This is a genomic window from Kitasatospora sp. NPDC056800 (assembly GCF_042789775.1).
Lineage (GTDB): Bacteria > Actinomycetota > Actinomycetes > Streptomycetales > Streptomycetaceae > Kitasatospora.
Genome location: NZ_JBHUAL010000033.1, coordinates 1 through 53,843 on the forward strand (window position 1 = coordinate 1; position 53,843 = coordinate 53,843).

The 53,843-nt window shown below is 73.6% G+C and carries 50 protein-coding genes; 25 read left to right on the forward strand and 25 right to left on the reverse strand.

Translation table 11 applies throughout. The annotated features are described in order from the left end of the window. Positions 1 to 58: 58 nt before the first annotated feature. From ACFRQN_RS10535 to ACFRQN_RS10565, 7 genes are all read right to left on the reverse strand, one after another. Positions 59 to 844, reverse strand: coding sequence for an MHYT domain-containing protein (locus tag ACFRQN_RS10535; protein ID WP_049659004.1), 786 nt, complete (start codon positions 842 to 844; stop codon positions 59 to 61). Between the two features lie 457 nt (positions 845 to 1,301). Continuing rightward, positions 1,302 to 2,252 carry an SAM-dependent methyltransferase gene (locus tag ACFRQN_RS10540; RefSeq protein WP_074005439.1) on the reverse strand — a complete coding sequence of 317 codons (951 nt, stop codon included), beginning with the start codon at positions 2,250 to 2,252 and terminating at the stop codon, positions 1,302 to 1,304. Next, positions 2,249 to 2,872, reverse strand: a complete 624-nt coding sequence (locus tag ACFRQN_RS10545; RefSeq protein ID WP_049658999.1) for a cysteine hydrolase family protein — start codon at positions 2,870 to 2,872, stop codon at positions 2,249 to 2,251. Before ACFRQN_RS10545 ends, ACFRQN_RS10540 begins: the two co-directional genes overlap by 4 nt. Continuing rightward, positions 2,869 to 4,002: an isocitrate/isopropylmalate family dehydrogenase gene (locus ACFRQN_RS10550; protein WP_380739692.1), complete on the reverse strand. Its 1,134-nt coding sequence runs from the start codon at positions 4,000 to 4,002 to the stop codon at positions 2,869 to 2,871. The genes ACFRQN_RS10545 and ACFRQN_RS10550 overlap by 4 nt, the downstream gene beginning before the upstream one ends. Then, positions 3,999 to 4,535, reverse strand: a complete 537-nt coding sequence (locus tag ACFRQN_RS10555; RefSeq protein WP_074005404.1) for an EF-hand domain-containing protein — start codon at positions 4,533 to 4,535, stop codon at positions 3,999 to 4,001. Before ACFRQN_RS10555 ends, ACFRQN_RS10550 begins: the two co-directional genes overlap by 4 nt. A gap of 252 nt (positions 4,536 to 4,787) precedes the next feature. Next, positions 4,788 to 5,660, reverse strand: a complete 873-nt coding sequence (locus ACFRQN_RS10560) for a hypothetical protein (RefSeq protein ID WP_380739694.1) — start codon at positions 5,658 to 5,660, stop codon at positions 4,788 to 4,790. After that, positions 5,647 to 6,171, reverse strand: coding sequence for a SigE family RNA polymerase sigma factor (locus ACFRQN_RS10565; RefSeq protein WP_049660912.1), 525 nt, complete (start codon positions 6,169 to 6,171; stop codon positions 5,647 to 5,649). Before ACFRQN_RS10565 ends, ACFRQN_RS10560 begins: the two co-directional genes overlap by 14 nt. A 221-nt stretch (positions 6,172 to 6,392) precedes the next feature. Between ACFRQN_RS10565 and ACFRQN_RS10570 the strand changes: the two genes are divergently transcribed. Then, positions 6,393 to 7,205, forward strand: coding sequence for a maleylpyruvate isomerase family mycothiol-dependent enzyme (locus ACFRQN_RS10570; protein ID WP_380739696.1), 813 nt, complete (start codon positions 6,393 to 6,395; stop codon positions 7,203 to 7,205). 59 nt (positions 7,206 to 7,264) lie between these two features. Here ACFRQN_RS10570 and ACFRQN_RS10575 read toward each other — a convergent pair whose 3' ends face one another. Both ACFRQN_RS10575 and ACFRQN_RS10580 read right to left on the reverse strand, forming a co-directional pair. Continuing rightward, a complete protein-coding gene (locus ACFRQN_RS10575) occupies positions 7,265 to 7,549 on the reverse strand; it encodes a hypothetical protein (RefSeq protein ID WP_117484918.1) in 285 nt (94 codons plus the stop codon). Between the two features lie 110 nt (positions 7,550 to 7,659). Beyond that, the gene (locus ACFRQN_RS10580) at positions 7,660 to 8,118 is read right to left on the reverse strand and encodes a MarR family winged helix-turn-helix transcriptional regulator (protein WP_049654428.1); all 459 of its coding nucleotides are present in this window, start codon (positions 8,116 to 8,118) and stop codon (positions 7,660 to 7,662) included. A gap of 145 nt (positions 8,119 to 8,263) precedes the next feature. Here ACFRQN_RS10580 and ACFRQN_RS10585 point away from each other — a divergent pair, with 145 nt between their 5' ends. The 4 genes from ACFRQN_RS10585 to ACFRQN_RS10600 all read left to right on the forward strand — a co-directional run bounded on the left by ACFRQN_RS10585 (position 8,264) and on the right by ACFRQN_RS10600 (position 13,209). Next, complete coding sequence (locus tag ACFRQN_RS10585; RefSeq protein ID WP_380739699.1) at positions 8,264 to 9,520, forward strand: alpha/beta hydrolase; 1,257 nt, start codon at positions 8,264 to 8,266, stop codon at positions 9,518 to 9,520. A 127-nt stretch (positions 9,521 to 9,647) separates the two neighbouring features. Next, entirely contained in the window at positions 9,648 to 10,181 is a 534-nt protein-coding gene (locus ACFRQN_RS10590) for a PadR family transcriptional regulator (protein ID WP_074005410.1), read from the forward strand. Beyond that, positions 10,178 to 10,864: an ABC transporter ATP-binding protein gene (locus tag ACFRQN_RS10595; protein ID WP_074005411.1), complete on the forward strand. Its 687-nt coding sequence runs from the start codon at positions 10,178 to 10,180 to the stop codon at positions 10,862 to 10,864. The genes ACFRQN_RS10590 and ACFRQN_RS10595 overlap by 4 nt, the downstream gene beginning before the upstream one ends. After that, the gene (locus tag ACFRQN_RS10600; RefSeq protein WP_380739702.1) at positions 10,861 to 13,209 is read left to right on the forward strand and encodes an FtsX-like permease family protein; all 2,349 of its coding nucleotides are present in this window, start codon (positions 10,861 to 10,863) and stop codon (positions 13,207 to 13,209) included. The genes ACFRQN_RS10595 and ACFRQN_RS10600 overlap by 4 nt, the downstream gene beginning before the upstream one ends. Before the next feature lie 77 nt (positions 13,210 to 13,286). Here ACFRQN_RS10600 and ACFRQN_RS10605 read toward each other — a convergent pair whose 3' ends face one another. From ACFRQN_RS10605 to ACFRQN_RS10620, 4 genes are all read right to left on the reverse strand, one after another. Then, the gene (locus tag ACFRQN_RS10605) at positions 13,287 to 14,366 is read right to left on the reverse strand and encodes a hypothetical protein (protein ID WP_380739704.1); all 1,080 of its coding nucleotides are present in this window, start codon (positions 14,364 to 14,366) and stop codon (positions 13,287 to 13,289) included. Positions 14,367 to 14,837: 471 nt separating this feature from the next. Continuing rightward, positions 14,838 to 15,254: a hypothetical protein gene (locus ACFRQN_RS10610; protein ID WP_380739706.1), complete on the reverse strand. Its 417-nt coding sequence runs from the start codon at positions 15,252 to 15,254 to the stop codon at positions 14,838 to 14,840. Between the two features lie 282 nt (positions 15,255 to 15,536). Beyond that, entirely contained in the window at positions 15,537 to 16,226 is a 690-nt protein-coding gene (locus tag ACFRQN_RS10615; RefSeq protein WP_380739708.1) for a DUF6518 family protein, read from the reverse strand. Then, on the reverse strand, positions 16,223 to 16,795 hold the full coding sequence (locus ACFRQN_RS10620) for a VanZ family protein (RefSeq protein ID WP_380739710.1): 573 nt from the start codon (positions 16,793 to 16,795) through the stop codon (positions 16,223 to 16,225). Before ACFRQN_RS10620 ends, ACFRQN_RS10615 begins: the two co-directional genes overlap by 4 nt. Positions 16,796 to 17,832: 1,037 nt before the next feature. On the opposite strand from ACFRQN_RS10620, the gene ACFRQN_RS10625 reads away from it, so the two are divergent. After that, positions 17,833 to 18,408 (forward strand): hypothetical protein, encoded by a 576-nt coding sequence (locus ACFRQN_RS10625; protein WP_147408964.1) that lies wholly within the window; start codon positions 17,833 to 17,835, stop codon positions 18,406 to 18,408. A gap of 54 nt (positions 18,409 to 18,462) precedes the next feature. Here the strand turns inward: ACFRQN_RS10625 and ACFRQN_RS10630 are convergent, their stop codons facing one another. Continuing rightward, the gene (locus ACFRQN_RS10630; protein ID WP_380739712.1) at positions 18,463 to 19,443 is read right to left on the reverse strand and encodes an endonuclease/exonuclease/phosphatase family protein; all 981 of its coding nucleotides are present in this window, start codon (positions 19,441 to 19,443) and stop codon (positions 18,463 to 18,465) included. A 402-nt stretch (positions 19,444 to 19,845) separates the two neighbouring features. Here ACFRQN_RS10630 and ACFRQN_RS10635 point away from each other — a divergent pair, with 402 nt between their 5' ends. From ACFRQN_RS10635 to ACFRQN_RS10645, 3 genes are read left to right on the forward strand one after another with little or no spacing between them, the layout of a single operon-like run. Next, entirely contained in the window at positions 19,846 to 20,589 is a 744-nt protein-coding gene (locus tag ACFRQN_RS10635) for an ATP-binding cassette domain-containing protein (protein ID WP_380739715.1), read from the forward strand. Between the two features lie 2 nt (positions 20,590 to 20,591). Beyond that, the gene (locus ACFRQN_RS10640; protein WP_380739717.1) at positions 20,592 to 21,851 is read left to right on the forward strand and encodes a hypothetical protein; all 1,260 of its coding nucleotides are present in this window, start codon (positions 20,592 to 20,594) and stop codon (positions 21,849 to 21,851) included. After that, the gene (locus ACFRQN_RS10645; protein WP_074005420.1) at positions 21,848 to 22,450 is read left to right on the forward strand and encodes a hypothetical protein; all 603 of its coding nucleotides are present in this window, start codon (positions 21,848 to 21,850) and stop codon (positions 22,448 to 22,450) included. The genes ACFRQN_RS10640 and ACFRQN_RS10645 overlap by 4 nt, the downstream gene beginning before the upstream one ends. Before the next feature lie 124 nt (positions 22,451 to 22,574). On the opposite strand, the gene ACFRQN_RS10650 is transcribed toward ACFRQN_RS10645, so the two are convergent. The 3 genes from ACFRQN_RS10650 to ACFRQN_RS10660 form a co-directional block, all read right to left on the reverse strand. Then, positions 22,575 to 23,075 carry a hypothetical protein gene (locus ACFRQN_RS10650; RefSeq protein WP_380739719.1) on the reverse strand — a complete coding sequence of 167 codons (501 nt, stop codon included), beginning with the start codon at positions 23,073 to 23,075 and terminating at the stop codon, positions 22,575 to 22,577. Positions 23,076 to 23,352: 277 nt separating this feature from the next. After that, positions 23,353 to 24,870 carry a S8 family serine peptidase gene (locus ACFRQN_RS10655; protein WP_380739721.1) on the reverse strand — a complete coding sequence of 506 codons (1,518 nt, stop codon included), beginning with the start codon at positions 24,868 to 24,870 and terminating at the stop codon, positions 23,353 to 23,355. Between the two features lie 380 nt (positions 24,871 to 25,250). Beyond that, positions 25,251 to 25,952, reverse strand: coding sequence for a CHAP domain-containing protein (locus tag ACFRQN_RS10660; RefSeq protein WP_380739723.1), 702 nt, complete (start codon positions 25,950 to 25,952; stop codon positions 25,251 to 25,253). Positions 25,953 to 26,181: 229 nt separating this feature from the next. Here ACFRQN_RS10660 and ACFRQN_RS10665 point away from each other — a divergent pair, with 229 nt between their 5' ends. From ACFRQN_RS10665 to ACFRQN_RS10695, 7 genes are all read left to right on the forward strand, one after another. Continuing rightward, a complete protein-coding gene (locus tag ACFRQN_RS10665) occupies positions 26,182 to 27,099 on the forward strand; it encodes a helix-turn-helix domain-containing protein (RefSeq protein WP_380739725.1) in 918 nt (305 codons plus the stop codon). A 314-nt stretch (positions 27,100 to 27,413) separates the two neighbouring features. Further along, positions 27,414 to 28,013 (forward strand): hypothetical protein, encoded by a 600-nt coding sequence (locus ACFRQN_RS10670; protein ID WP_380739727.1) that lies wholly within the window; start codon positions 27,414 to 27,416, stop codon positions 28,011 to 28,013. 184 nt (positions 28,014 to 28,197) lie between these two features. After that, positions 28,198 to 28,674 carry a hypothetical protein gene (locus ACFRQN_RS10675; protein ID WP_380739729.1) on the forward strand — a complete coding sequence of 159 codons (477 nt, stop codon included), beginning with the start codon at positions 28,198 to 28,200 and terminating at the stop codon, positions 28,672 to 28,674. Beyond that, entirely contained in the window at positions 28,674 to 30,848 is a 2,175-nt protein-coding gene (locus tag ACFRQN_RS10680) for a hypothetical protein (protein ID WP_380739731.1), read from the forward strand. Before ACFRQN_RS10675 ends, ACFRQN_RS10680 begins: the two co-directional genes overlap by 1 nt. Then, the gene (locus tag ACFRQN_RS10685; protein WP_380739733.1) at positions 30,845 to 31,552 is read left to right on the forward strand and encodes a helix-turn-helix domain containing protein; all 708 of its coding nucleotides are present in this window, start codon (positions 30,845 to 30,847) and stop codon (positions 31,550 to 31,552) included. The genes ACFRQN_RS10680 and ACFRQN_RS10685 overlap by 4 nt, the downstream gene beginning before the upstream one ends. After that, positions 31,549 to 31,845: a hypothetical protein gene (locus ACFRQN_RS10690; protein WP_074006120.1), complete on the forward strand. Its 297-nt coding sequence runs from the start codon at positions 31,549 to 31,551 to the stop codon at positions 31,843 to 31,845. The genes ACFRQN_RS10685 and ACFRQN_RS10690 overlap by 4 nt, the downstream gene beginning before the upstream one ends. A 45-nt stretch (positions 31,846 to 31,890) precedes the next feature. Further along, on the forward strand, positions 31,891 to 34,212 hold the full coding sequence (locus ACFRQN_RS10695; protein WP_380739735.1) for a Helicase associated domain protein: 2,322 nt from the start codon (positions 31,891 to 31,893) through the stop codon (positions 34,210 to 34,212). Positions 34,213 to 34,327: 115 nt separating this feature from the next. Here ACFRQN_RS10695 and ACFRQN_RS10700 read toward each other — a convergent pair whose 3' ends face one another. The 4 genes from ACFRQN_RS10700 to ACFRQN_RS10715 all read right to left on the reverse strand — a co-directional run bounded on the left by ACFRQN_RS10700 (position 34,328) and on the right by ACFRQN_RS10715 (position 40,159). After that, positions 34,328 to 36,025, reverse strand: a complete 1,698-nt coding sequence (locus ACFRQN_RS10700; RefSeq protein ID WP_198959512.1) for an ABC transporter family substrate-binding protein — start codon at positions 36,023 to 36,025, stop codon at positions 34,328 to 34,330. Between the two features lie 51 nt (positions 36,026 to 36,076). Further along, positions 36,077 to 38,221, reverse strand: a complete 2,145-nt coding sequence (locus tag ACFRQN_RS10705; protein WP_380739738.1) for a dipeptide ABC transporter ATP-binding protein — start codon at positions 38,219 to 38,221, stop codon at positions 36,077 to 36,079. Beyond that, positions 38,218 to 39,078, reverse strand: a complete 861-nt coding sequence (locus ACFRQN_RS10710; protein ID WP_079272897.1) for an ABC transporter permease — start codon at positions 39,076 to 39,078, stop codon at positions 38,218 to 38,220. Before ACFRQN_RS10710 ends, ACFRQN_RS10705 begins: the two co-directional genes overlap by 4 nt. A gap of 97 nt (positions 39,079 to 39,175) precedes the next feature. Further along, positions 39,176 to 40,159, reverse strand: a complete 984-nt coding sequence (locus ACFRQN_RS10715) for an ABC transporter permease (protein ID WP_049649271.1) — start codon at positions 40,157 to 40,159, stop codon at positions 39,176 to 39,178. A 330-nt stretch (positions 40,160 to 40,489) separates the two neighbouring features. Here ACFRQN_RS10715 and ACFRQN_RS10720 point away from each other — a divergent pair, with 330 nt between their 5' ends. From ACFRQN_RS10720 to ACFRQN_RS10740, 5 genes are all read left to right on the forward strand, one after another. Next, a complete protein-coding gene (locus tag ACFRQN_RS10720) occupies positions 40,490 to 41,644 on the forward strand; it encodes a DUF6183 family protein (RefSeq protein ID WP_380739740.1) in 1,155 nt (384 codons plus the stop codon). 231 nt (positions 41,645 to 41,875) lie between these two features. Next, positions 41,876 to 42,193, forward strand: a complete 318-nt coding sequence (locus ACFRQN_RS10725) for a hypothetical protein (protein ID WP_380739742.1) — start codon at positions 41,876 to 41,878, stop codon at positions 42,191 to 42,193. A 2-nt stretch (positions 42,194 to 42,195) separates the two neighbouring features. Beyond that, the gene (locus ACFRQN_RS10730; protein ID WP_380739744.1) at positions 42,196 to 43,758 is read left to right on the forward strand and encodes a hypothetical protein; all 1,563 of its coding nucleotides are present in this window, start codon (positions 42,196 to 42,198) and stop codon (positions 43,756 to 43,758) included. An 8-nt stretch (positions 43,759 to 43,766) separates the two neighbouring features. Beyond that, the gene (locus ACFRQN_RS10735) at positions 43,767 to 44,156 is read left to right on the forward strand and encodes a hypothetical protein (RefSeq protein WP_380739746.1); all 390 of its coding nucleotides are present in this window, start codon (positions 43,767 to 43,769) and stop codon (positions 44,154 to 44,156) included. Continuing rightward, entirely contained in the window at positions 44,153 to 44,641 is a 489-nt protein-coding gene (locus ACFRQN_RS10740; protein WP_380739748.1) for a protease inhibitor I42 family protein, read from the forward strand. Before ACFRQN_RS10735 ends, ACFRQN_RS10740 begins: the two co-directional genes overlap by 4 nt. Before the next feature lie 163 nt (positions 44,642 to 44,804). Here ACFRQN_RS10740 and ACFRQN_RS10745 read toward each other — a convergent pair whose 3' ends face one another. From ACFRQN_RS10745 to bla, 3 genes are all read right to left on the reverse strand, one after another. Continuing rightward, the gene (locus ACFRQN_RS10745) at positions 44,805 to 45,557 is read right to left on the reverse strand and encodes a hypothetical protein (protein ID WP_380739750.1); all 753 of its coding nucleotides are present in this window, start codon (positions 45,555 to 45,557) and stop codon (positions 44,805 to 44,807) included. Positions 45,558 to 45,882: 325 nt separating this feature from the next. Next, entirely contained in the window at positions 45,883 to 46,971 is a 1,089-nt protein-coding gene (locus ACFRQN_RS10750) for an MBL fold metallo-hydrolase (protein ID WP_380739752.1), read from the reverse strand. A gap of 82 nt (positions 46,972 to 47,053) precedes the next feature. Beyond that, positions 47,054 to 48,019, reverse strand: coding sequence for a class A beta-lactamase (bla, locus tag ACFRQN_RS10755; protein WP_380739754.1), 966 nt, complete (start codon positions 48,017 to 48,019; stop codon positions 47,054 to 47,056). A 165-nt stretch (positions 48,020 to 48,184) separates the two neighbouring features. Between bla and ACFRQN_RS10760 the strand changes: the two genes are divergently transcribed. The 4 genes from ACFRQN_RS10760 (at position 48,185) to ACFRQN_RS10775 (ending at position 51,716) form a co-directional block, all read left to right on the forward strand. Continuing rightward, entirely contained in the window at positions 48,185 to 49,135 is a 951-nt protein-coding gene (locus ACFRQN_RS10760) for a LysR family transcriptional regulator (protein WP_375876100.1), read from the forward strand. A 134-nt stretch (positions 49,136 to 49,269) separates the two neighbouring features. After that, positions 49,270 to 50,133: a serine hydrolase gene (locus ACFRQN_RS10765; protein ID WP_380739762.1), complete on the forward strand. Its 864-nt coding sequence runs from the start codon at positions 49,270 to 49,272 to the stop codon at positions 50,131 to 50,133. Positions 50,134 to 50,526: 393 nt separating this feature from the next. After that, a complete protein-coding gene (locus ACFRQN_RS10770; RefSeq protein ID WP_049649255.1) occupies positions 50,527 to 51,036 on the forward strand; it encodes a hypothetical protein in 510 nt (169 codons plus the stop codon). A 230-nt stretch (positions 51,037 to 51,266) separates the two neighbouring features. After that, positions 51,267 to 51,716, forward strand: a complete 450-nt coding sequence (locus ACFRQN_RS10775) for a hypothetical protein (protein ID WP_380739757.1) — start codon at positions 51,267 to 51,269, stop codon at positions 51,714 to 51,716. A gap of 74 nt (positions 51,717 to 51,790) precedes the next feature. On the opposite strand, the gene ACFRQN_RS10780 is transcribed toward ACFRQN_RS10775, so the two are convergent. Further along, positions 51,791 to 53,843, reverse strand: a 2,053-nt coding sequence (locus ACFRQN_RS10780) for a tetratricopeptide repeat protein (protein ID WP_380739759.1), incomplete at its 5' end; no start/stop codon positions are given.

A 53,843-nucleotide genomic window follows, 5' to 3' on the forward strand; every position in this document is an offset into this window, starting at 1 on the left:
CCCGTTGTCCGGGCCGCCCCCGGGGCGTCGGTGCCGTGCGCGCGGCACGGCGGGCCGGTCAGGCGCCGCGGTCGAAGAGCTTGACGCGCAGCGGCTCCCGGGCCGGTACGTCGACCGGGTCCTGCGGGGAGAGGGTGAGGACGAACCCGCCGATCGCGATGACGGCCATGATGGCGACGGCGAGCGGGACGACGAACTGGGAGGCGGGCAGGCCGGCGGGCAGGAGCCGGTCGTCCAGCCGGACGGAGACGGAGGCCATCCCGGTGTAGTGCATGGCGGTGACCGCGACCCCGGCGATGAGGGAGGCGACCAGCGAGGCGGCGAAGCCGGTGATGTTGAGGGTCATCCACAGCGCCGCGGTGGCGGCGGCCACGGCGATGGCGATGGAGACGGCCACCAGGACGGGGTCGTAGGAGACCACGCCCTGGACCTGCATGGCGGCCATGCCGAGGTAGTGCATGGCCGCGACGCCGCAGCCGGTGACGGTGCCGCCGATCAGCAGGGAGGCGAGCGTCCTGCGGCGGTAGCCGACGTACAGGACGCCGGCGCCGACGACGACGATGGCCAGCAGGAGGCTGCCGAGGGTCTCGGGGACGCGGTAGACGACGGACGAGCCGGTGACGGCGAAGCCCATCATCGCCATGAAGTGCATGGTCCAGATGCCGCAGCCGAGTTCGACCGCGGACAGCAGCAGCCACCCCAGACGGCGGGCCGGCGGCAGGGTCAGGGCCCGTACGGTGCAGCGCAGTCCGAGCGCCGCGCCGGTGCAGGCGATGAGGTAGGACAGGACCGGGTTGATCCAGCCGTAGTGGAACCCGTCGATGTGGGCGGTGTGGGGATGCATGGTCACCTGGAGTGCGTTCGTGCGGGGGGACGGGCGGAACGCGCTTCTGCCCGGGCCGGTGCGGCGACTGCGGGGTCTGCCGGTCCGGCCGGGGATCAGGATCCGATTCCTGAAGGATCGTATAGCGACGAACAGTTTCCGCGAAATCGACAACCGGGTGAACCGATGAGGATCGGTCAGGTGAATCCGCCGGCGTCCGGCATTTTCCGGCACCTTCGCCGGTCACGTGGGGATCGGCGAAATCCCTTGCCGTGCATCGGAATTGACGTGGACCCGGGCCCCGGCCAAGGGCGGCGCGAGGCGGCGGAATCCATGATCGACATTACGTCGAGTAATGCGGTTTTCGCAGCGGGTGCATCCTTTTCCCTTTCGGAAAACCCCTTGGATAATCCCGCCCGTCCGGCGGGGGAGCCCCCCCCCGCCGAACGGCAGGGAATGCCGCGGAATGCCGCGGAATTCAGCGGCGTCCCGGGATGCCGCCCGGGACGCCGCCCGGCCGACCGCGGCGGGCGGCGAAGACCCAGCGGTTGGCCGCCAGGGCGTCGTCCGGCTCCGGCGCCGGACCGCGGCCGTGCAGGGCGGTGAAGTCGTACGGGCTGCGCACGGCCACCGTCCAGCCCAGGCGGGTGAGTTCCGCGGCGGAGTCGGGGCGGGGGCCGGCGTCGAAGAGGGCGCGCAGATCGATGCCGAGCCGCTCCCGGGCCGCGACGTACGCGGGGGCCGTGCGCACCGCCGGCGGTTCGGCGGCCACGTCCTTGAGCTCGTACGCCAGGGTGCTGCCGGGCGCGCTGAGCCGGTGCACGGCGGCCATCAGCCGTCGCTCGGCCTCGGCGGGGAGGTAGAGCAGCAGCCCCTCGGCGAGCCACGCGGTCGGCTCCGCCGGGTCGAAGCCGCCCTCCAGCAGCGGCCCGGCCCAGTCGCCGCGGAGGTCGGCGGCCAGCGGGCGGCGCTCGGTGGCGGGGGCCGCGCCCGCCGCGTCGAGGACCGCCCGTTTGAAGGCCAGCACCTGCTCGGTGTCGATCTCGTGGAGGACGCGGCCGGGCGGCCAGTCGAGCCGGTACGCCCGGGAGTCCAGGCCCGCGCCCAGGATGACGACCTGGCGCGTGCCGGCCCGCGCCGCGGCCAGCAGGTGGTCGTCCAGGACGCGGGTGCGCAGCCCGAAGTAGCGCCCGAGGCGCCCCCACAGCGGGTCGGCCTCCGCGTCGGGGACCTGGTCGGGGTGGAGGGGCCAGTGCGCCGAGGCGGGGGAGGCGCGCACGAAGTGCTCGGCGAGCGGGTCGCGGGCCAGGGCGTCGGGGCGGTGGGTCTCGATGGCGCGGGCGGCCGCCACCAGCAGGGCGGTGCGGCCCACTCCGGAGGCGACGCCGTGCGCCGCGGCCGCGGCCGTCCCGTCCTCCGGTCCGGTCAGGGCGTGCACGGGTCCTCCTCGTGCACGGGCGCCGTCCACGCCGCGGGGTCGTCGCCGGTGGTGGTGCGGGCGCCGTACAGGACGCGCATGAACCGCAGGACCTCGTCGTGGGGCAGGTGCAGGGAGGTGGTGCAGTCCGTCAGGACGGTGATGTGGAAGCCCTTCTGGAAGGCGGTGCGGGCGGTGGAGTCCACGCAGACGTCGGCGTAGAGGCCGGCGAAGACGAGGTGCCCGGTGCCGCCGGCGCGCAGGTGCTCCTCCAGGCCGTCGCCGAGGAAGGCGTCGAAGCAGGCCCGTTTGGTGAAGACCCGCTCGCCCGGGGCCGGGGCCACCCCGTGGAACCGGGCTCCCCAGGTGCCCTCCAGGCACTTCGGCCGCTTGCCCAGCCGCCGGTCCCGCGCGCGCCAGGCCGCGCCCTGGTGGGCGGTGTCGCCGAGGAAGCGGACGAACACCACCTCCACGCCCGCGCGCCGGGCCAGGTCCACCGCCCGGACGCTGTTGGCGACCACGGCGTCCAGGACGGCGCCGTCGCCGCCGAACCGGGCCCTGGCCACCGGCCCGGTGCAGAAGTCGTTCTGCAGGTCCACCACCACCAGGGCCGTTCCCGTCCGGGCGCTCACGGCCCGCCCACCGGGGTGGTGGATCCGGTGGGCGCGCCGGGCAGGTCGAGGACGTCGACCAGCGCGTCGACCACCGCGGTGGTGGAGTGCCGGCCGCCGAGGTCCGGGGTGTGCACGCCCTTGTCGTCCAGGACGGCCAGGGCGGTCTCGACCGCCCCGACGGCGCCGGACACCGCGGCGTGCCGCTCGGCGACGAGGGCCGCGGCGCGCAGGGTGGCCACCGGGTTGACCAGGTCGCGCCCGGCCAGGTCGTCGGCGGACCCGTGCACGGTCTGGTACTCCACCAGTCCGGCCGCGCCGGGGCCGAGGTACACGTTCTCCGTGCAGCGGCTCTCCTGCCGCTGGGCGCCGAAGCGGTCCAGCAGGACCACGTGCATGATGTCGGCCCACTCGTTCCCGGCGATCAGCAGGGTGCGGTCCGGCAGGCCGTGGGTGATGAGGTTGCGGTTCACGGTGTCGGGCTGGAACACCTCGATCCGTATGCCCAGCCGCTCGGCGATGTCGGCGACCCAGGCGTCGAACGCGCCGTCCAGGAGATGGAACTTGTAGGCCATGACGATGCGGTCGATCCGCCCGTCGGGCCATTCGCGCCGGGCCCGCTCCAGGGCGTGGCGGACGACGGCCTCGGTGGTCTCCCGGCTGAAGGCCATGGTGCGGACGACCTCTCCCGGGGTGTGCCGGTTCTCCCCGGTGTAGAAGCCCTGGGCCTGGTCGCGGACCAGGAGCAGTGACGTTTCTCCTTCCCGTAACAGGTCGACCTTGACGGCGCGCAGGCGGTGGCGCACCAGGTACAGGGACTGGGCGTTGATCGCGGTGCGGAAGACGGCCGTGGTGCCGGCGTCGGCGAGGTCTCGGCAGAACCGCTCGTAGTGCTCCGCGTCCTGCCCGGTCAGGTCCTGGATCCCGGCGGGGCCGGCCAGCGGGCGCAGCGAGACGTAGGAGTGGTAGAGGCGCGGGGAGCGGACGATCCGCACGCCCGTGGGGCGGGCGGCGGTGAGCACCCGCAGGACGCGTTCGAAGACGGCGGCGAGCTCGGGGCCGGTGCCCCGGCCCACCGCCAGCCCGATCGCGGGCTGCCCGGCGCCGGGCACCGGCGCCGGGCCGGTGCCCTGGTGGGCGGCCGGGGTCACCGGGCCGTCCCGGGGACCAGGCGGTCGCCGGGGATGCCGGCCTTCTCGGGGCGGTAGTAGTCGCGGATGCCCTCCGCCCAGACGGCGACCGGGACGCGGTCGCCGTCCACCGGGCCGAACGCGTCGAACAGGGCCGTGGTGTTCCGGTGGTCGAACCCGATCGCGGTCATCAGGGCGAGGAAGTCGGGGCGGGTGACCAGGCCGTCGCCGTCCGGGTCGCCGAGCTCGGAGAGCGCCCGGGCGAACTCGTCGATGGTGGCGTCGAAGCGCTCCGGGTCGAGCACGACGGCGGTGAACTCCTCGGGGCTGATCCGTCCGTCGCCGTCGGCGTCCAGCTCGGTCACCAGCGTGCGCCAGTAGCGCTGCAGGGCGTCGAGCAGCCGGTCCCTGGCCTCCTCGTCGGCCTGGGGGAGCGCCGCGACGACACGGCTGCCCATCAGGTCGAAGTCGGCCGGTTCGATGGCGCCGTTCCCGTCGGCGTCGAACAGTGAGAACACGAGCCCGACACGGTCGGTGGCTGCGGTGGTGGGCATGGCGGTACACCTCGGTCTTCCGGACGAAGGGCGCCGGGCCCGTGCCTCGGCGACCGCTCCACTATCCGGTCCCGGCCCGGCCGTCGGCGCGCGAAGTACGGCCGGACCACCCGATCGTGGGCAATGCGCCCGCGCGCGCATGACGGGCCGGTCGGTTGGACAGATAGTCAGGCTGGCTCGTGCGACGGCCCGCAGCCGCCGCCGGGGTGCCGTCCGGCCCCTCGCGCGTGGCGAGGGGCCGGACGACGGGGCCTATGGCGTTGCCGCCCGGCCCGTGGGGCCCGGCGAGCGGCCGCCCGGCGGGGCGGAGCGGACGGAGTCGAAGGCCTGCCGCGCCTGGCGCACCGTTGGGTCGGAGGCCTGCCGCAGGCAGGCCGTCACCTCGACCACCGCGGCGGGGCCGTCGCGGTCGATGGCGCGCAGGCCGGTCAGCTCGCGGTCGCCGCCGAGCGCCGCGCACTCCTTGTCGAGGGCCGTGTCGCCCAGCCCGGACGGGTCCGGGCCGAGCTTCTCGGCCAGCCCCTGGTCGTCCACCAGCCGGAACGCGAGGACGGCGCCGTCCACGGCCAGTCGCCCGGCGAGCGGGCAGCGGGCCGCGACCGTCGCGCACGACGGGGACGCCCCCAGCGGCTGGGTGCCGAGGTAGCCGAACCGCTCCCGGGGGTCGGCGCTCGACGCGGCCAGGGCGTGCCAGTTCACCGGCGGGTCGAGGACCATCTCGGGCAGCCGGGGGAAGAAGACCGTCGCCCCGCTCCCGGCGGACGGTTCCCCCGGCACCGTCGGGGCGGGCGAGACCGACGGGGCCGGCGCCGCCGCCGGGGGCGACAGGACCGGGGCGGACGCGGAGCCCGCGGGCCCCGTCGCGGCCCCCCGCACCGGTGCCGGCGCGAGCGCGGGCGCGGCGGCCAGCACGGCGGCGGTGAGTCCGGCGGTGAGGCCCGCGGCGAGCCCGGCCGCCCGCCGGCGGCGCCTGGACCGCTCGACCCGGGCGAGGACGCGCTCCATCCGGTCCTCCGGCGAACCGAGGGCCGGGACGGCCCGGTGGAGCAGGATCCGCAGCTCCTCCTCGTCGTCGGGCCCGCCCTCGCCCGGACCGTACGGGTCGAGCAGGTCAGCGCCGTTCACGGGGTCCCCCGTCCAGCAGGAGTTCCCGGGCCGGCAGCCGGCCGCGCAGGCCGGCCAGCGCCCGGTGCGTCTGGCTCTTGACGGTGCCCGTGCTGCAGCGCAGCACCTCGGCGGTCTCCTCGACGCTGAGGTCCTCGAAGAAGCGCAGCACCACCACGGCCCGCTGACGCGGCGGCAGCGACCGCACCGCCTCGGCGACCACCCGGCCGAGCACCACCCCGTCGTACGGGTCCGGGCCTGGCGGCGGCTCCGGCAGTTCGCCGTGCGGCAGCTCCCCGGTCCAGCGGCGCCGCCACCAGGAGACGTGGCAGTTCACCAGGACCTTCCGCAGGTACGCCTCGGGCCGGTCGGGGGCGATGCGCGTCCATCTGGGCCAGACCTTGGCGAGCGCCGTCTGCAGCAGGTCCTCGGCCTGGTGCGGGTCGCCGGTCAGCAGCCAGGCGGTGCGCAGGAGCTTGGGCCCGCAGGCGGCGACGAACTCCTCGAAGTCCGGCGGTGTCGCGTTCGTCATCCTGCCGTCGTCCCCGCCATGGTGTCCGTGCCGTCCCCGTCTGCCGTGGCGGCCGCTCGGGCCGCGTGTTCGTTCTTGCTCTCACGGCAGCTCGACGCGTCGGGGGGCGGTTCGGGTTGCCTGCGGGCGCGGACCCGCGAGCCGGTCCGGGAGTCGGCCCGGTGCCCCGGGCGGTGCGGGGACCTGGACAGCGGCGCGGCACTCGTCCACGCTTCACCTCCATGACTCTCCCCCCGCACTCTCCCGGTGCCGCGCGCACCGCGCTCTTCGAAGAGGTCACCGCGGTCGGCGACGAGGCCGTCGCCCTGCTCGCCGGCTGCCGCGGCGACACCCGGATCCCCGGCGCCGAGTGGACGGTCGCCGAGGCGGCCGCCCACCTGGCGATGGCCAACGAGCTGATGGCCGCGCTGGCCGCCGGCGAGGAACGGCCGTACGGGGACGGCACCCCGGGCTCGCTGGCCGCGGCGAACGCGGCCTCGCTGGCCGAGCGGCCCGAACGGGACCCGGACGTGCTCGCCGAGGAGATCGCCCGGCGGGCACGGGAGTTCACCGTGGCGGCCGCCCCGCGCGCGGGCACCGAGCCGGTGTCGACCCCGCTCGGCCGGATGGACCTGGAGACCCTCGGCGCCTACCTGCTGACCCACATGCTGGGCCACCTCTACGACATCGCCGTCGCCCTCGGCCGCCCGCACCCGATCGACCGGCGCCGGGTCGGGCTGGCGATGCCGTTCGTGCGCACGGTCATGCCGCGGGTGACGGACGCCCGCGCCGCGGCCGGCCACAGCGCCTGCTACCGGCTGCGCGGCCGGGGCCTGGACGGGTTCGCGGTGACCTTCACGGACGGCGCCGCCGCGGTGAGCCAGGACCCGCCCCGGCGCCCGGACTGCACGATCCTCGTCGAACCGGTGGCGTTCCTGCTCATCGCGCTGGGCCGGCGCAGCGCCCCCGGCGCCCTGCTGCGCGGCGAGGTGCTCGCCTGGGGCCGCCGCCCCTGGCTGGCCCCATCCTTCCCCGGGCTGTTCGCCGCCCCCTGACCCCTGACCCCTGACCCCGCCGGGCGGCCCGCCCGGGCCGGGGCCGGGGCCGGGCCGGGTTACGCCGGACCGGGGGCGCGGGCCGCCGCGCCCCCCTCGGCGTCGCGGCACGCCCCGCAGGTGTTCCAGCGCGGCCGGCCGGGCCCGGGGGAGCGGTGCGGGGCGAGGGTCATCTCGGAGGTGCGCAGGCCGCACAGGGTGAGCGGCCCGCAGACGCCCGAGGCCTCCGCGGGGGCGGCGTGCGCCATCCGTACCGGGTTCTCGGGGTCCGCCGGCACGCGGCCGGGGCCGAGGATCCGCACGTTGGTCGGCGTATCGGGTTCGAGCACGATGACGGTGTCCACCTCCACAACCTCGCCGCAACGCCGCCCCCCTGCACCCGCACAGCGGCATCCGGCCCAGCCCCGGCGCCCCCGGACGTCAGGGACGCCCCCGCTCCGGCTGGTTCACGGCGTCACAGCCGGTCGTAGACGGCGGACAGCCGCTGCAGCACCTCGGTGGCCCGGTCGAGGGCGTCGTCGTCGTAGTCGCCCAGGTCGCCGTGCAGGGCGTCGGCCAGCGCCCGCTGGCGCTGGTCGTGCAGGGCCCGGCCGGTGTCGGTGAGGGCGACCAGGACGGAGCGCTTGTCCTCGGGCTGGCGGGTGCGGGTGACGTAGCCGGCCGCGACCAGGCCGTTGACCAGCTGGGTGGTGGCGGCGCCGGTGGTCTCGGTGCCGGCGGCGAGCCCGCCGATGCTGAGGGGGCCCTGTTCGGCCAGGGTGCGCAGGGCCCGGGCGTGGGTGAGGGAGAGCGCGCCGGGGGTGCGGGTGGCGCGTCCGCGCAGCCGGGCGTCGGCGGCGCTGAGGCGGTAGGCGGCGCGGGCCAGGCGGTCGAGCGCCCGGGCGCGGTCGTCGGTGGGTGGCGGCTCGGCCATTGGTCGGTCCTCTTCGTCGGGTTGACAGCAGCCTAGCCTCGGGACTTAATAGCTAAGTACTTATTCATTAAGTGCTTAGCCAATCGGATCCCGCCGGGGGACCCGCAACCGGATCCCCCCGTCGGACCCCGCAAAGGAGACCGTCATGACCGTCCGTTCGACCGGCCAGAGCTGGGCCCTGGACATCGCCCTCGCCCAGGGCGGCTTCGACGCGCTGCACCCCGAGGCCGTCGGAACCATGGAGCAGCTGGGCCACGACCACACCGACTTCGCCAAGGTCTTCGCCCTGGTCAGGAGCGGCGCGATGCTGCCCAAGGCGTGGGCGACGGTGGCCGGCCAGGCCGAGGAGCGCGCCGCCCACCACGAGCGCGGCGGCTTCGCGCAGACCGCCGCCGACCTCTACCTGAGGGCGGCCGTGATGTGGGGCCGGGCGCAGTACTCGCTCTTCGACGCCGCCGACCCGCGCAAGGCGGCCATGCGCGAGCACGCCAACCACTGCGTGGAGCGCCTGGGCGCGCTGCGCGAGGGCCGGGTGCGGCGGGTGGAGCTGGACTTCGAGGGCTCGCGGATCTTCGCCCTGCTGCACCTGCCGGCCGGGCCGGTCCGCAACGCGCCGGCCGTCATCCTCGGCCCCGGGATGGACATGATCAAGGAGGACTACATCTGGGCGGCCGAGCGCTACTACACCTCGCGCGGGATGGTCGCGCTGTCCATCGAGGGGCCGGGCCAGGGCGAGAGCCGCGCCGGCGGGCTGACCGTCGACCTCGGCAACTACGAGCGGGCGATCGGCCGCTACCTCGACCACCTGGCCGCGCTCCCGGAGGTCGACGCCGACCGGATCGGCATGTTCGGCATCTCGATGAGCGGCTACTGGGGCTCCCGGGCCGCCGCGGCCGACGGCCGCCTGGCCGCGCTCGCCGCCTTCGAGGCCGTCACCGGGGACTTCGCCACGATCTTCGAGCGCGCCCAGCCGACCTTCAAGAACAACTACATGTACATGGCCGGGTACACCGACGAGGAGGCCTTCGACCGCGACCTCGCCCACCGCATGCCGCTCGGCGACCTGGTGGCCGACATCGCCTGCCCGGTGCTCCACGGCATCGGCGAGTTCGACGAGCTCACCGACCTCGCCCAGGCCCTGGAGAGCTTCGAGCGCATCCGGGCGCCGAAGGAGCTGCGGGTCTACGAGGACGAGTTCCACCCGCTCGGGGGAGTGGCGGCCGAGGTCTTCCGGTTCGGGGCGGAGTGGCTGGAGCGGGCCCTGGCCGGCGAGTTCACCGACCCCGGACGGGACGTGCGCCACTACGTCCACCGCGACGGCCGCACCACCGACGGCAGCGCCGACCCCACCTGGTGGCTCGGCACCGCCCCCGCCCCGCTCGCCGCGCTGCGCCGCGGCTGACCCTTCGCGGATGGACGGCCACGCCCCGGGGCACCTCCACGCCCCGGGGCGTTCCCCCGAGCCCTGCGGCGGCCCCGTACACCTCGCTATACACACCATGTATACATGGTGTGTATAGTCCTTGATCATGTCACTCGGACAGATGCTCCTCGGCTTCCTGGAAGCCCAGCCCCGCCACGGCTACGACATCAAACGCCTCTACGACGAGCACTTCGGCCGCGACCGCGCCCTGCACTACGGACAGGTGTACGCCACCCTCTCCCGCCTGCTGAAGAACGGCCTCGTCGTCGTCGAGGGCGTGGAAGCCGGCGGCGGCCCGGACCGCAAGCGCTACGCCATCACCGACGCCGGCGTCACCGACCTCGCCGACTGGCTCGCCCACCCCGAGGACCCGCAGCCCTACCTGCAGAGCACCCTCTACCAGAAGGTCGTGCTCGCCATCCTCACCGGCCGCTCCGCCGCCGACGTCCTCGACACCCAACGCGCCGAACACCTGCGGACCATGCGCGAACTGACCCGCCGCAAACTCGCCGGCGACCTCGCCGACGAACTGATCTGCGACCACGCCCTGTTCCACCTCGAAGCCGACCTGCGCTGGCTCGAACTCACCGCCGCCCGCCTCGACGACCTCACCGCCCGCCTGACGGAGACCCCGCGTTGACCACCGCCGAACCCCTCCTCCACGCCCAGGACCTGCACAAGTCCTTCGGCCCCACCCCGGCCCTCGCCGGCGCCTCGCTCACCGTCGCCGCCGGCGAACTCGTCGCCGTCATGGGCCCCTCCGGCTCCGGCAAGTCCACCCTCCTGCACTGCCTCGCCGGCATCACCCGCCCCGACCAGGGCGCCATCACCTACCAGGGCCGCTCCCTCACCACCAGCACCGACAGCGAGCTCAGCGCCCTGCGCCGCACCGACTTCGGCTTCCTCTTCCAGTTCGGCCAACTCGTCCCCGAACTCTCCTGCCTGGAGAACGTCGCCCTCCCGCTGCGCCTGAACGGCACCCGCCGCAAAGCCGCCGAAGCCCGCGCCGCCGAATGGCTGGAACGCCTGGAAGTCGCCGACACCGCCGCCAAACGCCCCGGCGAGATCTCCGGCGGCCAGGGCCAACGCGTCGGCGCCGCCCGCGCCCTGATCACCGGCCCCCGGGCCGTCTTCGCCGACGAACCCACCGGCGCCCTCGACTCCCTCAACGGCGAACGCGTCATGAAACTGCTCACCCGCGCCGCCCGCGAGAGCGGCGCCGCCGTCGTCCTCGTCACCCACGACGTACGGGTCGCCGCCTACGCCGACCGCGAGATCGTCGTCCGCGACGGCCGCACCCGCGACCTGGCCACCACCCGGTGAGCGCCACCGACCCCCGGGTCCGCCGACCGCACCTGGACCAACTCGCCCTCGGCGCCCGGCTCGCCGTCACCAGCGGACGGGACGGCTGGGGCCGCCTGCTGCTCACCGCCTGCGGCGTCGGCCTCGGCGTGGCCCTCCTGCTCTTCACCGCCTCCTTCCCCGGCCTCGTCCACCACCGCGACCAGCGCCTCTACACCCAGAACGACACCTTCCGGGACGAGGACCTGCCCACCCCCGGCGACCGCACCGTCCTCGTCGCCACCGCCGACACCGCCTTCCACGGCACCCCCGTCCGCGGCCGCGTCGTCCAACCCGAAGGCCCGAACGCCGCACTCCCGCCCGGCCTCGCCGCCTACCCGGCCCCCGGCACGATGGCCGTCTCCCCGGCCCTCGCCGACCTCCTCAAGGACCCCGCCAACCACCTGCTGCGCGAACGCCTGCCCTACCCCGTGACCGGCACCATCGGCCCCGCCGGACTGCTCGGACCCGGCCAGGCCGACTACGTCCTCGGCGGCGACCACCTCTCGGTCGACACCGGCGCCGTCCGGATCACCGCGTTCGGCCACTTCTCACCGCCCAAAGACATGGACCCCAAACTGGTCCTGCTCAACGCCGTCGGCCTGACCGTGATGCTCGCCCCGGTCGGCGTCTTCCTCGCCGCCGCCGCCCGCTTCGGCGGCGAACGCCGCGACCGCCGGCTCGCCGCACTGCGCCTGGGCGGCGCCGACCGCCGGATGACCGCCCGGATCGCCGCGGGGGAGTCCCTGGTGGGAACGGTGCTGGGCCTGGCCGCGGGAACGGCGCTCTTCCTCCTCGGCCGGCAGCTCATCGGACGCGTCCGCCTCGCCGGATTCAGCTTCTACCCCGAGGACGTCGCACCCCAGCCCGCCATCGCCGCCGCGATCGCCGTCGTCGTCCCGCTCATGGCCGTCGGCGTCACCCTGCTCGCCATGCGCCGGGCCGCCCTCGACCCGCTCGGCACCGTCCGCCGCTCCGACCCCGGCCAGCGCCGCATCGGATGGCGCCTCATGCTGCCACTGGCCGGCCTGTCCCTGACGGTCTTCGCCCTCACCCTCTCCGACCCGGCCCAGGACACCCGCGGCTCACTCCTCGTCGCGTTCGGCGTGCTGCTCACCCTCACCGGCGTCTGCACCCTCCTGCCCTGGCTCGTCGAAGCCGTCACCCGACGGGCCGGCGGCGGCCCCCTGTCCTGGCAACTCGCCACCCGCCGCCTGCAGACGGGCTCCGGACCGGCCGCCACCGCCGTCAGCGGCGTCGTCGTCGCCATCGCCGGCGCCATCGCCCTGCAGACGCTCTTCCTCGGCATCAGCACCCAGTACGAGCAGTACGCCCGGCCCCAGCCCACCACCGGCCCCTACCGGCAGTCGGTGACCTTCCCCGGCGGCGCCCCCACCGCCGAGGCCCTCGCCGACCGCCTCGCCCGCAGCCCCGGGATCCAGGCCACCGCCGCCTACACCGAGTTCGCCCTGGAGAGCGCCACGGCCAAGTCCTGGGAACTGCCCTCGGTCCGCATCGCCTCCTGCGCCGTCCTGCGCGGCTTCGCCGCCCTGCCGGACTGCAAGGACGGCGACGCCTTCGCCCTCCAGGGCCCGACCGCCCGCCCCGGCGCCGGCTCCGTCGAGCCCGGAACGACCGTCCACGCCGCCTACTACCGCGGCACCGGCGAACCGGCCCCCTTCCCGCTGCCCGCCCCGACCGCCACCGTCGCCCCCGTCCAGGACGCTGACCCCAACGGCCGCATGGGATCGGGCCTGCTCCTGCTCACCCCCGCCGCCGTCCCCGTCGACGCCCTGCGCGGACAGCCGGCCACCGTCCTGGTCTCACTCGCCGACGCGCTCCCGGACCCGAACGAACACCTCACCACCGCCGTCATGGCGATCGACCCCCAGGCCCGCACCGAATTCCCGCTCGACCCCGCCCCCGACGCCACCTACCTCGCCGTCAAACGCCTGCTGACCGCCGGATCGGCGATCACCCTCCTGCTGGTCGCCCTCAGCCTGCTGGTCGGCCAACTGGAACGCCTGCGCGAACAGCGCCGCGTCCTCGGCGTCCTGAACGCCGTCGGCACCCCCCGACGCGACCTGGCCCTGTCCGTCCTGTGGCAGACCCTCCTCCCGATGGCCCTCGGCCTGGCCCTGGCCACCGCCGCCGGCCTCCTGACCGGAACGGTCCTCCAGTACTCCTCCGGCGTCCCCCTGAACACCGACTGGGCCTCCCTGCTCGCCATGACCGCCACCGCCGCGGGCGCCGTCCTCCTCACCACCGCCCTCGGCCTGCCCCAACTCCTGCGCCTGATGCGCCCGGACGCCCTGCGCCACGAATAACCCCGCCCCCGCCCGGGTGGGTGACGGTCAGCCGGCCCGGGCGACGGCCCCGGGCCGGTCGACCGTCACCGGCGCGGTCAGCCGCCGGCGGCCGATCCGTTTGGGACCGGCCGCCAGGGGGAGAGGTCGACGGCACCCTGGACGTACCCGGCCTTGTTCCAACTGCCGTTCGCGTGGCGGATGGTGTGGAAGAGCGTGCCGCTGCTGGTGCAGGTCTCGAACACCAGGTGCAGCTCGTTGTCCACGTTGGCGCCGTCGGCGCCGCACACGTAGAAGGGCTGGTCGAGGACCTGCTGGCCGATGGGCCCCCAGCCGCCCCAGTTGCCGTCGGAGGTGCGGATCGTGTGGTAGACGGCGATCTGGCTGTTGTTCACCACGGCGACCTGAAGCTGTCCGTTGATGCCCGCCGCGACCACGTCGTGCGGCGCACCCCACGGGGAGGGGGTCCCGGCCGCGCCCATGATGTTGCCCCAGCCGTCCCAGGTGCCGTTCGCGTGCCGGATGGTGTGGAGCACGCTTCCGTCGTTCGACACGGTGGCCACGATGTGGAGTTCACCGTTCACCTCGGCCGTCGCGAGGCTGGAGAACCGGTCCGAGCCGAGTCCCGGAGGGGCACTGATCGCCCCCCAGGGCTGCCAGTTCCCGTCCGGGCCCTCCACGGTGTGGACGAGCCGGCCCGAGGGGTCGATCGCCGCCAGCTGGACCTGGCCGTTCACCACCGCCGCGCCGGCCCTGCCGGTCTGGAAGTACTGGCTGGAGAGGGGCAGTTCCGCCAGGCCCTTCATCGGGGTCGGCGCGGGCCAGCTGCCGTCGGGCTGCTGCGTCGACTGGACGAACTGCGTGCTCATCGGACCGGAGTACCGGAGGCCGAGCAGCCGCAGCCGTCCGGAGTCGACGACGGTCGTCCAGTACCGGAAGCTGTAGAACTGCGGGACCTCCCTGGCGGCGTCCCAGGTTCCGTCCGGCGCCCGACGGGTCTGGACGACCTTCCCCGGATCGGCGCGCAGCAGCAGGTTCAGCCCGGCGGTCGGCGCCTCAGCCGTGACGGCCCGGGGCGCGGCCCCGGCCGGCGCGGCCGTCATCACGGCGGCGAGCGCCACCGCCGAAGCCAGCATCGAGGCGACGCGCCCCCGGTGCCGACGCTTGGTCTTCCACATGTCGTGTTCCCCCCTGCGCACATGGGCCCGATCGGGCCGGGTGCTGTCCTATCAGAGCCCGAAGGTCGATGGAAAGCGAAAAAAGCCACCCGCCGACTGCCGGAGACAGCCCGCCTGCCCCCGCCCTGTCCAACCGTCCCGGCCCGGTGGCCGGGCCGACCCGAAGCCCCCGCCGCGCGACGGGGGCGATCATCAGGCCAAGATGGCGCCGACCGCCGGCGCCGGGACGGATGGCCTCGCCGCGCAGAAGAGACGGAGTGCCGCCACGATCCAGCCCGTACACGACAGAGTCGGGCTGCACCCGGACCGAGCGGAGTCCGATCGCGCTCAAGGACGCCCGGGCCGTCGTCGCCGCGTGCGAGGAGACGGAGCACTGCCGCTCCCGGTGCGAAATGCACCGGGAGCGGCAGTGGTCACGGCGGTCCCACGCTGGACGGCGTCAGGTCTGCCGAGTGGTAGAAGTACCGTGGGTCAGCAGTCGCTGACCGCCGGGGTTTGGAAACGTCCCTGGCCCGTGACGCTGAGGAAGCCCACCACGCTGTTGCAGAGAACGTTGAGGTTGTGCCAGGCGTAGGACTTGGTCTCCCCGGCGTTGATGCTGAATGCCCCGGCATCGTTGTAGTCGGTGCCTTGGTAGTTGAAGCCGAAGCGCGCCGTGACAGCGCCTCCGGCGCTCTTCGAGTAGGTCACCTCGACGGTCGATCGAGCGTCCTTGATCCGGACACAGAGGGTTCCGTTGCTGAGGCTGGTGCACCTGCTGGTGTCCAGGATGGATGCCGGCGCCTCTCCCGTCGACGGCGCCTCTGCTGCGGCGGCGGGAAGGGCCCCCGCTCCGAGTAACAACAGGGACGTCGCGGCGATCGTTCCTGCCTTTGTCAAGCTTCGCATGGGATTCTCCCTGGTATTCCTGGGCCCTGATCGGGCTTCGGAATCGACCTTATTAATCGGTGATCGTGCACGCAATGCTGAATTGACTCTTGGCTGGAACGGCTCGGCGTTGACCCGCTAATGGTGGCCATCATTCCGGTTTTTGAATCATGATATCCGTATCGAGATGCCGATTTTTGCCGGATGGGATGTGTTGCGGAATTGAAAATGGAATGTCATGATTTGGCCGCGCGGGTTTATGGGTGATATGTCGCAGGTGAATTCTGGCCCGGCGGCCAGAATTCACCACGATCGGAGCAGGTGGAGCGACTGCGCGGTGCTCCACAGGAAGAACCCGATCGCCGACGTGCAGACCAAGGAGCCGAAGGCGGCAGCCGGCCTCAGGCCGCGACTCACCCACAGGGCGCCCCCGAGCGGCGCGGCGATCAGCAGCAGTGAGATCCAGACTCGTGCGGTCGCGTCACCACCGAACATGTAGGACCGCGTCGGACTCCAGGCGTAGAGGCCCTGGACCACCACCAGGCCCCCCAGGACGCCCGCGGCCAACGACTTGGCGAGGGCGGTGCCATGGGTGATCCGCCATCCAAGCGCGCCGGCGGCGGGACCGGCGACGACCGCCACCATCGCCCAGAAACCGGTCTTGTCCACCAGATAGCCGCCGCCGGCGCTGGGTCTGATGTGCACTACGGCGTTCCCGCCGTAGTAGGTGAGCACGGCGAGGACCATGATCAGCGCGCCTGCGCAGGCCGCTGTCAGCAGCCTCTGACAGGCTGCTCCCAGAATCCCGGCTCCCACTCCCCAGGCGACGCCAGTGCTGGCGGCCACCGACAGAATGGAACCGAGCTGACCGGGGACAGTGTCGGCGACCAGGGCCACGACGCCCAGCGCCAACCCCGCCGGGACGGCGAGTGCGCAGACGACCGCGTCGGCCGGGCGAGTGGGTGATTTCGATTCCCGCGGCACTGGGGTCACCGGGTCACCGTCGTTCCATCGCGGTCCTTCTGCTGGGTGCGGTTCGCTGTGCCCAGCGAGAGGATCCTGTGCGCAGCGAGAAGCAGGGCAACGCCCAGGAGGTATCCGGCCGTATTGCCCGCGACGTCCATGATGTCGGAAGAGCGGCCGCTCTTGGTCAGCCACTGCACCGATTCGATGGCGACGGAGAGGGCGAAGCCGAAGCCGAGGCCGAAGAGGCGGCGACTGAACCCGGTGAACGCGACGACTCCGAGCGGGAGCATCATCGCCGCATTGAGGATGAGCTCCTCCCAGGCGAGGCTGTGAGGTTGCGCGGCATCGTCAAGGAATGCGGCCGGGGTGAGGTTGAGGCTCCGACCGCTGTGGCCGATATTCCCCCAGCCGCCCTGTGGCCGAAGGGTGATGTAGAGGATGACGGCGGATGCGATAACGGTGGCTACCTGGGAGATTCGCACCATCAGTCGCCTATTTTTGCGTAAGGCGATCGCAAAGGCGAACGCGCAGGTGAGGGCCGCCAGCATGCCGATCGTCACGGTCATGACGTTTACATGGAGGGCAATCTTCCACATGGGGGCAAACTCCGATCGAATGATTCGCCAGGGGCTGTCGCCTCGGAACACGATAGTGGCAGATGCCTGTCCAGCCCCAGCCCATGTGTATCCGGAGGTCTAGGCAGCAGTCGTTTGCGGAGAAACCGGAAAGATGGAGGGCGATCGGAAGTCGGGAATCAGAACCGTCCGTGCTCCCGGCGACCCGGTGGCGTCCCGTCAAGCCGCGGCCGGTGGGCCACCACCGTCCAGGAGCACGCCAAGCCGTTCCTGGGCCACCGCCTTGGCGGTGGCCGTTGGAGGGGTCACCCCTCCGGCGCCGCATGGCTCTCCACCCCAACCGCTCTCACCTGCCCTCCCGCCCTGCTCCGTGGGCCGTGCGAACCTGGACGGCTCGCCACCGTCGGTTCGGGCACCGTTGCCCACGGGGACCTCGTCGGCCACAGCCCCGCACCCGGACGCACGCGCCGCCGGCTGCACCGCGCTGCGCTCCTCGCCGGTGCGGGGACGAGGTCGAGCGGGCCGCGGGTCTCGCCGCGGTCTCGGGTGTCGGTGACGAAGGCGGCGTGGATCCGGCCGACGTCGAGCAGGTAGTCGCTCCCCCGCCGGACCCCTCGGCATCGCGGCGCTGGCCGGGGTCGGCCTGCCGGCCGTGCGCGGGCGACGGGACGGTCCGTCAGCCCGTGCGCCAGTTCCGTGAATTCCCCGGTCCCGGAACCCGTTCCAGTGCCCTGCTCGTTCCGCCGCGGCTTTCCAGGCGCCGCCGAACGCGCAGCTCAGGGCACATGTCGCCGTTCCAGCGTCCCGAACCGCCGGGCAGCGCTGGCGGGCGGGACGGATTCCGGGGAAGCTCAGCAGCAACCAGTACTGCGACACCCGGTTCCCGGTCTCGGTGTTCACCCGGGCCGCCGACGTCCCCGCGCAGCTGTTGTCCTCGACGCACCCGTGGCTGCAGGGGGCCGGCTCGGCCGGGTGGAACGCGCCCTTCGGGACGGCCGACCGGAGTTCGCGGTGGGCGCGCGGGAACGGGCGGTCCCGGGCGTGCCATGCTGCTCCGCATGATCGACACTCCCGACAGTGGCGCCTCGGGCCCCACCTGGTCGTTCGCCGGCGCGTGCGAGCCGGCCGACTATCCCGCGGTCGGGGTCTTGGGCGTGCCCGGTGTCCAGCACGCCGGGGGCACGGGCCGCACCCTGTGCGGGATCCGCGGCCGGTACCTGAGGCGCTTCCTGAACCTCTTCGAGCCGCAGTATCCGGGCTCGTGCCACAAGTGCCGGGCGCTTGCCGAGGCCGCGCCGTCCCGGCCGTGCGGACAGGAACGCCTGCACGACCTGCTCCTGCGGGACGCCGACGACGCGCCACTGCGCACGGACCTGCTCGCCGCGCTGCGCCGGGGTGCGTCGATCGCGATCTGGATCACCGGCCCGACAACGGACCTCCAGTCCCACACCCGGCTCGATCTGATGACGGAGGAGGCCGGTCCGGCCGCCGAGGCGCTCGCGGCGGTCGGCAGGTCCGTCACGTTGGCCCGGGTGGAGGACGCCGACCGGCAGTACCTCGTCGTCCTGCCGCCCGACGGCCGCGCCCGCATCGCGCGCGGGGCGGTGGTTCCCGCTCCGGCGGCTGGTCGGTGACCCCGGGGCAGTGGTGCGGGGCGTTCCGTACCGCCGGCTGCCCGGGTTCGGCGTTCAGCGCAGGACGGCGAGTTCGGCCACCACGGCGCGGTGGTCGCTGCGCGGCAGGGCGTGCTCGGAGACGTCGACGGCGGTGAGCGCGGGCCCGTGCAGGACGTGGTCGATCTGGATCACGGCCGGGACGCGGTAGTCGGGGTGGTCCTGGGGCCAGGTGGGGAAGAGGCCCGCGCCGAGCTCCTCGTGGGTGTCGGTCAGGCCGGTGCCGATCAGGTCGCGCATCGGCTTGTGGTCGAGGGTGGCGTTGAAGTCGCCCAGCAGGACCGCGTTGTGGTTGCGTCCGGGCGCGGCGGCGCGCAGGCCGTGCAGGTCCTCGGCCCAACGGCGGGCGTCGCCGAGCGGGTAGTAGGTGTGGACGGCGACGAGCTGCACCGGGCGGCCGCCGACGTCGACGGTCAGGTTGGTGGTCGGCCAGGCCGGGTCGGCGGCGGAGCCGACGGGCAGCCGGGTGTAGAGCGCGGTGTCGGTGCCGGCCGGCCGCTCCCGGTGGGGCAGCAGGGTGCGGATGCCGGCCGCGTCCAGGGCGTCGGCGGCGGAGTCGCTCTGCTCCTCGACCGCGAGCACGTCGATCCGCTGCTCGCGCACCAGGTCGACCAGGGACTTCGGCGAGACCTGCCCCATGAAGTTGTTGCTGGTCGCCACCCGCAGCCGGGGCGCGTCGGCGGGCGCGTGGGCCCCGTCCGGGACGAACCGGGGCACCAGCCACCACAGTTGCAGCACCACCAGCGCGGCCGCGACCCCGGTCAGCCACCGAGCGCGCAGCACCGCCACCACCGCCAGCAGCAGCACGCTGAGCAGCGCCGCGTACGGCAGCCCGGCCATCGGCAGGGCCAGCACCGTGCCGTCGTCCCACCCGAGCAGCCGCACCACCGCGAGCCCGGCCGGGCCCAGCAGCAGCACCCCGCACCCGACCAGCGCGGCGAGCCGCCAACGGCTCCGGCCGGCGGGCGACGCGCTCTTCGACGTACGGTCCGTCACGGTGCTCCTTCCAGGGCGGCGGCCGGCAGCCATGATCACCGGCCGCCGTCGAGAAGGACGGACGCCCGCGCCCGGGGCCCCGGTTCCGCACCACCGGCCGAAGCCGGGCCCCTCGCCGATCTGTACGGCATCATCGGATCCGAACTTTCGTAGCAGGCCTCGCGGCACAGCCCTCCAGAAGGAAGATGGTGCAGATCAACGGATGTGAGCATGCTTCCGTCGCCATCTCCGGGGAGGAACGCTCCGACACGTGCCGGCACCCGCATGGATGCCCCAGCTGTGTCAACCGCCCGGACCGGCGTGCAGTGGGATAGCCGATGCTGCACGTGTCTGTGGGAAAGCGTCCGGGTGACGCGGCACCACATCTCTCACCAGCTCAGAATGCAAAGCGGATCGGTGATCATGCCTGTTCAAGTAACTGACTGCTCCTTCGGCTACCGCAAGGGCTCCCGGGTCCTGGACTCCTTCAGCCTCCGCCTGGGAGAAGGGTGCAGCGTGCTGCTCGGCCCGAACGGCGCCGGCAAGTCGACCCTGCTGGGCCTGATCGCCTCCGCTCTCAGGCCCGAGGCCGGTCGCATCACCCTTGACGGGTTGGACACGAGCAGTTCCAAGGACCTCAAGGCCTACCGTCGGAAGGTCGGCTGGCTCCCTCAGCACGTGCGGCCGGTGCCCGGCCTGCGAGTGCGGGAACAGGCGGCCTACGCGGGCTGGCTCAAGGGCATGTCGCGGAGCGAGGCCTGGGAGCGGTCCCGGCAGGCCATCGAGAAGGTCGGGCTCACCTCGCTCGCGGACCGGCGCAGCGGGGAACTCTCCGGTGGACAGTTACGACGGTTGGGGATCGCCCAGACCCTGGTACACGACGCCCAGGTCGTGCTCCTGGACGAGCCCACGGCGGGACTCGACCCGGTCCAGCGCGGAGTCTTCCGGGAACTGATCGGCGAGCTGCGCCACCTCACGAGTTTCGTCGTCTCCACTCATCAGACCGAGGACCTGGCCGAGACCTACGACTCGGTCGTCGTCCTCGACCAGGGAAAGGTGCGTCATCAAGGGCCCATCGAGTCCTTCCTGACGCTCGCGCCGCACGGTGTCCCCGCGGAACGCCGTGCCGAGACCGCCTATGCCGGCATCGTCACCGGGGAGGTCTGACCGTGCCCTGGCGCACCATCTTCCGGATCTCGTCAGCCGTGCGGGCCATGCCCGTCCTGCTCGTGTGGATCACGATGTACAGCGGCAGAATGACCGGCTGGATCACCGACGGCTACTGGCCTTCCGTCACCGCCCAGAGCAGCTTCCTGCTCAGCTTCACCGCACCCGCCGTCGCGGCCTGCGGGGCCTGGGAAGGCCTCAAGGTGCGCCGGTCCGCGGTCCTCGGTACGGCACCCGCCCGTTCCGCCACCGCCATCGCCCTCTCCGTTCTGGCCCCGACCCTGGCCCTCGGCACGGTCTCCGTCCTGGCCGCCCTGGCCTTGTTCGTTCCGCAGGCCGGTGGGGTTCCGGGCTGGTCCACCCCCGTCGTCATCCTCCTGGAACTGCTGGTCGTCCTCGCGCACGCCGTGGTCGGCTACGTGCTCGGACATGTCCTGCCGCGGCTGCTCGCCGTGCCCCTGACCCTCGTCGCCAGCTTCCTCTGGATGGCCTACCCGTCGACCCTCGACGCCTTCTGGGTCCGTCAGCTCAACGGTCGGAACCTCACCGAGTGCTGCGCGCTGGACCAACTGCCGGCCACCCGGGCGGTCCTCGCGCCGACCGTCGTGGCTGTCGGGATGGTGGTCGCCGCCTGGATCTGGACGAGGCTGCGCGGGAACTACCGGCTGACCGCCGTCCTGGCACTGGCGGCCACGGCGACGGCAGGGGCGGGGATCGCGGCACCTCTCGGATACCGTGCGGCGCAAGCACGTCCGGAAAGCGAGCAGACCTGCACCACGGCGGCGCCACGGGTGTGCCTGTGGCCCGAGCAGCGGGCCGACGCCACCAGCATCACCGACTGGGCGGTCGAGGCCCACCAGCGTCTCCAAGCCGTTGGTCTGGCACAGCCCTTGACGGTGGCACCGTTATCCGCCCGGCCCGGTAAGGACGAGGTGCAATCACTCGTCGCGCTGGGGTACATCCCCAACGGGGCTCCCGACTGCGCCAAGGAGTCGTTCGCCCGCTGGCCCGGCGTGGAGGCGGTCGCCCCACTGTCGTCCTGGCTGAAGCTCACGGCCGGAGTCACCCCCAGGACGGTCGAAGGCAGCTACCGGCCACAGGAGGTGCAGATCGCCCGTCAGGTCATGACACTCCCGCAGGGTGAACAGCTCGCGTGGTTCCGGAAGAACGCGGACACATTGGGTCGCTGCGACGTCAAGCCGGTCCTGGACCCCGCGCAGTACCATCAGCCGGGTGCGCCCTCCTTCCAGGCGGTCCGATGATCTGGTGGCTGCGCATCAGGTACGTTCCCGCCGTCGCCGTCGGCCTGCTCTCCTGCATCCTGCTGGGCAGCGGCGCCGACTCCGTGATGGTCCCCATCCCGGTGGTGATCGGCGGGCTGACGTTCGACCTGCCCATGTCCTCGCTCCTTCCGCTGGTTCCCGTCTGCCTGATCCTGGAGGGCCAGGCCCGTGCCGACGCTGTCGCGGAGCGCGTCGCGGTCCGCGCCGTGGGCGGATGGGACGCGGTCTTCATGGCCGCATGTGTCGTGGTCTGCGCGCTGGCCGCCGTCGTGGCATCCACGGCGGGCGCGGGCAGCGCCGCCACCGCGCTGGCCCGCGACTTCGCCGGCTACCTCGGCCTCGCCCTCATCATCCGCTGGCTCGCGGGAGGGCGAGTCGCCACGGCGGCCACTGCGCTGTTCCCCTTCCTGTGCGCCTCCTTCGGTCTGGTGCACAACAGGCCCGGCATCTGGGCCTGGCCACTGCACGACGCCAGATCAGTTACCGCGTCGATACAAGCTCTGGTCCTGCTTGCCATCGGTGCTCTCTCGCTCGTCGTCCCCCCGTTGCGCCGGCGTGCCGGTGTCGATGGCGACTGACGTCTCGATCGCTGTCGGAGCGGGACCGTCGGATGAAGGGGGCCTCGGTCGTGGCCGCACCGATGACGTGCCCGCCCGAGTCGCGGCAGCGAGCGGTTGCCGCATGACGGGCTGCCGATCCGGCTCAGAGGAACAGGGCGACGATTCCGGCGAGCAGGCCGGCGGCGATACCCAGGACCGTTACGGCCATGAGCCCGACGCCGGCGCTGGTGAGCAGGATGCTGCCCTCCGGGGCGTGGCCGCGCCAGGCGGTCGTCAGCAGCCAGCCGGCCGACACGGTGCCCAGGACGAGGATCATGGCGGCGGCGATGCCGTACTTGATGGCGGGTGACGCCGACGGTTCGTGGGCCACGCCCTTGGCCAGCCGTACCGGCAGCCGGGTGCCGGCCCGGTGTTTTCCGCTCGTGTCCTGTACCACGATGGGCCGGGCCTGGTCCGCGCCGCCGCCGGCGGGGGTGAAGCGGCCCTTGCAGTCGATGCCGTCGTTGTAGCCCTCGCTGTCGGACACCTCGTAGCAGTCCTCCACCACGACGACGCCGTCCGGCGGGCCCAACCCCAGGGCCGCGCTCATCCGCTCCGCGGCCAGCGTCCAGGTCAGCGCCGCCGCTCCGGCGAGGAGCGCCACCGCTAGTACCCCCGCCGCGATCCGTGTTGCCGTCCGCACCCTCGCCGCCTCCCTCCCCGTATCCGCGCCCGCTCGGCGGACCGGTCCTACATCGGCCAACTGATGGTGACAGCAGCGTAGTTGACGTTCAATGCCCGCACCCGCCCGAAAGGTCCCGGGGCCTACCGCCCGACCTGTGGGGCGTGGCGCGCACCCGGCGTGCCGCGAACGCCGACGCCCCCGGCCTGGACAGCCGGGGGCGTCAGCGCGTTCGGGCACGGGACGGGTGCGGCGCCGGCTACTTGACCGCGCGCAGCGCGTTGACGATGCCGAAGCCGTAGAAGCCGTTGACGCGCTTGCCGCCCGCGCAGACGGGGTCCGCGGCGCCGTCGCCGTTCGGACCGGCCGGGCAGCCCGGGTTGTCCGCCTGGGCCTTGAGCAGTGCCTGCAACTGGGCCGGGGTCGCCTCCGGATGGGCGGACTTCAGCAGCGCGGCCACACCGGAGGCGTGGGGAGTGGCCATGGAGGTGCCCTGCTCGTAGCCGTACTGGTTGTCCGGCAGCGTCGACAGGATGCCGCCTTCCTTGGACGGTGTGTCCGAGGCCTGGTACTGGTCGCCGCCCGGCGCCGCGACGTCGATCACGCCGAGTCCGTAGTTGGAGTAGTACGCCTTCGCGCCCTTGGCGCCGGTCGCGCTGACCGTGACGACGCCCGGCAGTTGCGCGGGCAGGTCCCAGCACCTGTGCGGGTCGACCGTCCGGCTCGCCGGGGTGGAGTCGTTGGGGCTGCCGCCGTCGGTGAAGCCGTCGGAGGCCAGGTCGTGGTTGGCGTTGCCGGCCCCGGCGACGTTGAGGGTGCCCTTGCGCTGCGCGTAGAGCTGGGCGCGGTTGACCGCGTCGACGATGGCCTTCTGGTCGGGGTCGTCCAGGCAGTTGTACTGCCACGGGTCCACGTAGTAGCTGTTGTTGGTGATCTGCACACCGTGTTCGGCGGCGAACACGAAGGCGCAGACGACGCTCTCGGCGTAGATCAGCTGGCGCGGGGTGGGCTGGGAGACGGTGATGCCGGAGACCTTCACCCCGGGTGCCACGCCCGCGACGCCGACGCCGTTGCGGGCGGCGGCGATCGTGCCCGCCACGTGCGTGCCGTGGAAGTAGTTCGCGTCCACCGGCCGCCAGGAGCCGTACGTGGTGTCGGCCTTGCCGCTGGCGCAGTTCGCGGACTGCGAGGGGGAGAAGTTCGGGGCGAGGTCCGGGTGGGTGTCGTCGACGCCGGTGTCGATGACGGCGACCGTGACGTCCCTGCTGCCCGGGTTGATCTCCGCGGCCTTGTCCGCGCCGATCGCCCGCAGGGCCCACTGCTCGGCTTCGAGGGGTTCGGTGCCGCTGCCGGACGCCTTCGCGATCGTCGCCACCTCGGCCTCGGACAGGCGCCGCACGGCACCCGCCTCGGTCGTCCCCGCCGCGCTCAGCGGCGCGGTCCGCGTGGCACCCGCCGACTCCACGCCGCGCACCGCGCGCAGCCGCCCGCCGAAGCCGGGGTCCGCCGAGTGGGCGACGATGACGCCGATCCCGTCGTACGTGACGACGACGGTGCCGCCGGCCGCGGTGATGGCCCGCTGCACCTCGGCGATCGTGCGGTGGTCGGTCCTGGTGTTGACGACGTACGACAGGGTGTGCGCGTCCTCGGCCTGTGCGGCGGACGGTATTCGGGGCGCCGCCGAGGCCGAGGCGGGAAGGAAGCCGAGCGAGGCGGTCAGCGCCAGCGCGACCGGGACGGCCAGGCCGAGCCGGGGCAAGGAACGTCGTCGAGCCATGTGGTCTCCGCATCATCAGGGTGGGGGACCCGCCCGACAGCAGAGTGACGGCCGGGCAGGCACATGAGGGTGGTACGGGAGTAAAGCTGTCCACCACCTCGCCCCGATATGCCGACCGTGCCCAAGACGGCCCGCGCGACCGGGAGTTCCAGTACCGGGCACGCCCCCCGGACGTCCGCCAAGGTGCGCGGCCCCGCGTCGAACCGGAGAGCAGGGATCGACAACTGCCCCCGGAACGCCACGGCTTGGTCGCCAGGGCGTACACCGTGACCGGGCCCGGGTCCCCGGCCCCAGCCGCACCGCCCGCGAACCCCCCGGCCCGGGGCCGCCCCTCCACCCCACGGAGGACGCGGCCCCGGGCCGGGACGCGGAGGTGGGGATCAGGCGCCGGGCGGGGTCACGTAGCCGGAGATCTTCCACTTCTTGACGCCGCCCTTGGCGGTGCGCGGGTCGATGTGGCGGTGGGCCACCTTGTTGCTGACGTTGCCCTCGACGGTGTCCAGGGTGCCGTCACGGTTCACCGAGACCACCACGCCCACGTGGCCGCCCTGCTCGTAGGCCGGCGGGCCGTAGACGATGAGGTCGCCGGGCTTCGGCGAGCCGGTGTGGAACAGGTGGTGCTCCTGCCCCCACTTGCCGACCCCGCGCCCGAGCAGGGTGGTCGGGACGCTCTTCACCCCGGCGTGCCGCCAGGTCCACTCGGCGAACGCCGCGCACCAGGAGGTGTTGCGGCAGGTCTGGCCCTTTCCGGTGAGGTACTTCTGGCAGGCCGAGTCGCTCTCGGTGACCCCGATCTGACCGCGCGCCGCCGCCGCGATCCGGTCCCGCAAGGTGGCTGCCGCCGGCGCCGCGGCACCCTCGCGCAGGGCGCCGGCGTCGGCAGTGGTCCCGCCGGTGACGGTGACGGTGGCACTGCTGTCGGCGGTGGCGGTGGAGCCGGCGGCGGGCGGGGTCGCCGGGAGGGCGAGCGCGTCCGCCGCGCCGGTCCCGGCGAGCGCGGCCGCCGTCAGGACGGCGAGGGCGACGGCGCGGCCCGTGCGCTGCTTGAGGGTGGGGAGCGTGAGGTGACGGGTCGGGTACATCGGTGACTCCTTCGAGTGCATCCCGTGCCCCGGGGCGGCATACGAATGCCCGGGTACGGGAGGGGGGTGGGATTCGCCGGGGGTTTCACCGGCTGGTCGTCAGCGTTGCACGGCCGGGCCGCCGACTCCTACGCTGCGCGATCAGATGGTTACTCATTCGTATGCAGTCGGGTATGCGTGCGCTCCGAGCTGCGGATATGCACGGGCCGAAGAAGAGGGGAGCGGACGGATGCCGGACAGGGGAGTCACCGGGCCGGAGGCAGAGGGCGTCGGGGCCGGGCCGTCGGCGCGGGTGGAGCTGGCGCGGACGCTGCGCGAGTGGCGGGCCCGCGCGGGGGAACTGCCGCAGAAGACGGTGGCCCGACGGCTCAACATCGCCCAGACCACCGTCTCCCGCTACGAGAGCCCGGACGGCCGGCACCCGGCGCCGGAGGCGGCAGTCCGCGCGCTCTGGTCCTGTTACCGGCTGGCGGAGGGGGACCTCGACCAGGCGCTCGCCCTGCGCGCGCGGGTGGACGAGGAGCTGCGGGCGGGGGCGGCATCCGCCAAAGTGGCGGCCCCGGTGCCGGTGGCGGCGGTCGCGGTGGCGGCAGGAGCGGCCGTGGGTGAGGCGGTGGTGGCCGCCGGGGCCGGGGAGCCGTCGGCGGCCCCGGCGGCGGGCCGGAGCCGGCACCGGGTCGCCTGGGTGGCGGTGGCGACGGCGGCCCTGGCCGGGGTGGTCGCGGGCGGGCTGCTGGTCCACCGCCTGCTCGCCCCGACGGCGACGACCGGCGGGGCGGACGAGGCCCGCCGGTCGTCGCCCGCCGCCGCGCCTCCTGCCGCCTTCCCGACCACCGACTTCGACATCATCTACGGAAACACCTCCACGAAGGGCACCCTGACCTGGTACAACCGCTCGGTCGGCCTGAGCGGGCAAGGCAAGTCCGAGGACTCGGCCGGCTGTCGGGACACCACGGCGACGAGCTACTCCGCCTCCGGCGGCGAACTGGGCAGCATTCACACCGGCGTCGTCTGCGGCGCAAGCGAGAACTACAACGCCGCAATCCCCGCGGATGTTGCCGGCGGTGCCTCCACCGTCAGGATCTGCCTCGACGACGGCGCCACCCCGCCCGCCGTGCTCAAGTGCCAGGATTCCAGGCGCCCCTGAGAACCGGCCGTGGACGCCGGGTGCGCCGCCAGGTGGCTCGCAAGGACGTGAGCGCTCCGGTCCGCATGACGGCCCGCCCCCCTTGTTGAGGTGCGGGCCATCAGTCCTCGAACACCACGCACAGGAACACCATGGACCATCCGGCTGGGAAACGATCTACGACGGAGCGGGAACCAGGCTGTAACCGGAACGGACAATCCACTGGTCGGCGCATCGTGTCGGTTGGCCACGAAGCCGGCCGCCCCAGGAATCGCCTGGGCGACCGGTCCGTGCCGTGAAAGGATGCCGGTTCAGGACAGGGGAGACGGGGCGTCATGGGGCTGGACTACAGCTACGAGATCTTCACGCCTCCTCGGAACGTCGCAAGGGCACTGAACCGGCTGGCCGAGCTCGCACCCCAAGCCCGCGACACACCACCGCTTCCGGTGACCCTGCCTGGCGGCGAGCAGCTGACCGTGCCGTTCACCTCGAAGTTCAGGAGCGAACCCGTCGACTGCTCGGCAGGCGGCACGCTCGAACTGGACACCTCGATCGCCATCGGTGTCGACGACGCGGTGCGCGAGTTCTTCCTCGACGATTTCGACCGGGTCGACGAGCGGGGACGGGTGTCGGTCGGGTACGTCTACCTGTCCGTCAGGTTCTCGCCCGCGTGGCACCCGGACTTCGCGTCGCTGCAGTTCACCGCGGCCACCTCCGGCATGAGCCGGATGTTCGCGCGGTCCGCGAGCGTCAGGAAGGTGTTCACCGACCTCACCGCCGCCACCGGTGGTGTGTGCTGCCTGCTCGACACCGAGGCCGACGTCTTCGACATCTGCTGGCTCAACGGCGAGACGGTCAGCGGTGAGACCGTCCCGGGCCCCCGCTTCCCGCGCTTCCACGATCTCGTCGCCGCCTGGTGCGCGCCGGCGGAGTAGCACGGCAACCACGCCCACGGAGGTGGCGCCGCAGCCGAGTCGGCCGCGGCGCCGCTCGCCCCTGCCCTCGCCGGGCCGGCCCGGCTCGCCGGCGGCCACCTGCCCGGTCGCCCGCTGCCGGGAAGCGCCCCAGCGCTACCCTATGTGGAGTTAGCCGACACCATGGGACTATGAGGGGGTTCACATGAGACTCGTCCTGGAGGGCGTGTCCGAGGACCTGGCGCGTGAGCTCTTCGCGCTGCTGGGCAGGCACGGGGCGGCGCCGGTGCTCCAGGACGCGCAGTGGACCGTCACCAGGGCCGCGCAACTCCTGCGGGACCTGCCGGCCACCGCCGTGCAGATCATCCGCCTCGCCGCCGAAGGCGAGGGCTGGGTCGCCTCCGGCCACCTGCGCGGCCCCGACGGGTCGGAGTCCCTGCGCGGTCGGTCCGGTGCGATCACCAAGGCCGTCAACCGGGGTGCCGCCAAGAAGCGTTGGCCCGTCGGGATGCCGCAGCCCGTCGAGGCGCAGTACGACCCCGAGAACCCCTCCTACCAGCGCACGACGGGCTACGTCATGAACGAGGACCTGGTCCCCGTCTTCAAGGCCGCCCTGGCCCGCATCGACCGGGAGACGGCGGAGCTCGCCACCGCGACCGTCACCGCGGAAGGCGGCGCCTGATGGACCGCAAGACGTACACCGCCGAGCTCGCCGGTCTGCGCGAGCTGCGCGCCGGGATCGCGGCCGCCGAGAAGCAGGTCGCGGCCGCGCGGAAGGAGCTGGACAGGCTCGCCGCCCAGCGTTCGCGACGGGTGGCCGGGCTGGCGGGGTACGAGGGCGCGAAGGCCGACGCCATCGCGAAGGCCGCGGGCCTGTCGGTCGGCGACGTCGTGCGGATCGCCCCGCTGCTGGACCCGACCCCGGCCGCCGTCCGCGCCGCCGCGCCCGCCCCGGTGCCCGTCGCGGAAGTGGCGGAAGCGGAGGAAGTGGCAGATCCGGCGCCGGTTGCCGAGCCACCCGCCGCCGTCGCCCCGGCGCTGACCCGCCCCGCCGCCGTACTCGAACAGCCGGCCCCGGCCGAGGCCCCGGCCGAGCAGCCGACCCCGGCCGTCGCCGCGCCGGTCGTCCCAGCTGCCCCGGTGCATCCGGTGGCCGAGGCCGGCCCGCGCGAGCTGCCCACCCTCCCCGAGGGCCCGGCAGGCGCCCGGTTCGAGGCCGTGACGATCGGCCTGCTCTCCAAGCGCCCGAACTTCACACAGCAGGCCCGCTCCACGGTGTTCCTGGACGCGGCCGCCGGGATGCTCGCGGTCCGCGACCAGGTCGTCCGGGTCGACCTCGGTGCCCGCACCCCCGGGGAGATCCTGGACGCCGTCCTGGCGACCGCGCCCGGCACCGAGCGCGTCTACATCACCGCCGGCGCCCCCTGGCACGACGGCGCCGAGCGCTACAGCACGCTCAAGGACGCGGTCGCCGCCTGGCTGAACACCCCGTCCGAGCGGTGGACCACCGCCGTCGGCTCCGGCCGCGACAAGCTCGCCGGCCACTTCGTCCACCAGCGCCAGCCCGTCGGCCGCTACGCCCCCACCGCGGCCCCGGACAGCGGCACCACCGAGATCCGCAGCATGGGGGAGTGGTTCGACCCGGACGGCGCCGACGTCGTCACCTGCCGTCAGGCGTTCACCCTGCTGTGGCAGGCGCTGCGCCGCCACTGGGACGACGCGGTCCTCATGGGCTCGCCGTCGCAGACCGGCCGGGACCTGTGGTCGCGCACCGTCCCGGCCACCGGCAAGTGGGCCGGCGGCTACCCGGTCCTGTCCGAGGAGCTGCGCGGCCTGCTGCACGCGACCGGCGGCCAGGGCCGCACCGAGCTGGTCCTGCCCCCGCGCGTGCCGGAGCAGCTGCCCGCCCTGGTGGAGTACGACCGCACCTTCGCCTACGCCAAGCACCTGTGGAAGTCCCCGGTCGGCACCCCGCGCCGCATCACCGCCGCCGCGTTCGCCGCGATGACCGGGGCAGAGCAGGTCAAGGCGCTGATGTCCTGCTCGCACTGGAACGTCAAGGTCACCGTCCCGCAGGGCTGGAACCACGTCGGCCTGCTGCCCGCGCCGGTGACCGGTGACCGCGCCTGGGTCTACCCGTCCGAGCCCGGCACCACGTTCACCACCTGGGCGGGCGGCGCCGAGGTCCACCTGGCGCTGTCGAACCACCTGATGCCGTGGAAGGTCGAGATCCTCGGCGGGCTGCTGTTCGAGGACGGCAAGCCCTTGGATGAGTGGGGCAAGCGCCTCAAGTCGGCGTGGGCGGACCTGACCAACCTCTCCCGCATGCACGGCGACGACCGCCAGCGCACCGCCGCCTACCTCGCCTCCCGCGCCGTCCGCGCGGTGCTGCTGTTCGGCCTCGGGGGCTTCGCCCAGCGCCCGCGACTGGTCTCCGGCACCACCCCGGTCGGTGAGACCCTGCCCGCCGGGGTCGAGATCCTCGGCCGGGACGACCAGGTGGTGACCTGGCAGCGGCAGGCCGGCTTCTCCCGCGACCCGTACGCCCACCCCGAGTGGGCGGCCTACGTGTGGTCGGGGGCGCGGGCGGCGCTGCTGGACATGAGGTACCGCCAGGGCAAGGAGGTCATCGGCCACGCCGGCGCCCTGCACGCGAAGCCCGGCACCGTCGTCTACTTCGGCACCGACGGCATCGCCCTGACCGAGCGCCAGCCCTGGCCCTACCGCGGCGAGCCCGGCGACTACCTCCTCAAGGGCCACCTCACCGGCCCCGTCGAGCACCCCACCAGCCAGGAGCAGTACCTGAAGCTGCGCGGCCTGGGCCGCGCCGAACTCGCCGCAGAGGAGACCCGGTGAGCCCGGCCGACCCGAACCAGCCCAACGAGGCCGCGCGGCTGACCCAGCAGCTCATCGACCACGGCTACACCAAGCGCCAGATCGCCACGATGCTCGGCCGCGACGCCTCCCTCGTCTCCCAGTTCTTCACCAAGGGCAAGGGCGCGAGCATGGTGGGAGCGCTGCGCCAGCTGGTCCGGGCGGTCCGCGGCGGCGAGCGCGACGAGGAGACGCTGTCCGGGATCGCGGAGGCGAACACCAGCCGCCGCCGCACCAGGACCGGCCAGAAGGCCCGGGTCCGGGGCAAGGACACGGTCGGCGAGGCCGGCGGGTCGATGGCCGGCCGCGCCGGGAGACAGGCCATCAGGTCCGGCGCCTCCCACCTCGCACCCGTGGTGCACGAGACCGGCCGGGCCGGCGGCCGCCTCGCCTTCACCGTCCGGATGAAGGCCGACCAGTACGTGTACTCGGCGGGCTCGGAGCAGGACTCCGGCGGCATCCGGCGCGGGTTCGTCCCCCGCGCGGACGGCACCGAGGAGCGCACCTACGGCTCCGCCGGCACCGGGGGCTTCGACGCCGCCGAGTGGTCCCGGCGCGTCGCCGACCACCACGGCGACGTCACCGAGGCCATGAAGGCCTGGCTGGTGGAGACCGGCCGCGCCATCGCCGACGCCGACATCCAGTACCTCGAAGTCCGCGGCTGGATCCCCGGGGAGAACCGGTGAGCGCAGGACATCCGGACCGGCACACCGCACCGGACCCCCACCGCCCCGCATGGTTCGCCGGCTCCGACGAGAAGCTCACCGTGCTGCGCCGCGCCGCCGAGGCCCGCGGGGTGGCCCTCGACCCGGCCACCCCGCCGAGCGAGGAGGACGCCCAGGAGCTGACCGACCGACTCGCCGACATCCTCCTGGCAGAGGGCGGCTTCGACGGAGACTGGCGGACCACGCCGTTCGGCGACCTGGTCGAAGGCCTGATCGACGCCCTCCACCGCTACGCCTACCCCGACGAGCACTGACCCCCCAGCACCCGGCACCCAGTATGCGAAGGAGACACCCGCGTCGTGGAGAGCACCACCGCCACCGCCGAGCAGGACGCGCCGGCCCGGACGCCGCTCCCGGCGCAGCCGGTCGACACGGCCGCGAACCCGCTGCCGCTGCACGGGTTCCAGAAGGACGCCGTCGCGGCCGCCGTGCGCGAGGTGAAGGACGGCGGCCGCGCGACGGTCGTCGCGGCGACCGGCTCCGGGAAGACCCTGATCGCCGCCGGCTGCGCCCGGCGCCTGGCGGCGAGGGGCCGGGTCCTGGTGCTGGTGCCGACGATCGAGCTGCTGGAGCAGACCGCCGAGGCCTGGTCCCTGCGAGGCGGACGCCGCGGCCTGGCGGTGGCGGCCTGTTCACGGGGGGAGGCGCTGGAGAGCGCGGAGGCCGGCGGCCGTGTCCATGCCCGGATGACCACCCAGGCCGCCCGGATCACCGATCTCGTCGCCGGCGCCCCCGACGACCAGCCGGTGACCGTGTACGCGACCTACGCCTCGCTGGAGCGGATCGTCCAGGCCCACCGCGAGTTCGGCCTGCCCGCCTGGGACCTGGTCGTCATCGACGAGGCGCACCGGACCGCCGGCGCCGAGAGCAAGGCGTGGGCGGCGGTCCACGACGACGCCCAGGTCCTCGCCACCCGGCGGCTCTACTTCACCGCGACCCCGCGCATCGCCGACGACCGGCGCGCGAAGGACGGCCTGGCCGACCTCGCCGAAGCCGACGGCCAGGCCCTGCCCGCGCTGTGCTCCATGGACGACGAGAGCATCTACGGCCGGACCGTCTTCACCTGGACCCTCGGCCAGGGCATCGAGCACGGCTACCTCGCCGACTACCGCGTCCTGGTCCCCGTCGTCACCGACGAGGACCTGCGTGAACTGCTCCGCCTCCCCGCCGTCGCCGACCTGCGCACCCAGCGCTCCAACGAGGAACTGCTGCGGCTGGCCCTGCAGATCGCCGTGCTGCGCGCCGTCGCCGACCTCGACCTGCGGCGGGTCATCACGTTCCACTCCCGGGTCAGCGCGGCGCGGGAGTTCGCGGACACCCTGCCGGACGCCTCCCGGCTGCTGGAGGACGCGGAGCGCCCGGAGCGGATCTGGGCGAAGGCGGTGGCCGGCACGGATCGCCTGCGCGACCGCCGGGCCGCGTTCGCCGAGTTCAAGGCCCACATCGGCGAGGACGGCGAGGAGTGCGGCATCCTCTGCAACAGCCGGCTGCTGACCGAGGGCATCGACGTCGCCGCGGTGGACGCCGTCTGCTTCGCCGACCCCAAGAGCTCGGTCATCGACATCGTCCAGGCCGTGGGCCGCGCCCTGCGCCAGTCCTACCGGCAGGGCAAGGTCTCGTGGATCGTCATCCCGGTCTACCTGCCGACGCCTCAGGTCGGCGACGACACCGTCACCGCGCACCCGGCCGAGGTCCACGACGCCGGCGAGGCCGTGAAGGCGGAGGCCGATACCGAGATCGAGGCGTCCAGCTTCCGTACGATCTGGCGGGTCCTGCGCGCTCTCGCGGCGCACGACGCCCGGGTGGTCGGCCGGATCACCGAGCTGCGCGCCCACCGCTCCCAGGGCACCGCGCACACTACCGCGGCCAAGACCCCAGAGGGCGGGCACGGCGATCAGCAGCCGGTGGCGCCGGTCGAGTGGCTGAAGGTCGACGCCCGTCGGCACGCCGCGCGCATCCTCCAGACCGTCAAGCTGCGCGCGTTCAACCCGCGCGCGGTCGAGTGGCAGCGGATGCACGCCGTCGCCGCCGGGTTCCACACCGGGCACGGCCACCTCGACCCCGTCGACAGGACGAGGCACGCCGAGCTGATCTCCTGGCTCGTCCGCCAGCGCCATCTCCACGGTCAGGGCCTGCTCGATGCCGCCCGGGTCAGCGAGCTGGACGCGCTCGGCATGATCTGGTCGAAGAACGCCAACGCCTGGGAACGCGGCGCCGCGTACGCCGCCGCGTTCCACCGTCGGCACGGCCACCTCGCCATCCCGGCGACCGCGAAGCTGGACGACTACGCGGTGGGCGCGTGGATGCGCCGCCAGCGCAAGGCCGACAACCTCACCGGCGACCAGGCGGCGAAGCTGGACGCGCTGGACGAGCTGTGGCGCCTGGAGCCGGACTGGAACCGCTCCTACCGCCGCCTGCTCGCCTACCTCGCCGCCGGCGGAGCCCTCGACGGCCCGGTGAACCGCACCGGCGGCGAGGCCGACCCGGCCTTCCGCCCCGGCACCTGGCTGCGCAAACAGGACAAGGCCCGCACCGACGGCAAACTGACGAATCGTCAGATCACGCTCCTGGACGCCCTCCACCGGCACGCCGGGACCACCACCGGCGGCCGGACCGGGTGATGCTCCACCGAAGGGCGGCCCGCGGAGCCGCCCTTCGGCGAGCGCACGTCCGACGTGCGCCGTGCGTCCCCCGACGGTCCGGGGAGCCGACCGCCCCCGGGCGCCGGCGGTACTGCTACTTCTGCCAGCCGACGGTCTCGGGCAGCGGGCTGTAGAAGATGGCGGCGCCGACGTTGGCGAGGCCCTTGCGGATGCCGTAGGTGGAGGGGCCGCTGTAGAGCGGCAGCAGGGAGTACTGCTGGAGGGCCTTCTGCTCGACCTCGTTGACGGCCGCGATCTGCTGGCCGAGGTCGGCGATCTCTCCGGTGGCGCGGATCTCCTTGTCCAGTTCGGGGGTGCCGGCTCCGGTGATGTTGGAGTCGCGGTCGGAGCAGTAGAAGTCGCACAGGTACCGGGCGCCGAAGGGGTCCGTCGAGCGGTTGCCGGAGATGAACAGGTCGAAGCGGCGGTCGCTGAGGACCTTGGAGAAGTCGTTCTCGGAGACCTTGTTGACGTCCACCTTCACGCCGACGGCCTTGAGCATCGCGGTGAACGCGCCGGCGGTGGCCTTCTCGATGGGGCCGTCGCCGAGCAGGGTGTAGCCGATCGCGAGCTGCTTGCCGTCCTTGGCGCGGATGCCGTCGGCCCCGGGCTGCCAGCCGGCCGCGTCCAGGGTCCTGCGCGCCTGCTCCGGGTCGTACTTCAGCACGGAGGAGACGTTGTCGCGGTAGCCCTGCTGGAAGCTGTAGAGCACCGACGAGCCGGGCAGCGGCTCGGTGTAGTCGAGGCCCTGGAACCGGATCTTCGCTATCTGGGCGCGGTCGATGCTCTCCTGCACGGCCTTGCGGACCTGGACGTCGCCGAGCAGCGGGGACTTGGTGTTGAGGTACAGCGAGTACTCGAAGGGGCTGCCGCCGCTGCGGATCTCGGCGTCCTTGACCGTCTTCACCTGCTTGAGGTTCTCCGCCGTCCCGACGGGGGCGTAGTCGAGTTCGCCGTTCTTGAAGGCGTTGATCGAGGCGGCGCTCTCCAGGTTGACGTAGACGCGCTTGTCGAGCTTGCCCGGCCGGCCCCACCAGGTGGGGTTGCGTACGAAGGTGATGTTGCCGGAGTGGTCGTCCCAGGTGCCCACGGTGTACGGCCCGGTGCCCCACTCGGGGTGGGCGGTCTTGACGTACGCCTTGTTGAAGTTGTCGACGGTGGCGGCCTGGGGGTGCAGGAAGGTGGTGAACAGCGCGGACCAGGAGGCGTTGACGCCCTTGAAGGCGATGACCGCCTGCTTGTCGTCCGCGCCCCGGGTGACGGAGGTGATGCGGTCGTAGCCGTCGGTGGAGGAGGCCGCGTACTCCTTGTCGGAGCCGTTGTTGGCCTTCCAGGTGGCCTCGATGGCCCGCCAGTCGATCGGGGTGCCGTCGTTGAACACGGCCTTGGGGTTGAGGGTGATGACGACCTTCTGGTCGCCGCCCTCGACGGAGACCTTCACGTCGCTGTAGTAGTCCGGGTTGTACTGGACCTCGCCGGTGGGCGAGTAGGTGATGGCGTCGGCGTTGTACCAGGACCAGACCCGCAGCGCGTTCAGGGTGCCGTTGACGTTGAACGGGTTGCCCTGCTCGTCGAAGGTCCCCGCGGTGGTGTAGGTGCCGCCGTCCTTGATGTTCTCGTACGGCTGGGGGTTGTAGTCGGTGACGGAGGACGCGACCTTGGCGGCGTTCTTGGCGTCCTGCCCGGGGGATGCGCCGGTGGAGCCGCCGGAGGGGGACGAGGAGGAGCAGGCGGTGGCGGCGACCGAGACGGCCGCGGCGAGCGCGAGGGGCAGGGCGAGCTTCCGACGCATGGGGTGTCCTTGGTGGGATTCGGTGAGACGGGGAAGAGCGGGGGGCGGGGGTCAGACCGCGTGGCAGGCGTACCGGTGGTCGGAGCCGTCCGGGGCGCCGACGGTCGCCGGCCGCTCGGTGCGGCAGCGCGTGCGTACGGCCTCGTCGGCCTCCCGGTGGAGCGGGCAGCGGTCGACGAACACGCAGCCCTGCGGCAGCCGGGCGGCGCTGGGCTGCTCGCCCGCGAGGACGATGCGCTCGCGGTGGCGCTCGCGCTCCGGGTCGGGTACCGGGACGGCCGACAGCAGGGCCCGGGTGTACGGGTGCCGGGGCCGGGCGAAGATCTCCTCGGTGGCGCCGGACTCGACGACGTGTCCGAGGTACATCACCGCGACGCGGTCGGAGAAGTAGCGCACCACGGCCAGGTCGTGCGCCACCACGAGGTAGGCCAGGCCCAGTTCGCGCTTCAGCCGGGCGAGCAGGTTGATGATCTCGGCCTGCACGGAGACGTCCAGGGCGGACAGCGGCTCGTCCAGGACCAGCAGCCTCGGCTCGCGGGCCAGGGCGCGGGCGATGCCGACGCGCTGGCGCTGGCCGCCGGACAGGGCGGCGGGGAAGCGGTCGCCCATGGCGCGGTCCAGGCCCACCAGGTCCAGGAGTTCGGTGACCCGGGAGCGGACGGCGGTGCGGTCGGCGCCGGCGGCCTGGAGCGGTTCGGCCAGCAGGTCGAAGACGGTCAGCCGGGGGTCCAGGGCGTCCGTCGGGTCCTGGAGGACGATCTGCACGTGGCGCCGCAGCTCGCGCACCTCGGCGGCCGAGCGCAGCGTGGCGACGTCGGTGCCGGCCACCTCGATGCGGCCGCCCTCGGGGGCGCGCAGCCGCAGCACCTCGCGCAGCGTGGTGGTCTTGCCGCTGCCGGACTCCCCGACCAGGGCCAGGGTTTCGCCCGCGCGCAGTTCGAAGCCGACGTGGCTGACCGCGTGCAGGGTGCCCACCCGGCGCTTGAGCAGGGCGCCCTTGGTGACGGGGAACGTCTTGACCAGGTCCTCGACGCGCAGGACCACCTCTCCGGCGGTCCGCTCGGCGGGGCCGGCCGTCGGCACGGGAGGGGCCGCCCCGACCGGGTCGAGGCTGCCGTCGGCGATCTCCCGGGCGCGGTGGCAGGCGGCGCGGCCGGGCCGCCCGGCCGGCGCCGGTGCGTTCAGGTCCGCTGAGGTCAAGTCCGGTGCAGCCAGGCCTGGTTCGGTGGTCCGGCACACGTCCACGGCCACCGCGCAGCGGGGCGCGAAGGGGCAGCCGCCGGGCAGGGCGACCAGGGACGGCGGCTCCCCGCCGACCGGGACGAGGGGCCGCGGGACGCCGCTGTCCACGGTCGGGACGCTGGCCAGCAGGCGGGCGGTGTAGGGCATCGTGGGACGGCGGAAGAGCTCGTCGACGCCCGCGTGCTCGACGATCCGCCCGGCGTACATGACGGCGACGTCGTCGGCGTGGCCGGCCACCACGCCCAGGTCGTGGGTGATCAGGACGAGGCTGGCTCCGGTCTCGCGCTGGGCCAGGCGCAGCACGTCGAGGATCTGCGCCTGGACGGTGACGTCCAGCGCCGTGGTGGGCTCGTCGGCGACGAGCACCGAGGGCTTGTTGGCGATGGCCAGGGCGATGACGACGCGTTGGCGCATGCCGCCGGAGAACTCGTGCGGGAAGGACTTGGCGCGTTCGCGCGGGTCGGGGATGCCGACCAGGTCGAGCAGTTCCACCGCCTGCTCCCAGGCGTCCTTCCGGGACAGCTCCCGGTGCACGCGCAGGGCCTCGGAGAGCAGCCGGCCGACGGTGAAGATGGGCGTGAGCGCGGACATCGGGTCCTGGAAGACCATGCCGATGTCCTTGCCGCGGACCCGGGAGAGCTCCTTGTCGTCCATCGCCGCCAGGTCGCGGCCGCCCAGCAGGATCCGGCCGCCGATCCGCGCGGTGGGCGGCAGCAGGCCCATGACGGCGAGGGCGGTGGCGGACTTGCCGGAGCCGGACTCGCCGACGATGCCCAGGGTGCGCCCGGGCAGCAGGTCGAAGTCGACGCCGCGCACGGCCTCCACCGGCCCGGCCTCGGAGGGGAAGGAGACGCTCAGGCCGCGGACGGACAGGACGGGTGCGGGCCCGGCGGGGTCGGTGGACCCGGTGGGAGCGGTCGCGGGCCCGGTGCGGGGGGCGGGTGCGAGGGTCATCGTCGGGCTCCTGCCGCGCCGGTGGTGGACGTGGGGTCGAAAGCGTCGCGCAGGCCGTCGCCGACGAAGGTCATCGAGACGGTGAGCAGGACGGTCAGCCCGGCGGGGAAGGCGAAGAGCCAGGGGGCGCTGGTGATGGTGCCCGCGCCGTCGGCGAGCATCGTGCCCAGCGACACGTCGGGGGTCTGGACGCCGAAGCCGAGGAAGGACAGGGCGGTCTCGCTGAGCACGGTGGAGACCACGCCCAGGGTGAGGTTGACGATGAGCAGGGAGCCCAGGTTGGGGATGATGTGGCGCAGCACGATGCGCAGGGGGCGCACGCCCATGTACTCCGCGGCGCGCACGTAGTCGCGCTCGCGCAGGGACGTCGACACCGACCAGACCACGCGGGCGGTGGACATCCAGCCGAACACCGTCAGGACGAGGATGAGGACCCGCCAGTCGCCCGCCAGCCGGTGCGAGACCAGGGCGAGGACGAGGAAGGACGGCACGACCAGCAGGAAGTGGATGAGGGCGAGGGTCGCCTTCTCCACCCGGCCCCCGACGTAGGCGGCGCCCGCGCCCACGACCGCGGCGAGGGCGACGGTCAGCAGGGACACGGTCACCGCGATCACCAGCGAGCGCTGGAGGCCGTGCACGGCGGCGGCGTAGACGTCGTTGCCGCCCTGGTTGGTGCCGAACCAGTGTTCGGCGCTCGGGGCCTGGGTGAGGGCGGAGAAGTCGGTGTCCGCGAAGCCGTACGGGGTGAACAGGCCGCCGAGCGCGCTGAACAGCACGAGCAGCAGGAAGATCACCACGCCGGCGACGGCGGTCCGGTTGCGCAGGAAGCGGCGCAGGTAGAGGCGGCGCCGGCCCAGGTAGCGGCCGTCGTGCTTGTCGTGCTCGGCGGCCAGGACACCTTCGGCGGCCGCGTCGGGACCCACAGGGGTCACAGGGGTTACAGGAGTGCTCATCTCAGCTCACCCGCACCCTCGGGTCGAGGAGGACGGTGGCGATGTCCGCGAGGATCGCGCCGACCGCCGTCAGGGCGGCGGCGAACGCGGCGGTCGCCACGGTGCCGTGCACGTCGTTCTTGCTGATGGTCTGGATGAAGTACTGGCCCATGCCGTTCCAACCGAAGATCGTCTCCGTGAGCACCGCGCCGGTGAACACCGCCGGGATGCCGAAGGCCACGGACTGGGCGGTGGGGATCAGCGCGGTGCGCAGGGCGTGCCGGCGGATCGCCTGGGCGCGGGTCAGCCCGGTGGCCCGGGCGGTGCGCACGAAGTCGGAGCCGATGACGTCCAGCAGCAGCGAGCGCTGGGTGAGGTGGTAGCCCACGTACCCCGTCAGGGTCAGGGTGAGCGTCGGCAGCACCAGGTGCAGCAGCCGGTCGCCGACCGTCGCCCAGAACCCCTCCACGCCGGGCGAGTTCTCGCCCGCGACGTACAGGAAGTGCCAACCCGCCTGCTCGTTCAGCCGGATGGCCAGCAGCACCAGCGCGAGGGCGGCGATCGACACCGGGACGTTGAACAGCGCCATGGACAGGGCCTGGGCGGCCCGGTCCCGCCAGCCGTACTGGCGCGAGGCGGTGTGCACCGCGAGCGCGACACCGACGACGACGGACAGGACCGTCGCACCGGTCACCAGCTCGGCGCTGACCAGGGAGCGGTAGCCGATCTCCCCGTTCACCCGCACCCCGACCGGGGAACGGCCCCAGTCGAAGCGCAGGACCACCCCGGTCAGCCAGTCCCACCAGCGGTGCAGCAGCGGCTCGTGCGGGTCCAGGTTGTAGGGGGCCAGGGCCCGGGAGATCTGCTCCTCGGTGCGGACCGGGCGCAGCTCCTTGAAGTTCGAACGCGGGTCGAGGAACCAACTGGCCAGGAAGTAGGTGGCGTTGGTGGCCACGGCGATCACCAGGAACCAGCCCGCGGCCCTGCGGGTCACGTACCGGAGCACGGACGCCACCTCCCCACCGGATGCGACGGGTACGGCCGGGGAGCGCCGGGTCTGGGGGAGTTGGGCATGCGGGTGGAACTTCCTCGATCCAAGGGGTGGTTGCACGACCGTGCAGAGGCCAGTCTGTGTGCGAGCGACACCCGGCACCAGGGACCAGGGCAAGTGGACACGAACACGAAACGCGCCCGCAGCACATGGACGCGTTCGCGTCACAATTCGTCGAATCCGCAGGTCGCAGGGGCCGCGGCGGCCACCGGTCCGCGCCGTCGCCGAGCGTCGGCGGGCGCGCCGCCGGCGGCGGACCACCCGCCGCCGGGAAACAATCACGCCATGGACAAGGACATCACCCGCACGGTGGACGCCCTGTACGAGGCCGACGACGCGGACGTCTCCGTGCTGCGCGCCGAGGTCGAATCGCGGGTTGCCACCGGCGAGTTCGACTGGGCCGGCGGCCTCGCGGCGGAACTCGCCGCCCGCACCGCCGCCGGCCGGGACCTTCAGGGGCACTGCGCCGCGGCCCTGTACTGGACACTGAACGCCCTGGCCGCCCGCCCGGGCCCGCAGAGCCTGCGCGCCCTGGTGCGCGTGCTGGACTCGCCGCACCCCGGCGTCTCCCCGCGCTACCTGGCCGCGGTCGTCGCCCACGGGCACCGCATCGAGGACATCGCCGACGAGGTCTTCGACCGGGCACCCGAGACCGCGGACGCGCGCGAGTTCGCGGCCTGCCTGCTCCACGAGACGGTGCTCGTCTCGGACGCGGTCAACGGCCACCCCGCGCTGCGCGCCTTCGCCGACACCCTCCTGGCCGAGGGCCACCCGCTCGCCGTACTGCCGCTGGCCCTGCTGCCCGAAGAGCACGGGCTGCGGCGCCCCGCGGGAGCCGCCGACGACTGGACCTGGACGGTCCCGGCCGTGTGGCCGGAGCCGGGCGACGCGCTGGAGACCACGCCGGCGACGCGGCAGCGGGCGGCCGCGGCCGAACCGACCGAGACCGGCGTACCCGCCACGACGGAGGCCATGGGCGCGGCCGTCGCCCACTGGCTCGCCCAGTCCAACGGCAAGCTCGCCGCCCAGGAGTTCTGGCTACCCGACCCGGTCGCCCCCGAAGACCTCCCGGCACTCCTCGCGCTCCTGCCGCTCACCCCCTGGCCGCCCGGCCAGACCCCGGCCCGGCTCCACCCCTCCGACCCCGACCTCGCCCTACGGACCCTGCTCACCGCCGCCCTGCGCGCACCGGCCTACGGCCACGGCAACTACGGCGCCTACGGCAGACTCGCCGCCTGGCGCTCCCTGGCCGCCCTGACCGGCACCCCCGCCGACGCGCCGATCACCCGGACCGCCGACCGCGTGCGGCAGACGACCTGGCTCCGCCTCGGCACCGCGTCCGCCCCCTGGTTCCACAACGTCGCCTGGGACCTCGCCCTCGCCGCCCTACACCCCGACGGCCGACACCTCGCAGTCCTGGCCGCCACCGACACCGACTGACCACACGCCACCCCGGCCGACAGCCCCGCGACCGCAACCCGTCCTCCGGGTAGCCCCCTCCGGCCTGCCCCGCTCGCCCTTCCCGTCACCGGCAGCAGCGCTACCGCCCTCGGCTGGGCCTGCGCCCCGATACCGGTGAGCGGGGTGCCGGCGACGCCCGTCGAACTGTCCATCGGCCGACGTTATGATGTTCGATGCTCTACAGAGCGTGTCGAACAGCATGGGGGGAACATGGGCATCGATGGTGCCGGAACGGGGTTCGGCGCTCATCCGGAGAAGCTCGGGGACGCGGGCGACAAGCTCGTCGCGGCCGGCGGGGACGTGGGTGGTGTCAAAGCGGCCCTGGACAAGCTGAACATGTCCGACCCCGCCGTCCTCGGCGAGTACGGCGCGGGCGACGCGGCGAAGGCCTTCTGGCAGGCCTGGCAGGACGAGCTCCAGGTGAACGTCGACGCGCTGAAGGATCTCGGCGGCAAGGTGCACACCACCGCGGCCAACTACGCGACCACGGACCACGGTGTCCAGCAGCAGTACCAGCAGGGGGCCTGACCGTGGCCGACCACAGCGCGCACCCGCTCGGCGGGCCGTCGGGCAGCCAGCGCCAGCAGGCCGAGAAGCTGAAGAAGACCATCGACGAGTCCCACGGCATGTGGGGCGCCGGCGACCTCAAGTACGCCGTCCACGACGCCCTGCAACTGCCCGCGCCCAAGGGCGACTCCGGCAAACTAGGCGAACTCGCCGCCGCCTACAACACGGCGAGCGGCCGGCTGGACCAGATCCAGATGACGGTGACGCAGGTCGGCTCGCAGCAGCTGCCCGACGCCTGGACCGGGCAGGTTGGGGAGAAAGCCGCGGAGGTGGTCAAGGCCTCCGCCGACGACCTCGGGCGCTGCCGCGACGCCCTGGGCAAGGGCCGGGACCAGCTCAAGACGCTGGCCGGCGCGCTGAGCGAGGCTCAGGTCCTGCACGGGCAGGGCCACGCGCCGCTGGCCGAGGCGCTGAAACTGCTGCACGACATCACCGTCGGCGATATGCCGGACCCGGTCCACTGGGACGACGACACGATGCACACCGCCCAGGCGAAGGCGAGGGAGGGCATCAAGTCGGTCCACGACGCCGCGGTGAAGGCCGAGAACGCGGGCCGCGCCGCCGCCCGCGAGCTGAACGCGCTGGCGGGCAAGGCGCTGGCGGGCAAGTTCAAGAACAAGGGCCTCAGCGCGGAGGACAAGCTGGTCATCGTCGATGCCGCTCTCGCCGGCAGCCAGGAGTACGGCAGCATCCTCACGGCCAACGACGTGACGCGTGCCGGCCAGGTCATGGACAAGATGAGCGAAGCCGACAGGGCACGCTTCGACCAGCTGCTGGCCGGCTGCAAGTCCCCCGAGGAGCGCGCCTATCTGATGAAGGCGCTCGCCGCCGGGCACAGCTACGACGAGGTCAAGAAGTTCGACGACCTGATCCACGAACACGCCGACGATCCCGACTGGCTCGCCGATCGGATATCCCCGGTGCAGCTCGACGCGACCTCCACCCAGAAGACGGACACGGCCTACCAGGGCGTCAAATGGGGTCAGGGACCGTATCCGACCTGCGTGGCGGCCTCGACCGTGACCGCCCGGGCGATGGTCGACCCGCTCTTCGCCTTCCAGCTCACCACCGGCGGTCACCCCGGCGACCCGGCCTACGACAACGGTCAGGCGTCGAAAGAGCGATGGGACAAGGAGACCAACCGGGTCTACGACACCCGCTCCTGGTGGCACTTCGACAAGGGCGGGATGTGGGACTGGGAGTCCGACGACGTCGCCGACGAGGAGATCGGCAAGCACACCGGCGCGGAGTACCACAACGTCGACCTCGACAGCCGCGACAAGCGCCAGAGTGCGCTGACCGAGATCGAGCAGAAGATCGACGAGGGCAAGCCCGTCCCCGTGTCGGTCCGCGGAGACGGCGGCCACCAAATGATGATCATCGGACACCGGGGTGACCAACTGGAGCTCTACAACCCCTGGGGCTACACCGTCTGGGTCAGCGAGAGCGACTTCATCAACAACCACATGGGCGGCGCCTCCGACGACAGCCTCCCCAACGTCACAAGCGTCCGAATGCCCAAGTGAGGCACCAGATGAACACCCCACAACCCCAGAGCGACAGCCGGCTCGCCGAGCTGGACGTCGAGATCCTGCTGCGCTTCGGCCTGCCGCACCCGGGACCGCACCGCTCCACCCTGTTCGGCGACGGCGCGGTGGCCGCCGCGATCACCGTCGACCGGCTCGGCGCGCTGCCACGGGCCCTGGCCTTCCTCGGCGAGACCGTCCGCGCCGGCGGCACCCGCTTCGCGGCCGCCCTGCCCGAACCGCTGCCCGGACCGGCCGCCACGGTGGCCCGCGGCTGGCTGGAGGCAGCCGCCATGGTCGTACAGGACCCCACAGGGGACCAACTGGTCGCCCGCTGGCTCGACGCCGTCGCCGCCGTCCTGGCGCTGCGCATCACCCACCGGGAAGCGACCCCGTGAAGCGCAGGTGGCGCCTCGTCCTGCTGGTGGTCGTCGTGGCGCTGGCCGTCCCGGCCACCATGCGCGCGGTGACCGTCCACCGGAAGACCACTGGCAAACTCGACCACGGCACCGTATTCACCCAGACCTCGGGACAGATCACCGTCAAGCCCGGCGAGCTGTTCTCCGTGGAGGTGCCCGCCTACCGGTTGGCAGGCGACGTCTGGAGCATGGCCGCTCCAGCCCCCGACCCGGCCGTCGCGAAGGCCGCCGGTGACGAGTACGTCCACAACTTCGACGTCAGGGACCTGTTCGACTTCGGCGAAATCGGAAACACCGGCTCGGGCGGCCGCTACTACTTCACCTTCCGCGCCCAGAACCCCGGCCGTACCACCATGACCGTGCACATCGCCTACCGCGACGAGCTCGGTGGGGACTGGCCCGGAGGGCCGGACCAGATCAAGCGCCAGTTCACCGTCGACGTCAGCTCCGACGCACCCCGCTGAACCGTTCTGAGGAGGCCGGTCGGCCCGCCCGAACAGCAGAGGCGGGTGGGCCGACCAGGGTGCTGCCGTGCGCAGGTGTCGAGCACCTGGACCGTCGCCGCCCCGAGGTGCTGGCGGTGCACCGCCTGGCGCCGGGGCCGATGGCAGCGTCCCGGCCGGTCCGTCAGGTGTGGAAGCGGACGCGGATCATGAGGGCGTCCTCGGCGAGTCCGTCGAGGTAGCGGTAGGCGAAGTCGTAGTACCGGGCGCCGGCGAGGACCTCGGGATCGGACGACGAGCCCGTGCCGTCGATCCACTCGCCGTCCAGGGTGAGCAGCACACTGGGCGTCACCGCGTAGGCGGTCTCACGGTGTACGAACTGCTCACGGGTGTGGGCGTAGTGGCCGACCGGATCGGACATGCCCGCCCACCGGCGGGTTCGCTCGTCGCCCGCCAGCAGGGCTGCGGCCCGGACGACCGGCTGCTCGCGGTACGCGGCCCAGGCCGTTGCGCCGTCGGGGGCCTGCTCGTTCATGGCGCTCAGGGACAGCGAGGGTTCGAAGCCGACGCTGAAGGCGGCCCAGCGGTCCCAGTCGGCGCCCGCCTGTTCCGCCACGGGCGCGCGGTCGACGTCCAGGTCGAGCAGGCCGCGCGGCCCACCGTCGCAGCGCCCGGCCGGCTGCGGCGGTCGCGGTCGGCCGTCGAGCAGGAACGGGTTGCGAACCAGCCGCGGATCGGCCTCGTACCCGGCGCGGACCGCGAAGCCGTCCGTGCGGTATCCGCCGTAGACGTGCCACCACTGCCACTCGCCCTGCCAGACGCCGCCCGGAGGGATCTCGGCGTCGTTCCAGAACGGCGCCATCGCGGCGGTGAGTGCTTCCGTCACGTCGGCGGGATCGGTGGGCGCCAGACAGACGGTGATGATTTCTCGGGACATGGACCGGCTCTCGTAGGCGGGTTGCCCACCGTAGCCACGGCCTGCGGGTCCGTGAAAGGCGTTTTCGGCCTGCCGGCGGGCAGGCCCGCCCTCCCTGGCGGGCATGCCGAGCGTTCGACGAGGGCCCGTACGCGCTTCCGACATCCCACCCCACCGCCGACAGGTCACCAGCGGCCCGGATAGCGCCACCCCCGCCGGGGCATAGCCCCGAACCCTGGGCGAGCCGGGCGAGCTCTGACGGTACGTCGCCCGCACGGTGGGCGAGCCGGGCGAGCTCTGACGGTACGTCGCCCGCACGGTGGGCGATAGACGACGAGCTCCGTCCTCATGTCCGCACCCCGCGGCAGGAGTGCGACGCTGCCCCGGTTCCCGCCCCCGCCGCTTCCGCAGCCTCCGCGTCGGCGATGCGGCCGCGCACCATCGCGTCCATGACCGCCATGTACCGCTGCGTGCGGGGGCCGCCGAGGAGGAAGGGGTTCGCGGCGCCGGGCGGTTGGCGCCGCAGCTGTTCGGCTCGTTCGAGGCCGTGGTCGTTCGGGTGGTTGGAGAGCTCGACCTCCACGTTCGTCCGGCGCATGACGGCCCGGAAGGAGTGGACGGAGGCGAGGAGGGTGCGCAGTTCCGCCACCGTCGAGGGCGGGTTGAGGCCGCCCCACAGCATCGCGCTGTGGTACCGGCCGCCCGCCCGGACCGGGATGACCGGGGACACGGTGCCGGGGGTGTGGCCCGGGGTGTGGTGCAGCTCGATCGTCGTGCCGCCGAGGGTGAGCTGCGCGCCGTCCGCGATGTCGAGGTCGCGGACGGGGGCGTCGGCAGGGCGGGTGCGGGCGAGGAGGTCCCAGTCGGCCGGGGACATGTGCACGCGGGCGCCGTAGCGGTCGGCGAGGGTCTGGGCGCCGCCGAAGTGGTCCGGGTGGCCGTGGGTCACGACGACGTGCCGGATCGCCGCCGGGTCGGCGCCGACCGCCCGCAGCCCGGGGACGACGACGCCCTCGGCATCGGCGGGTGAGGTGAGCGCGTCGATCAGCACGATGCCGTCGTCCGTCAGCACCGCCATCGCCGAGACCCAGCCCGCGCTCAGCAGCACCAGGTTGTCGAACAGCTTGACGGGCGCGGGCGCGGGCAGCGGGGGAAGGACGGAGCCGGGCGTCAGCGCCGTCACCAGGGCCCGCAGCACGGGGTCGTCGGCGGCGAGGCGGCGGGCGCGGTCGTAGTGCGCGCGGCCGGCGGACGACGCCTTCACCGAGGAGGGGGCGGCGGGCGGCGCCGTCGTGGAGGAGGGGACGGCGGCCGAGGCCGTGCCCGGAAGGGCGGCCGGCGAGGCCCCGGCGGCGAGGCCGAGGACGGCGAGCTGGGCGAGACGGCGCCGGGTGAAGTCGGCGTCCGTGTCGGCCCGGCGGGTGGGTCGGATCATCGCGGTCGGGGCTCCTGGTCGGTCGGGAAGGGGCGCTCCTTCGGGAGGGGATGCTCCTTCGGGACGGATGCGGATACGGACGTCAGCCGAGGGCGCTGACGACGGTCTTCGTCGCCTGGGCGATCAGGGCGTCGTCGGAGGTGGCGTCGGCCTTGCCGCGGTCGGTCAGGACGACGATCACGATCGGGGCGCGCCCGCCCGACGGCCACGCCACGGCGACGTCGTTGCGGGTGCCGTAGCCCGCGTTGCCGGTCTTGTCGCCGATCCGCCAGTCGGCGGGCACCCCCGCGCGGATGTACGGGCCGCCGGTCGTGTTGCCGACCAGCCAGTCCGTCAGCAGCCCGCGCCGGCCTTCCGGGAGGACGTCGCCGAGCACGTAGCGGCGCAGGTCGGCGGCGAGGACGCGCGGCGTGCTGGTGTCGCGGGTGTCGCCCGGGGTCGCCTCGTTGAGGGTGGGTTCGGTGCGGTCGACGCTGGTGGTCGAGTCGCCCAGGTCGCGCAGGGACTGCTGGACGGCCGCCGGGCCGCCGAGTTCGGCGAAGACGAGGTTGGCGGCGGTGTTGTCGCTGTACTGGATGGCGGCGGAGGCCAGGTCGCGCAGCTTCATGCCGGTCGCCACGTGCTGCGAGGTGATCGGTGCCCACGCCAGCACGTCCTCCTGGCGGTAGGGGACGACCTTGTCCAGGTCCGCGTCGGAGGCCTTGCGCAGCAGGGCCCCGGCGGCGAGCGACTTGATCGTGGACGCGAACGCGAACCGCTCGTCGGTCCGGTGGACGACCTCCCGGCCGCTGCCGGTGTCCACCGCGTACACGCCGAGCCGGGCGCCGAACCGCTGCTCGAGTTCCGCGAAGGCCGCGTCCGCCGCGGCGGCGGAGGCCGCCCCCGCGCCCGCCGTCGCCGCAGTCGCGCCGGAGGCCTCCGCCGTCGAGGTGCTGCCCGACGGGCCGCACCCGCCGACCAGCGCGGCCACGAGCAGGGCCACCGCAGGCAGCGCGGTGCGGGTGCGGACGCGGGTGCGGGTGCCGGTACGGCGGAGGTAGGGCGTCATCAGTGGTCTCCCCAGGTGGTTCGTGTCATCACGGTCGCGCCCCGCGGCGGTGGTCCACACCGCCGCGATCCGCGCGATCACGCTCAGCTAAACAGGCCACGGGCTACCCAGTCCAAGACCGCAATCGTGAAGTGAGCGATAAGAAAACACCTATGATTGCTGGCCATGGACCTGCTGGGGCACCTCCGCCACTTCCGCGCCGTCGCCGAGGAACGGCACTTCGGCCGCGCCGCCGAGCGCCTGCGGATCGCCCAGCCCTCGCTCTCCCAGCGGATCCAGCGCCTCGAACGCGAACTCGGCGTGACCCTGTTCGACCGCGGCCCGCGCGGCGTCGACCTCACCCCGGCGGGCCGGCTGCTGCTCGCCGAGGCCGAGGAGACCCTGGACAGCGCCGCCCGCCTCCTCGCCACCGCCGCCGACCTGCGCAGCGGACGGGCCGGCACCCTGCGCGCGGCCGTCCCGCCCGAACTCGGGCCGGCCACCCTCGCCGCGCTGCTCACCGGCTTCGAGACCGCCTCCCCGGGCACCCGGCTCGAACTGCGGGAACTGCCCGTCGCGGCCGTGGTGCGCGAACTCGCCCAGCACACCGTCGACGTCGCCGTCGTCCGCCACCCCTGCCCGGCCGACGGACTGGCCTTCGGCCCCGTCCTGCACCAGCCGCTCGGCGCCCTGCTCGCCGCCGGCGGCCCGCACGCCGACCGCCCGGAACTCGCGGTGGCCGACCTGACCGGCCTACGCCTGGTCCTCTTCCCGCGCGCCACCGCCCCGGCCCTGTACGACGAGGTCCTCACCACGCTGACCAGGCACGGCTGCACCCCCGAAGCCGTCGTCGACCCGCCGGGACCGGACGTCGCGGGCGCGCTCGTGCTCACCGGCAGCGCCATCGCCCTGGTGCCGCGCACCACACCCCCACCGGGTACAGTCTGGCGTCCGCTCACCGGCACCCCGCTGGCCTGGCGGACCTCCACGGCCTGGCCGACCGGGCGGGGCGGGCCCGCCGTCCGGCTGTTCGCCCAGGCCGCCCACGAGGCGCTGACCGGACCCGGCGGCCTGCTGCCCCAGCCGCCCCACCGCCCCCCGCTCTACCCCCGGCCCGCAATGGAGTTCCCGCTGTGACCAGCGACCGCACCACAGCCGACCGCCCGGCTCCTGACCGCCCGGCCGCCGACCGCACCAAGGCCGACCACCCGACAGCCGACCGCACCACGGCCGCCGACCGGACCCCGCACGGCCGCGCCGCACGCACCCGCATCGCCGCGGCCTTCGCCGACGCCGGCGTCACCGGCCGACTCCACGCACGCGACCTCGACACCGGCGCCGAGATCGGCCTCGGCGCCGACACCGCCGTCTCCACCGCCAGCGTCCACAAGCTCTGCCTGCTCGTGACGCTCTACCGCGAGGCCGCCGCCGGACGCGTCGACCTCACCCGGCAGGTCGACGTCCCCGCCGCCGGCCGCACCCCCGGGTCCACCGGCCTCGGCGCCATGCTCGACGACGCCCGCCTCTCCCTGCGCGACCTCGCCTACCTCACCGCCGCCGTCAGCGACAACACCGCCGCCGACACCCTGTGGGACCGGATCGGCCTCGACACCGTCAACCGCACCATGGCCGACCTCGGCCTCACCCGCACCGTCGCCGTCCACAAACTCCGCGACCTCATCGCCGCCCTCGCCGAGGACACCGGCCCCGACTCCCCGGTCGACCCCGCCGTCGTCGCCCGCCTCAGAGTCCTCGACCCCGCCTTCACCAACCACAGCACCCCCCGCGACATGACCACCCTGCTCGCCGCCCTCTGGCACGGCGACGCCTGCCCCGGCGACCACGGCACCGCCCTGCGACGCCTCCTCGGCCTCCAGGTCTGGCCCCACCGCCTGGCCTCCGGCTTCCCCTACGACGACGTCCGCGTCCACGGCAAGACCGGCACCCTTCCCACGCTGCGCCACGAGGTCGGCGTCGTCGAATACCCCGACGGCGGCCGCTACGCCCTCGCCGTCTTCACCCGCGCCGCCGCCACCACCATCACCCTGCCCGCCGCCGACGCCGCCATCGGCACCGCCGCCCGCCTCGCCGTCGACGCCCTCCGGGCCCAGGCGGCAGTCGGCCGGGCGCACTGACCGGGCCCACCGCGTCCCGGCCTCCGCCATCGCGCACCCGTCGGCGGTCGCCTGACGGCCCGTGCGCCGAAGGGCGTCCCGACCCGGGGCCGAGGGCCGCGCCGCCAACGGCACGACGGGCAGGACGAAGGCGGCCCACAGCCACGGGTGCCGCCACCGCGTGCGCCTGGTGCCGGTCACCGTCCCCCGGGGGACTCGTGACCACCAGGGTCGGGAACCACGCCGCCACGAAACCGCGGCCCACGGGGAATCGCGTGACCGCCGACAGCCGACAGCCGTCAATCCGGTCGACCCCCTCCTCACGCGTACCGGGGAAAATCCGCCCCTTCACCGGCCACGCACCGCGCCGGAGCGCTACGTTGACGGCCGCCGACCATGGGGAGAACCGCTGACATGACCATCGACAGGGCCGCCCTCGACAGCGCGATGAAGGCGGTCGTCGCCGCCGCGCACGCCGACGACCCGGCCGCGCTGTACCAGGCCGTGATGCCGCCGGCGGGCACGGACACGCCCCCGGCCGAGGTCACCGCCTGGTTCGGGACGCTCCTCATCCACCTGGCGCTCTCCGCCGCGACCACCTCGAAGCTGGAGCGCGGCTGCCCCCGGGAGGCCGTCTCGGGGTGGATCGGGGAGACGCTGGGCCCGCCGCCCACCCCGGCGCTGCTGCGCGCCGCGGATCCCGGCCGCATCGACCATGCCGAAGCGGTGAGCGCCGCCGCGGACTACTCCCGGTGCCACGAGTACACCGTCGACCTGATCCGGCTAGGCCTGGCCGAGCCGAACGAGGCACCGGACGAGCGGGGCGTCGACGCCCACTGCGCGGCGACGAACGACAGCAGGACGCGGATCACCGTGATCGCGATGCTCGGCCGCCTCGCCCCCGTCCCCGGCGGGCGGGCCTGACGCCGCCGCTCCGGCAGCGCCGGGCCGCCGGGCCGGTCGAGTCCGCCGCGCCCGGGCGCCCGCCGGTGCCGGGGGAGGGCCGGAGCAGGACGACGAGGGGTCAGGGAGCGCGCTGATGCCCTGCCCTCGGCGGCGTGGCCACACGTTCGTATGCTTGCGCACGGGCGGTGGCGGCACCCCCGAACCCCGGACGGCGCCGCGCGCCGCGGACAGCGGAAAGGGGCGCGGGCATGCGGAAGCGGACGAGGCGTACGGCCTGGTCGCTCACCTACTTCCTGCTGGGCGGCGCGTGCCTGCTGATCGCCGTGGTGATGGCGACGGGCCTGGTGACGACGGGGGCCGCGCGCGGGCTGGGACCCCTGGTCCCGGTCCTGCTCCTCGGCATCCCGGGTGCGGTGCTGACGTTCCGCGCGCCGGTGTTCGGCGTCTCCTACGGGCCGGCCGGGGTGAAGTACTCCGGGCTGCTCGGAGCGCGCTCCTATGCGTGGGCGGACATCCGGGAGGTACGGGTGGCCGTCCTGGAGGGCAGGGTCTACTCGTCCGACGTCCCGGAGCTGGTGCTGGCCTCCGGCGGGACGGACCCGCTGTACATGCTGGCGGGCCACAGCTCGGGCCGGACCAACAAGCGGGTCAAACGGCTGGTGGCCGAACTCGAGGCGGCGCGTGCGGCCGCGTCCTGACGCCGGTCGCCTCCACCGGCGGCACGCGGCACCGACATCTCCCGGCAAGGCCTCCCGACAGGTCCCGACGCCGGTCACGGCTGCGCGGGGTCGGTGGTGCCGTCGCCGTCCGCGCCGCCCGGGCCGGCTGCCGAGTCCGGGTCCGGGCCCGGGTGGCGAGCGGCGCGCTCCGGGGACGGCGGTGTCGGCGGGGTGAAGCCGAGGGAGGTCAGCAGGCCGACCGCCGCGTCGCGGTAGTGGGCGGGCAGTTCGCGGTAGATGGTGAGGGCCTCCTCCCAGGAGCGCAGGGCGTCGGCGTCGCGGCCGAGCGCCTGCTGGGCGGCGGCCAGGGCGGTCAGGGAGTTGGCGCGCTGGTCGACGTATCCGGTGATGGTCCGGCCGACGGCCAGCGAGCGCTCCAGGTGGACCAGCGCCTCCTCGGGGCGGCCGGCGGCATAGCGGGCCATGCCGACGACGTTCAGGAGGCTGCACTCCGGGACGCCGCCGAGCCGGCGGATCTCCGGTGCGAGCAGCCGCTCGGCCAGGGCCTGCGCCTCCTCGGACCGGCCGAGCATCAGGAGGCTGCTGGCGAGGTTGGTCTCGCACAGCAGGACCGTCCACCGGGCGGCGCCCGGACCGTCCGCGGCCAGCAGGCGCAGGGCGCGTTCGAAATGGTCGGCCGCCCCGGCGTAGTCCGCGCAGTTGAAGTGCGAGACCCCCAGGCTGGCCAGCACCAGTGCCTCGACGGCCCGGTCGCCGGCCGCGCGGACGAGCTCCAGGGCCTGCTCGTAGTGCCGGCGGGCCTGCGGCAGATCGCCCGCGGAGCCCCAGGCGTGCCCCTGGTCGTTCAGGCTGAGGCCCAGGGCGAGCGGATCGTCGAGCCGGCGGGCCGCGGCCACCGCGGTCCGGCTCACGGCCAGTCGTTCCGCGTGCGGCCCGGTCCGGTGCAGGTAGGGCCACAGCAGCGAGGGGAGCTTCCAGGCGACGTCGTCGTCCTCGTGCTCGAAGGCGTGGGCGGCGGTGGCCAGGAGGTTGGCCCGCTGCTCGTCGCACCACCGCAGCGCCTGGGCGGGGTCGGCGAAGGTGACGGTGCCCAGGTCCCGGGGCGGCGGTGGCAGCGCCACGTGGGGCCGCCCCGGCACCAGCGTCCGGGTGGCGGCGCAGGCATGGTGGAGGCACCAGGCGTACCAGCGCTCCAGGCAGAGGCGGCGGGAGCGTCGGCTCTCCTGCCGCACGCCCTGCTCGGCGGCGAACAGGCGCAGCAGGTCGTGGAAGCGGTAGGTGTCGGCGCGGTGCTCGGTGAGGAGGTGGACGTCGGCCAGCCGGCGCAGGACCCGCGCGCCGCTCCCACGCTCCAGGCCGCCGAGCACCTCGGCGACCGGCGCCGACAGGTCGACGGCGGGGCTCGTCGCGAGCAGCCCCAGCAGGCGCCGGGCGGGCCCGTCGAGCGCGCGGTAGGAGAAGGAGAAGGCCGTGCGCAGGCAGGCGGACCGGTCGTCGCCGTCCGCGCTGAGGACGTCGAGCCGGTTGCCGGCGAGTTCGGCGGCGAAGTCCGTGAGGTCGTGGTGCGGGCGGTCGCGCAGCCGGGCGGCGGCGAGCGCGACGGCCAGCGGGAGGTGGCCGCAGGCGTCGAGCAGCCGGGCGACGGCCTGCTCCCGGGCCTCGACGCGTTCGGCCCCGAGCACCCGGCGCACCAGGGCGCGGCCCTCGTCCGGGCTGAACTCCGCCAGCTCGATCCGCTGGGCGCCCTCCCGTACGACGAGGCCGGTGAGCCGCTCACGGCTGGTCACGAGGACCGCGCAGCCCCCGGCACCGGGCAGCAGCGGACGGACCTGCGCGGCGTCCAGGGCGTTGTCCAGGACGATCAGGACCCGCCGGCCGGCCAGCGTGGACCGGTAGAGCGCCGCCGTCTCGTCGAGCCGGGCGGGGACGTCCTCGGCCGGCACGCCCAGGGCGCGCAGGAAGGAGCCCAGGACGGCGTGGGGGTGCTGCGGGCCGGTGGACGACCAGCCGTGCAGGTCGGTGAAGAGCTGGCCGTCGGGGAAGCGGTCCCGGGTGCGGTGGGCCCAGCGCAGCGCCAGGGCCGACTTGCCGGCCCCGGGGGCACCGGTGACGAGCGCGATGGCCCCGGGGGCCGGGGCGCGGCCG

Coding starts and splice junctions, on each gene's coding strand:
- ACFRQN_RS10535 (WP_049659004.1), bottom strand. CDS start 844: ATGCATCCCCACACCGCCCACATCGACGGGTTCCACTACGGCTGGATC.
- ACFRQN_RS10555 (WP_074005404.1), bottom strand. CDS start 4,535: ATGCCCACCACCGCAGCCACCGACCGTGTCGGGCTCGTGTTCTCACTG.
- ACFRQN_RS10565 (WP_049660912.1), bottom strand. CDS start 6,171: ATGACGAACGCGACACCGCCGGACTTCGAGGAGTTCGTCGCCGCCTGC.
- ACFRQN_RS10570 (WP_380739696.1), top strand. CDS start 6,393: ATGACTCTCCCCCCGCACTCTCCCGGTGCCGCGCGCACCGCGCTCTTC.
- ACFRQN_RS10580 (WP_049654428.1), bottom strand. CDS start 8,118: ATGGCCGAGCCGCCACCCACCGACGACCGCGCCCGGGCGCTCGACCGC.
- ACFRQN_RS10585 (WP_380739699.1), top strand. CDS start 8,264: ATGACCGTCCGTTCGACCGGCCAGAGCTGGGCCCTGGACATCGCCCTC.
- ACFRQN_RS10590 (WP_074005410.1), top strand. CDS start 9,648: ATGTCACTCGGACAGATGCTCCTCGGCTTCCTGGAAGCCCAGCCCCGC.
- ACFRQN_RS10605 (WP_380739704.1), bottom strand. CDS start 14,366: ATGTGGAAGACCAAGCGTCGGCACCGGGGGCGCGTCGCCTCGATGCTG.
- ACFRQN_RS10610 (WP_380739706.1), bottom strand. CDS start 15,254: ATGCGAAGCTTGACAAAGGCAGGAACGATCGCCGCGACGTCCCTGTTG.
- ACFRQN_RS10620 (WP_380739710.1), bottom strand. CDS start 16,795: ATGTGGAAGATTGCCCTCCATGTAAACGTCATGACCGTGACGATCGGC.
- ACFRQN_RS10625 (WP_147408964.1), top strand. CDS start 17,833: ATGATCGACACTCCCGACAGTGGCGCCTCGGGCCCCACCTGGTCGTTC.
- ACFRQN_RS10635 (WP_380739715.1), top strand. CDS start 19,846: ATGCCTGTTCAAGTAACTGACTGCTCCTTCGGCTACCGCAAGGGCTCC.
- ACFRQN_RS10645 (WP_074005420.1), top strand. CDS start 21,848: ATGATCTGGTGGCTGCGCATCAGGTACGTTCCCGCCGTCGCCGTCGGC.
- ACFRQN_RS10655 (WP_380739721.1), bottom strand. CDS start 24,870: ATGGCTCGACGACGTTCCTTGCCCCGGCTCGGCCTGGCCGTCCCGGTC.
- ACFRQN_RS10660 (WP_380739723.1), bottom strand. CDS start 25,952: ATGTACCCGACCCGTCACCTCACGCTCCCCACCCTCAAGCAGCGCACG.
- ACFRQN_RS10665 (WP_380739725.1), top strand. CDS start 26,182: ATGCCGGACAGGGGAGTCACCGGGCCGGAGGCAGAGGGCGTCGGGGCC.
- ACFRQN_RS10670 (WP_380739727.1), top strand. CDS start 27,414: ATGGGGCTGGACTACAGCTACGAGATCTTCACGCCTCCTCGGAACGTC.
- ACFRQN_RS10675 (WP_380739729.1), top strand. CDS start 28,198: ATGAGACTCGTCCTGGAGGGCGTGTCCGAGGACCTGGCGCGTGAGCTC.
- ACFRQN_RS10680 (WP_380739731.1), top strand. CDS start 28,674: ATGGACCGCAAGACGTACACCGCCGAGCTCGCCGGTCTGCGCGAGCTG.
- ACFRQN_RS10700 (WP_198959512.1), bottom strand. CDS start 36,025: ATGCGTCGGAAGCTCGCCCTGCCCCTCGCGCTCGCCGCGGCCGTCTCG.
- ACFRQN_RS10705 (WP_380739738.1), bottom strand. CDS start 38,221: ATGACCCTCGCACCCGCCCCCCGCACCGGGCCCGCGACCGCTCCCACC.
- ACFRQN_RS10720 (WP_380739740.1), top strand. CDS start 40,490: ATGGACAAGGACATCACCCGCACGGTGGACGCCCTGTACGAGGCCGAC.
- ACFRQN_RS10725 (WP_380739742.1), top strand. CDS start 41,876: ATGGGCATCGATGGTGCCGGAACGGGGTTCGGCGCTCATCCGGAGAAG.
- ACFRQN_RS10735 (WP_380739746.1), top strand. CDS start 43,767: ATGAACACCCCACAACCCCAGAGCGACAGCCGGCTCGCCGAGCTGGAC.
- ACFRQN_RS10745 (WP_380739750.1), bottom strand. CDS start 45,557: ATGTCCCGAGAAATCATCACCGTCTGTCTGGCGCCCACCGATCCCGCC.
- ACFRQN_RS10750 (WP_380739752.1), bottom strand. CDS start 46,971: ATGATCCGACCCACCCGCCGGGCCGACACGGACGCCGACTTCACCCGG.
- bla (WP_380739754.1), bottom strand. CDS start 48,019: ATGACGCCCTACCTCCGCCGTACCGGCACCCGCACCCGCGTCCGCACC.
- ACFRQN_RS10760 (WP_375876100.1), top strand. CDS start 48,185: ATGGACCTGCTGGGGCACCTCCGCCACTTCCGCGCCGTCGCCGAGGAA.
- ACFRQN_RS10770 (WP_049649255.1), top strand. CDS start 50,527: ATGACCATCGACAGGGCCGCCCTCGACAGCGCGATGAAGGCGGTCGTC.
- ACFRQN_RS10775 (WP_380739757.1), top strand. CDS start 51,267: ATGCGGAAGCGGACGAGGCGTACGGCCTGGTCGCTCACCTACTTCCTG.